This is a genomic window from Microbacterium sp. DMC48, assembly GCF_056313825.1.
The window spans coordinates 454,695-509,074 of record NZ_JBQUZN010000006.1; the positions used below are offsets into that span (position 1 = coordinate 454,695).

The 54,380-nt window shown below is 70.2% G+C and carries 57 protein-coding genes and 1 tRNA gene (2 of these 58 cut by a window edge); 31 read left to right on the forward strand and 27 right to left on the reverse strand.

Translation table 11 applies throughout. The features are described from left to right. The 3 genes in view from ACT53O_RS14115 to ACT53O_RS14125 are tightly spaced (at most 10 nt apart) and all read left to right on the forward strand, a layout consistent with a single transcriptional unit that may run on beyond the window. Positions 1-164 carry the 3' end of an ABC transporter permease gene (locus ACT53O_RS14115; protein WP_016464241.1) on the forward strand. The gene continues 604 nt to the left of window position 1, outside the view, so only the last 164 of its 768 coding nucleotides appear in the window; the start codon falls outside the window, past its left edge; the stop codon is at positions 162-164. A gap of 10 nt (positions 165-174) precedes the next feature. Further along, entirely contained in the window at positions 175-1,284 is a 1,110-nt protein-coding gene (locus tag ACT53O_RS14120; RefSeq protein WP_476153083.1) for a sensor histidine kinase, read from the forward strand. Then, entirely contained in the window at positions 1,278-1,910 is a 633-nt protein-coding gene (locus tag ACT53O_RS14125; RefSeq protein ID WP_112931831.1) for a response regulator transcription factor, read from the forward strand. The genes ACT53O_RS14120 and ACT53O_RS14125 overlap by 7 nt, the downstream gene beginning before the upstream one ends. 42 nt (positions 1,911-1,952) lie before the next feature. Here the strand turns inward: ACT53O_RS14125 and ACT53O_RS14130 are convergent, their stop codons facing one another. From ACT53O_RS14130 to ACT53O_RS14140, 3 genes are read right to left on the reverse strand one after another with little or no spacing between them, the layout of a single operon-like run. Next, the gene (locus ACT53O_RS14130; protein ID WP_036316432.1) at positions 1,953-2,798 is read right to left on the reverse strand and encodes an NAD-dependent epimerase/dehydratase family protein; all 846 of its coding nucleotides are present in this window, start codon (positions 2,796-2,798) and stop codon (positions 1,953-1,955) included. 10 nt (positions 2,799-2,808) lie between these two features. Then, on the reverse strand, positions 2,809-3,429 hold the full coding sequence (locus tag ACT53O_RS14135) for a hypothetical protein (protein ID WP_051039457.1): 621 nt from the start codon (positions 3,427-3,429) through the stop codon (positions 2,809-2,811). Positions 3,430-3,458: 29 nt separating this feature from the next. Next, positions 3,459-5,078: an MFS transporter gene (locus tag ACT53O_RS14140; RefSeq protein WP_476153086.1), complete on the reverse strand. Its 1,620-nt coding sequence runs from the start codon at positions 5,076-5,078 to the stop codon at positions 3,459-3,461. A 439-nt stretch (positions 5,079-5,517) separates the two neighbouring features. On the opposite strand from ACT53O_RS14140, the gene ACT53O_RS14145 reads away from it, so the two are divergent. The 3 genes from ACT53O_RS14145 (at position 5,518) to ACT53O_RS14155 (ending at position 10,504) form a co-directional block, all read left to right on the forward strand. After that, the gene (locus tag ACT53O_RS14145) at positions 5,518-8,604 is read left to right on the forward strand and encodes a family 43 glycosylhydrolase (RefSeq protein ID WP_476153088.1); all 3,087 of its coding nucleotides are present in this window, start codon (positions 5,518-5,520) and stop codon (positions 8,602-8,604) included. A 72-nt stretch (positions 8,605-8,676) separates the two neighbouring features. Next, on the forward strand, positions 8,677-9,507 hold the full coding sequence (locus ACT53O_RS14150) for a sulfurtransferase (RefSeq protein WP_378793107.1): 831 nt from the start codon (positions 8,677-8,679) through the stop codon (positions 9,505-9,507). Between the two features lie 16 nt (positions 9,508-9,523). After that, complete coding sequence (locus ACT53O_RS14155; RefSeq protein ID WP_005049686.1) at positions 9,524-10,504, forward strand: aldose 1-epimerase family protein; 981 nt, start codon at positions 9,524-9,526, stop codon at positions 10,502-10,504. Positions 10,505-10,578: 74 nt separating this feature from the next. Here the strand turns inward: ACT53O_RS14155 and ACT53O_RS14160 are convergent, their stop codons facing one another. Continuing rightward, positions 10,579-10,779: a hypothetical protein gene (locus ACT53O_RS14160; protein WP_005049688.1), complete on the reverse strand. Its 201-nt coding sequence runs from the start codon at positions 10,777-10,779 to the stop codon at positions 10,579-10,581. A gap of 156 nt (positions 10,780-10,935) precedes the next feature. Here ACT53O_RS14160 and ACT53O_RS14165 point away from each other — a divergent pair, with 156 nt between their 5' ends. The 4 genes from ACT53O_RS14165 (at position 10,936) to ACT53O_RS14180 (ending at position 12,760) form a co-directional block, all read left to right on the forward strand. Next, on the forward strand, positions 10,936-11,316 hold the full coding sequence (locus tag ACT53O_RS14165) for a DUF5684 domain-containing protein (RefSeq protein ID WP_036316238.1): 381 nt from the start codon (positions 10,936-10,938) through the stop codon (positions 11,314-11,316). 61 nt (positions 11,317-11,377) lie between these two features. After that, the gene (locus ACT53O_RS14170; RefSeq protein WP_005049690.1) at positions 11,378-11,980 is read left to right on the forward strand and encodes a hypothetical protein; all 603 of its coding nucleotides are present in this window, start codon (positions 11,378-11,380) and stop codon (positions 11,978-11,980) included. A gap of 40 nt (positions 11,981-12,020) precedes the next feature. Continuing rightward, positions 12,021-12,093 (forward strand) — tRNA-Arg (locus tag ACT53O_RS14175). 142 nt (positions 12,094-12,235) lie between these two features. Further along, a complete protein-coding gene (locus ACT53O_RS14180; protein ID WP_476153092.1) occupies positions 12,236-12,760 on the forward strand; it encodes a DUF4395 domain-containing protein in 525 nt (174 codons plus the stop codon). 20 nt (positions 12,761-12,780) lie between these two features. Here the strand turns inward: ACT53O_RS14180 and ACT53O_RS14185 are convergent, their stop codons facing one another. Next, positions 12,781-14,670: an amylosucrase gene (locus ACT53O_RS14185; RefSeq protein ID WP_476153094.1), complete on the reverse strand. Its 1,890-nt coding sequence runs from the start codon at positions 14,668-14,670 to the stop codon at positions 12,781-12,783. 66 nt (positions 14,671-14,736) lie between these two features. Here ACT53O_RS14185 and ACT53O_RS14190 point away from each other — a divergent pair, with 66 nt between their 5' ends. The 4 genes from ACT53O_RS14190 (at position 14,737) to ACT53O_RS14205 (ending at position 18,312) form a co-directional block, all read left to right on the forward strand. Then, on the forward strand, positions 14,737-16,242 hold the full coding sequence (locus ACT53O_RS14190) for an L-serine ammonia-lyase, iron-sulfur-dependent, subunit alpha (protein WP_476153096.1): 1,506 nt from the start codon (positions 14,737-14,739) through the stop codon (positions 16,240-16,242). A gap of 139 nt (positions 16,243-16,381) precedes the next feature. After that, a complete protein-coding gene (locus tag ACT53O_RS14195) occupies positions 16,382-16,837 on the forward strand; it encodes an Hsp20/alpha crystallin family protein (RefSeq protein ID WP_016464249.1) in 456 nt (151 codons plus the stop codon). A gap of 117 nt (positions 16,838-16,954) precedes the next feature. After that, positions 16,955-17,986 carry a DUF2804 domain-containing protein gene (locus ACT53O_RS14200; RefSeq protein WP_476153098.1) on the forward strand — a complete coding sequence of 344 codons (1,032 nt, stop codon included), beginning with the start codon at positions 16,955-16,957 and terminating at the stop codon, positions 17,984-17,986. 29 nt (positions 17,987-18,015) lie between these two features. Then, on the forward strand, positions 18,016-18,312 hold the full coding sequence (locus ACT53O_RS14205) for a DUF4287 domain-containing protein (protein WP_476153100.1): 297 nt from the start codon (positions 18,016-18,018) through the stop codon (positions 18,310-18,312). A 4-nt stretch (positions 18,313-18,316) separates the two neighbouring features. Here the strand turns inward: ACT53O_RS14205 and ACT53O_RS14210 are convergent, their stop codons facing one another. Next, positions 18,317-18,745 carry a MarR family winged helix-turn-helix transcriptional regulator gene (locus ACT53O_RS14210; RefSeq protein WP_039413534.1) on the reverse strand — a complete coding sequence of 143 codons (429 nt, stop codon included), beginning with the start codon at positions 18,743-18,745 and terminating at the stop codon, positions 18,317-18,319. Between the two features lie 50 nt (positions 18,746-18,795). Between ACT53O_RS14210 and ACT53O_RS14215 the strand changes: the two genes are divergently transcribed. Then, complete coding sequence (locus ACT53O_RS14215; RefSeq protein ID WP_476153102.1) at positions 18,796-20,640, forward strand: DUF2207 domain-containing protein; 1,845 nt, start codon at positions 18,796-18,798, stop codon at positions 20,638-20,640. Positions 20,641-20,667: 27 nt separating this feature from the next. On the opposite strand, the gene ACT53O_RS14220 is transcribed toward ACT53O_RS14215, so the two are convergent. Then, a complete protein-coding gene (locus ACT53O_RS14220; RefSeq protein WP_295776417.1) occupies positions 20,668-20,985 on the reverse strand; it encodes a hypothetical protein in 318 nt (105 codons plus the stop codon). A 74-nt stretch (positions 20,986-21,059) separates the two neighbouring features. Beyond that, positions 21,060-22,379, reverse strand: a complete 1,320-nt coding sequence (locus ACT53O_RS14225; protein ID WP_476153104.1) for an HNH endonuclease signature motif containing protein — start codon at positions 22,377-22,379, stop codon at positions 21,060-21,062. A gap of 370 nt (positions 22,380-22,749) precedes the next feature. Between ACT53O_RS14225 and ACT53O_RS14230 the strand changes: the two genes are divergently transcribed. After that, positions 22,750-23,082, forward strand: coding sequence for a hypothetical protein (locus ACT53O_RS14230; RefSeq protein WP_476153106.1), 333 nt, complete (start codon positions 22,750-22,752; stop codon positions 23,080-23,082). A gap of 61 nt (positions 23,083-23,143) precedes the next feature. Here the strand turns inward: ACT53O_RS14230 and ACT53O_RS14235 are convergent, their stop codons facing one another. Beyond that, positions 23,144-23,467 (reverse strand): DUF6176 family protein, encoded by a 324-nt coding sequence (locus ACT53O_RS14235; RefSeq protein WP_112931808.1) that lies wholly within the window; start codon positions 23,465-23,467, stop codon positions 23,144-23,146. A gap of 88 nt (positions 23,468-23,555) precedes the next feature. Between ACT53O_RS14235 and ACT53O_RS14240 the strand changes: the two genes are divergently transcribed. After that, positions 23,556-25,133: a molybdopterin-dependent oxidoreductase gene (locus ACT53O_RS14240; RefSeq protein ID WP_476153108.1), complete on the forward strand. Its 1,578-nt coding sequence runs from the start codon at positions 23,556-23,558 to the stop codon at positions 25,131-25,133. Between the two features lie 43 nt (positions 25,134-25,176). Next, positions 25,177-25,551: a DUF2834 domain-containing protein gene (locus tag ACT53O_RS14245; RefSeq protein WP_135950055.1), complete on the forward strand. Its 375-nt coding sequence runs from the start codon at positions 25,177-25,179 to the stop codon at positions 25,549-25,551. Positions 25,552-25,564: 13 nt separating this feature from the next. Here the strand turns inward: ACT53O_RS14245 and ACT53O_RS14250 are convergent, their stop codons facing one another. The 3 genes from ACT53O_RS14250 to ACT53O_RS14260 all read right to left on the reverse strand — a co-directional run bounded on the left by ACT53O_RS14250 (position 25,565) and on the right by ACT53O_RS14260 (position 27,465). Further along, a complete protein-coding gene (locus tag ACT53O_RS14250) occupies positions 25,565-26,002 on the reverse strand; it encodes a DUF1622 domain-containing protein (protein WP_135950056.1) in 438 nt (145 codons plus the stop codon). Positions 26,003-26,139: 137 nt separating this feature from the next. After that, entirely contained in the window at positions 26,140-26,310 is a 171-nt protein-coding gene (locus ACT53O_RS14255) for a CsbD family protein (RefSeq protein ID WP_036320714.1), read from the reverse strand. 120 nt (positions 26,311-26,430) lie between these two features. Then, a complete protein-coding gene (locus tag ACT53O_RS14260) occupies positions 26,431-27,465 on the reverse strand; it encodes a CobW C-terminal domain-containing protein (RefSeq protein WP_347417743.1) in 1,035 nt (344 codons plus the stop codon). A gap of 82 nt (positions 27,466-27,547) precedes the next feature. Between ACT53O_RS14260 and ykgO the strand changes: the two genes are divergently transcribed. Both ykgO and ACT53O_RS14270 read left to right on the forward strand, forming a co-directional pair. Beyond that, positions 27,548-27,670, forward strand: coding sequence for a type B 50S ribosomal protein L36 (ykgO, locus tag ACT53O_RS14265; protein WP_005049715.1), 123 nt, complete (start codon positions 27,548-27,550; stop codon positions 27,668-27,670). Next, positions 27,667-28,182 carry a GNAT family N-acetyltransferase gene (locus ACT53O_RS14270; RefSeq protein ID WP_476153112.1) on the forward strand — a complete coding sequence of 172 codons (516 nt, stop codon included), beginning with the start codon at positions 27,667-27,669 and terminating at the stop codon, positions 28,180-28,182. Before ykgO ends, ACT53O_RS14270 begins: the two co-directional genes overlap by 4 nt. 9 nt (positions 28,183-28,191) lie before the next feature. Here the strand turns inward: ACT53O_RS14270 and ACT53O_RS14275 are convergent, their stop codons facing one another. Both ACT53O_RS14275 and ACT53O_RS14280 read right to left on the reverse strand, forming a co-directional pair. Further along, positions 28,192-28,731, reverse strand: a complete 540-nt coding sequence (locus ACT53O_RS14275; protein WP_112931804.1) for an NUDIX domain-containing protein — start codon at positions 28,729-28,731, stop codon at positions 28,192-28,194. 73 nt (positions 28,732-28,804) lie between these two features. Beyond that, complete coding sequence (locus ACT53O_RS14280; RefSeq protein ID WP_347417741.1) at positions 28,805-29,731, reverse strand: aggregation-promoting factor C-terminal-like domain-containing protein; 927 nt, start codon at positions 29,729-29,731, stop codon at positions 28,805-28,807. Between the two features lie 278 nt (positions 29,732-30,009). Between ACT53O_RS14280 and ACT53O_RS14285 the strand changes: the two genes are divergently transcribed. Beyond that, positions 30,010-32,112, forward strand: coding sequence for a glucose PTS transporter subunit IIA (locus tag ACT53O_RS14285; RefSeq protein ID WP_476153115.1), 2,103 nt, complete (start codon positions 30,010-30,012; stop codon positions 32,110-32,112). A 151-nt stretch (positions 32,113-32,263) separates the two neighbouring features. On the opposite strand, the gene coaBC is transcribed toward ACT53O_RS14285, so the two are convergent. Next, positions 32,264-33,487 carry a bifunctional phosphopantothenoylcysteine decarboxylase/phosphopantothenate--cysteine ligase CoaBC gene (gene coaBC / locus ACT53O_RS14290; RefSeq protein ID WP_476153117.1) on the reverse strand — a complete coding sequence of 408 codons (1,224 nt, stop codon included), beginning with the start codon at positions 33,485-33,487 and terminating at the stop codon, positions 32,264-32,266. 64 nt (positions 33,488-33,551) lie between these two features. Here coaBC and ACT53O_RS14295 point away from each other — a divergent pair, with 64 nt between their 5' ends. Next, positions 33,552-34,268, forward strand: a complete 717-nt coding sequence (locus ACT53O_RS14295; RefSeq protein ID WP_476153119.1) for an NRDE family protein — start codon at positions 33,552-33,554, stop codon at positions 34,266-34,268. Positions 34,269-34,287: 19 nt separating this feature from the next. On the opposite strand, the gene ACT53O_RS14300 is transcribed toward ACT53O_RS14295, so the two are convergent. Both ACT53O_RS14300 and ACT53O_RS14305 read right to left on the reverse strand, forming a co-directional pair. After that, positions 34,288-35,640: an FtsX-like permease family protein gene (locus ACT53O_RS14300; RefSeq protein ID WP_476153121.1), complete on the reverse strand. Its 1,353-nt coding sequence runs from the start codon at positions 35,638-35,640 to the stop codon at positions 34,288-34,290. Next, positions 35,637-36,347, reverse strand: coding sequence for an ABC transporter ATP-binding protein (locus tag ACT53O_RS14305; protein ID WP_347417736.1), 711 nt, complete (start codon positions 36,345-36,347; stop codon positions 35,637-35,639). The genes ACT53O_RS14300 and ACT53O_RS14305 overlap by 4 nt, the downstream gene beginning before the upstream one ends. A 112-nt stretch (positions 36,348-36,459) precedes the next feature. Here ACT53O_RS14305 and ACT53O_RS14310 point away from each other — a divergent pair, with 112 nt between their 5' ends. Next, positions 36,460-37,101, forward strand: coding sequence for a YdeI/OmpD-associated family protein (locus ACT53O_RS14310; RefSeq protein ID WP_036320692.1), 642 nt, complete (start codon positions 36,460-36,462; stop codon positions 37,099-37,101). Between the two features lie 28 nt (positions 37,102-37,129). Here ACT53O_RS14310 and ACT53O_RS14315 read toward each other — a convergent pair whose 3' ends face one another. Further along, positions 37,130-38,683 carry an FAD-dependent oxidoreductase gene (locus ACT53O_RS14315; RefSeq protein ID WP_476153124.1) on the reverse strand — a complete coding sequence of 518 codons (1,554 nt, stop codon included), beginning with the start codon at positions 38,681-38,683 and terminating at the stop codon, positions 37,130-37,132. A 65-nt stretch (positions 38,684-38,748) separates the two neighbouring features. On the opposite strand from ACT53O_RS14315, the gene ACT53O_RS14320 reads away from it, so the two are divergent. Further along, the gene (locus ACT53O_RS14320; RefSeq protein WP_347417734.1) at positions 38,749-39,300 is read left to right on the forward strand and encodes a helix-turn-helix domain-containing protein; all 552 of its coding nucleotides are present in this window, start codon (positions 38,749-38,751) and stop codon (positions 39,298-39,300) included. Positions 39,301-39,385: 85 nt separating this feature from the next. Here ACT53O_RS14320 and pgi read toward each other — a convergent pair whose 3' ends face one another. From pgi to ACT53O_RS14340, 4 genes are all read right to left on the reverse strand, one after another. Beyond that, entirely contained in the window at positions 39,386-41,065 is a 1,680-nt protein-coding gene (gene pgi / locus ACT53O_RS14325) for a glucose-6-phosphate isomerase (protein ID WP_476153126.1), read from the reverse strand. Positions 41,066-41,370: 305 nt separating this feature from the next. Then, positions 41,371-42,237, reverse strand: a complete 867-nt coding sequence (locus ACT53O_RS14330) for a hypothetical protein (protein ID WP_016464267.1) — start codon at positions 42,235-42,237, stop codon at positions 41,371-41,373. Beyond that, the gene (locus tag ACT53O_RS14335; RefSeq protein WP_036320679.1) at positions 42,234-42,890 is read right to left on the reverse strand and encodes a response regulator; all 657 of its coding nucleotides are present in this window, start codon (positions 42,888-42,890) and stop codon (positions 42,234-42,236) included. Before ACT53O_RS14335 ends, ACT53O_RS14330 begins: the two co-directional genes overlap by 4 nt. After that, positions 42,878-44,224, reverse strand: coding sequence for a sensor histidine kinase (locus ACT53O_RS14340; RefSeq protein ID WP_476153129.1), 1,347 nt, complete (start codon positions 44,222-44,224; stop codon positions 42,878-42,880). Before ACT53O_RS14340 ends, ACT53O_RS14335 begins: the two co-directional genes overlap by 13 nt. A gap of 117 nt (positions 44,225-44,341) precedes the next feature. Here ACT53O_RS14340 and ACT53O_RS14345 point away from each other — a divergent pair, with 117 nt between their 5' ends. After that, entirely contained in the window at positions 44,342-45,154 is an 813-nt protein-coding gene (locus tag ACT53O_RS14345; RefSeq protein ID WP_476153131.1) for a Cof-type HAD-IIB family hydrolase, read from the forward strand. A gap of 26 nt (positions 45,155-45,180) precedes the next feature. Continuing rightward, positions 45,181-46,011 carry an aldo/keto reductase gene (locus ACT53O_RS14350; RefSeq protein ID WP_294947055.1) on the forward strand — a complete coding sequence of 277 codons (831 nt, stop codon included), beginning with the start codon at positions 45,181-45,183 and terminating at the stop codon, positions 46,009-46,011. Here the strand turns inward: ACT53O_RS14350 and ACT53O_RS14355 are convergent. From ACT53O_RS14355 to ACT53O_RS14370, 4 genes are read right to left on the reverse strand one after another with little or no spacing between them, the layout of a single operon-like run. Then, positions 45,950-46,672 (reverse strand): Pr6Pr family membrane protein, encoded by a 723-nt coding sequence (locus ACT53O_RS14355; protein ID WP_476153133.1) that lies wholly within the window; start codon positions 46,670-46,672, stop codon positions 45,950-45,952. The genes ACT53O_RS14350 and ACT53O_RS14355 overlap by 62 nt on opposite strands. Positions 46,673-46,694: 22 nt before the next feature. Further along, the gene (locus ACT53O_RS14360; RefSeq protein ID WP_039413617.1) at positions 46,695-46,913 is read right to left on the reverse strand and encodes a hypothetical protein; all 219 of its coding nucleotides are present in this window, start codon (positions 46,911-46,913) and stop codon (positions 46,695-46,697) included. A 39-nt stretch (positions 46,914-46,952) separates the two neighbouring features. Continuing rightward, positions 46,953-47,921, reverse strand: a complete 969-nt coding sequence (locus tag ACT53O_RS14365; RefSeq protein WP_476153135.1) for a DNA-3-methyladenine glycosylase family protein — start codon at positions 47,919-47,921, stop codon at positions 46,953-46,955. Between the two features lie 55 nt (positions 47,922-47,976). After that, positions 47,977-48,714 (reverse strand): winged helix-turn-helix domain-containing protein, encoded by a 738-nt coding sequence (locus ACT53O_RS14370; protein ID WP_476153137.1) that lies wholly within the window; start codon positions 48,712-48,714, stop codon positions 47,977-47,979. Positions 48,715-49,116: 402 nt separating this feature from the next. Between ACT53O_RS14370 and ACT53O_RS14375 the strand changes: the two genes are divergently transcribed. The 4 genes from ACT53O_RS14375 to ACT53O_RS14390 all read left to right on the forward strand — a co-directional run bounded on the left by ACT53O_RS14375 (position 49,117) and on the right by ACT53O_RS14390 (position 50,617). Next, positions 49,117-49,689 (forward strand): P-loop NTPase family protein, encoded by a 573-nt coding sequence (locus ACT53O_RS14375; protein ID WP_476153139.1) that lies wholly within the window; start codon positions 49,117-49,119, stop codon positions 49,687-49,689. Positions 49,690-49,728: 39 nt separating this feature from the next. Further along, the gene (locus tag ACT53O_RS14380) at positions 49,729-50,040 is read left to right on the forward strand and encodes a GNAT family N-acetyltransferase (protein ID WP_039413629.1); all 312 of its coding nucleotides are present in this window, start codon (positions 49,729-49,731) and stop codon (positions 50,038-50,040) included. 98 nt (positions 50,041-50,138) lie between these two features. Continuing rightward, on the forward strand, positions 50,139-50,372 hold the full coding sequence (locus ACT53O_RS14385) for a hypothetical protein (protein ID WP_476153142.1): 234 nt from the start codon (positions 50,139-50,141) through the stop codon (positions 50,370-50,372). Further along, positions 50,369-50,617: a hypothetical protein gene (locus ACT53O_RS14390; RefSeq protein ID WP_036320633.1), complete on the forward strand. Its 249-nt coding sequence runs from the start codon at positions 50,369-50,371 to the stop codon at positions 50,615-50,617. Before ACT53O_RS14385 ends, ACT53O_RS14390 begins: the two co-directional genes overlap by 4 nt. An 11-nt stretch (positions 50,618-50,628) precedes the next feature. On the opposite strand, the gene ACT53O_RS14395 is transcribed toward ACT53O_RS14390, so the two are convergent. Next, complete coding sequence (locus ACT53O_RS14395) at positions 50,629-53,583, reverse strand: immunoglobulin-like domain-containing protein (RefSeq protein ID WP_476153144.1); 2,955 nt, start codon at positions 53,581-53,583, stop codon at positions 50,629-50,631. A gap of 358 nt (positions 53,584-53,941) precedes the next feature. Here ACT53O_RS14395 and ACT53O_RS14400 point away from each other — a divergent pair, with 358 nt between their 5' ends. Beyond that, a protein-coding gene (locus ACT53O_RS14400; protein ID WP_036320631.1) for a hypothetical protein crosses the window boundary here: on the forward strand, positions 53,942-54,380 show its 5' portion. Its footprint extends 191 nt past the window's final position; the window shows 439 of its 630 coding nt (coding positions 1-439); it begins with the start codon at positions 53,942-53,944; the stop codon falls past the right edge of the window.

Below are 54,380 nucleotides of genomic sequence, written 5' to 3' on the forward strand. Positions count from 1 at the left end.
TGTACGGTGTGGTGGCGCTCGCGCGCTGGCCGCTCACCGACGGTGTCCTCACCACCGGTCAGACCGATCAGCCGTGGGGCATCGCCCTCAACATCGTCGTGTGGCTGGTCGTGTTCGCCGCGCTGGTCGGCGTCGGTGTGAAGCGCTCTCGCGCCCGTCGGTAGGGTCGAGAGCATGAGTCGCGAGGCAGGGCGCGTGCGGGAGCGGGGCCCCGACTCGGTCTGGGAACGCTACGGCTGGGTCATGGCCGTCGTGTGGCTCGTCTTCCTCATCTACCCGATTCTCGGCCTGCTGCGATCGGCCGCCGATGCCGGCTGGATCGTGACAGGCTGGGTCGCGCTCGTCGCCTTCGTGCTCATCTACATCGCAGCCTTCCTCAACGGCATGAGCGGCGACGGCGGGGGGCTGCTCACGCCGCCGAGGCCGATCCAGTGGGTGGCGTTCGGCGCGCTGATCGTGTGCGCCGCGCTCACCATCCCCGCGGTGTCGGGCAACGCGCTGAGTTTCGTTCCGTTCGTCATGTCGTTCGCCTCCTACGGCCTCACCCGTCCGGCCCACTGGGCGACGGTCGCGGGCGGAATCGGCGTCGCGGCGGCGACGGTGCTTCTGCTGCCGGATGGCGTCGATTACGTGGCGGTGCTCGCGATCATCGTGCTCCTGGCGACCGTCAACACCGTCACGACGGCGCTCATCGTCCGCTCCGTGCACGCGCAGCAGCTCGAAGTCGAGCTCGCGACGAGCGAGGGGCGCGAGGCCGTCGCGCGCGACGTGCATGACTTGATCGGCCATTCACTGACCGTCGTGCGCGTCAAAGCGGAGCTCGCGCGACGGCTCATCGCCACCGATCCCGAGCGCGCCGACGCCGAGCTCGCCGACATCGAGGCTCTCACCGCGGAGGCGCTGTCGGGGGTGCGGGAGACCGTCGCCGGCATCCGCAGTGCGACGCTCGCCGACGAGCTGGCGACCAGTCGCAACGTGCTGCGCGCCGCGGGCGTCGGGTTCGTCGTGCACGGGGATGCCGAGGCGCTCTCGCCCGCACAGGCCCTCACGGCGAGCTGGATCCTCCGGGAGGCGACGACGAACGTGCTTCGCCACGCCGCCGCCTCCGCCGTGTCGGTCCGTATCCGTCCCGGCGGCCTCGTCGTGGCCGACGACGGGCGCGGCATACGCGGACCCGAGGGCAACGGTGTGCGGGGGATGCGGGAGCGCGCCGCCATGTCGGGGGCGCGGCTGTCGATCACGGCCGCAGGTGCGGGCGGCACGAGCGTGGAGGTGACGTGGTGAGCGTCGAAGATCGGGCCGGGGGCATTCGGATCGTCCTCGCCGACGACCAGGCGATGCTCCGCGGGGCTCTGGCTGCGCTGCTCGATCTCGAGCCGGACATGAGGGTGGTCGGTGTCGCCGGCGACGGCGACGAGGCCCTTCGCATCGTCGAGGCCGAGCGGCCCGATGTGTGTCTCATGGACATCCAGATGCCCGGTCGGGACGGGATCGAGGCGACCCTGGCGATCCGGGCGGCCAGCCCGCACACGCGGGTGCTCATCGTCACGACGTTCGCCCGACCGGGCTATCTTCGCGCCGCCTTGGATGCCGGGGCCGCCGGATTCGTCGTGAAAGACGCATCGGTTGAGCACCTCGCCGACGCGGTGAGGCGAGTGCATGCCGGGCTGCGGGTCGTCGACCCGCAGCTCGCCGAGGCGAGCCTGTTCGACGGCGCCAACCCGCTCAGCGAACGGGAGCGGCAGATCCTCCGCCTTGCCGCCGACGGTCGCGATGCCCCCGCCATCGCCGCAGAGGTGTACTTGTCGGCCGGCACGGTTCGCAACAACCTCTCCGCCGCGATCGGCAAGCTCGGCGCGTCGAACCGGGCTCAGGCTGTGCGGATCGCGCAGGACAAGGGGTGGCTGTAGCGGCCGCGCCCTGCTTCCGTCGGCGCTCGCCCCGCGCGCGGCTCAGACCTCGTCGCGCCAGGAGTGCTGGGGGGTCCAGCCCAGCAGTCGCTGCGCCTTCGCGGTCGAGAAGAGCGAATCGTTGACGCCGAGGTCGCCGCGGACCTCGACGTCGGGGAACACATCGGCGACCAGTTCCGCGTTCGGGCGGCTCATGACCGTGTCGGTGTTCGCGATGAGGAAGTGGTCGAACCCGGCCGGCGCGACCTCCAGTGCCCGGCCGATGACGGCGGCGGCGTCTCGGGCGTCGATGTAGCTCCACAGGTTCCACTTGCGCAGGGTCGCGTCGGCGTCGAACGAGGGGAACTCGGCGTAGTCGGCCGGGACCATGACGTTGGAGAAGCGCAGCGCGGTGATCGACACCTCGGGGTGCCACCGCACGAGCTCCTTCTCCATGGTCTCCTCGAGGTGCTTCACGAGCGAGTAGACCGTCTCTGGGCGGGCGGCGTACTCCTCGTCGACCGGCAGGTACGGCGGCGGCACGTCGAACGGCAGGCCCTGCACGGTCTCGCTCGACGCGGTGACGATGCGGGTGATGCCCAGCCGGATCGCCGCCCACATCACGTTGAAGGTGACCGCGATGTTGTTGTGGAAGGTGGCGACGTCGGAGCGGATGCCGGGAGCCGGGATGGCCGCGAGGTGCACGACCGCGTCGAGCCCGTCGTGCTGGTCGTTGACAGCCTGCAGGGCGTCGACGGTCTGCCCGTAGTCGGTGAAGTCGACCTGGACGAAGCCCGCGCCGCGGGTGCCGACGACGTCCATCCCGACGACGTCGTGGCCCGCCTCTCGCAGTTCGCGGACGACGACGGTTCCCAGCTTTCCGGATGCTCCGGTCACGGCGATGCGCATGGGTCCGAGCCTAGCCGCGGTCGAACTCGGGACGAACCTCGGCGATCCCCGCGAGCTCGCTCTGCACTCGACGATGAAGCCGCCGCCCCTCGTGGAGGAACGCGTCCTCGTCGGGCATCGCCTGCTCCGGGTCGTGGGCGTTCCATCGGGCGTTCCAGGCGCGCAGGTCTGCCGCCAGTGCCGGACTCAGACCGAGGGCTGCCGGGTCGGCCGGGTAGTTGTCGGTGAAGCTCTCCCATAGGGGGCTCTCTGCCCAGCCCAGGAACATGCGCACCACGCGCAGTCCGTCGGGCAGGACGACCGGTCGTCCGGCGCGCGACTGAGCCGACAGATAGCGGTCCTGCATGACGCGGCGCGCCGCCCACCGGTGCCGATCGTTCGGCGGTTCGCGGTAGTCGTAGCCGGAGAGCCAGCTCAACCCGGCCGCTGGACCGCGGGCGCTCACGAGAGCGAGAGACCACAGTCGCGTCTCGTCCCAGCGGCCTGCCTCCCCGAGGGCGGCATCGACCGAACAATCCCAGAGATCCGTCGCCGTGACCGTCGGGGCCGGGCCCTCGAAGGTGTAGAGGCGGAACCGAGGGCGCACGTCCTGCGCTGTGATGATGTCGGCATCGACTGCCTCCGCGCGCATGGTGCCGAGCCTAACGCCGCTGCCCGAGCCTAACGCCGGGCGAACCGCCGCAGCTGTGCGGCGCCGACGAGACCCAGCAGGAGGAACAGCGATGCGAGCAGCAGTGACCAGCGGGTCGCGTCGGCGAACCCTGCCGAAAGGGCGTGCACGGCGGCATCGGTCTGTGCTCCGAGCATGCTGGCGGAGCCCTCCGCGCGCAGCTGCGAGATCAGGGTGCCCGCCGATGTCCGCGTCGCGTCGGCGAGCTGTGACGCGGCGGGGCCGGTGATCCCGGCATCCGTCAATGCCCCGGGAAGCGTCAGCGCGAGCGAGACCGACAGTGCCGCCCCGGCGAACGCGGTGCCGAGCGCCGTGCCGATCTGGCGGACGGTCGACTGCGTCGCCGAGCCCTGGCCGCTGATCTCCACCGGCACATCGCGCAGCACCGTGCCCGTGAGCTGGGCAGACGCGAGGCCGAGGCCGAGGCCGTAGAGGACGAGCGGCAGGGCGATGACCCACCCCGGCGTCGTGGCGGCGACGATCCCGGCGAGGATCACGATGCCGATGACTTCCAGGGCCAGGCCGATCAGCACGGTGCCGGGGGAGCCGAACCGCGCGGCGAGATGTCGTGCTGCCGCTCCCGACGCGAACGCCCCGAACGCCATGGCGGCCAGGACCAGACCCGTCTGCATGATCGACAGTCCGAGCGCCGCCGTGAGGTAGAGCGGGAGGACGAAGATGATCGCGAACTCGCCGACGGCGACCATGGCGGCGGTCACATTGCCCCACGAGAAGGTGCGCAGAGAGAAGAGGTGCAGATCGAGCAGGGCGTCGCGTTGCACGCGTTCGCGGTGCCGCTCCCAGAAGACGAACAGCGTCAGTGCGACGGCGGCGACGGCCAGGCAGACGGGCACGATCGAGACCGGGGCCGACGCGGGCCAGACCCAGCCGGCGATCACGAGGTCGGTCTTGGGTGTCCACCAGCCCAGATCGGGTCCTTCGATGACGGCGAAGACGAGCGAGCCGAAACCGATGGCCGACAGCAACGCGCCGTCGACGTCGGCGCCGCGGCGGAAGCCGGCACCTCGCGTTTCGGGCACGGCCCACAGTGCCAGCGCGAAGACAACCGCACCCAAGGGCAGGTTCACCAGGAACACCCACTGCCACGAGGCGTACTGGGTGAGCGCGCCTCCTACCAGCGGTCCGATCGCTGCGGCGCCCGAGATGACCGCGCCCCACACCCCGAAGGCGGCGGCGCGGTAGCGGCCCCGGAAGACGGCGTTCACCGTCGAGAGCGTCGACGGCATGATGAACGCGGCACCGACGGCCTGCACGGCGCGCGCCGAGATGAGCGCCCCGCCCGTCGTGGATGCCGCCGCCCACACACTGCCGCCGACGAAGACCAGGATGCCGAGCAGGAAGAGGAGCTTGCGGCCGAAGCGGTCCGCGAGCTTGCCGGTGGACAGCAGGAGCGCCGCGAGCAGCACCGCGTACAGGCTCGAGACCCACTGCGCGTCGGTCAGGTCGAGTGTGAGGTCGCGGATGATGTCGGGCATGGCGACACCGACGATCGTCCCATCCAGCACGATCATGCCGAGTCCGGCGGCGAGGACCGCGAGTCCCATCCATTCGCGCCGGGACGGCGCTGCGTCGACGATACCTTCAGTCATACTGAAAGTATGCACCCGAGACCCGGTTGATGTCCATGAGGCGGGGGTGGGGGCTGTTATCGATAACCCATCGAAACGGGCATCGAAACCGCGGGAGCGGGCTTGCCGCCCCTTTGTGGTACCGGTAACATCGCGAACGTTCCATCCGAACGGGATGTCGGGGGCAGTGTCGCTCACCCGAGCGCCGCCGTCTTCGCACAGACCGGACGACTCCCCGGACAGGGATCGGGAGAGCGTGCATGCCGGCACGTTCTCGCACTGCACTTCGCGTGCGCCCACCGTCCGAGGAGTCGTCGGAGTGTTCCCGACTGTGCACGGGCGGCGAAGCCGCCTCGGTCTGGAACGGCGAAAGTGTACACCCCGCGAGGCGTGCTCACACTGAACGTCGAGGCTCCTGCCGATGGGCGCACCGAGGTACCCAATCAAAGGAGTCATCGACGTGAGTCATCACAAAAAACCACCCACACCCTCTCCGCGGCCGGCGCTGCGCCGTCTCGGCGCACTCGCCGGCGTCGGCGCGCTGGTCCTGTCGGCGCTCGCGACCTCGCCGGCGACGGCGGCGACGACCGAGCTGTTGAGCAACGGCACGTTCGAAGGCGGCATCGCCGGCTGGAGCGCACCGTTCGGCGGCACGCTTGCGGCCAGCAGCGATGCCCGGACGGGCACCGGGGCCATCCAGATCTCCGGCCGGACGGGGTTCCAGTCCGGGCCGGCCGCGACCGTGACCGGGCAGCTGAAGACCGATCGGTCCTACGATCTGTCGCTGTCGATCAAATACACCGGCACGCCGGCGACGCATAACGTCAACGTGACCCTTTGCACGGCCTCGCGCAGCGCGTGCGCGCCGGTGGTCGGTGGCACTGCGACGTCGGGTGAATGGCTCACGCTCACGAAGACCTTCACCCCGGCCGTCGACACGTACGACTACCTCTTCGTCGAGACGCCGTGGGACACGACCGTCGCCTCCTTCGTCGTCGACGATGCATCACTGACGGTTCAGAGCACGACGCCGACGACCCCCACGGTGCCGGAAGTGCCGGTCGTCCCCGGCAACCTGCTGCCCGACGGTCGCTTCGTCGACGGCTTCACCGGGTGGCAGGCTCCACGCGGCGGCACGCTGGCGCTGACGACGGATGCCGCGAGCGGCCTGAACGCGCTGAAGGTCACAGGCCGCACGAACACGCAATCCGGTCCGTTCGCCAGTGTCACCGGCAAGCTCGAGGCCGGGGCGGGCTACCGCCTGAGCGCGAAACTCAAGTACACCGAGGGCCCCGACACCCAGCAGTTCAACTTCACCTTCTGCCCGGCCAACTTCAACGGCTGCGACGATCGTGGTCAGAGCTTCACCAAGGGCGAGTGGGGATCGTTCTCGAAGGACTTCGTCGCCGACCAGCGCCACCCCGGCATGGACTGGCTGTTCGTCGAGACCCCGTGGAACTCCAACGCGCTCCAGGACTTCCAAGTCGACGAGATCTCGCTCGTCAAGATCTCGGACGCTCCGGCCGGCCCCGGCTTCACCTCGCTGGAGAAGGTGCAGACCAAGCCGATCGGTGACCACAACCCGCTGGTGGGCCACAAGTTCGGCGCCGACCCGCACCACCTCATCTACAACGGTCGCCTCTACATCTACTCGACCAACGACACGCAGCAGTACGAGGCCAACTCGAAGGACGCCAATGGGCTTCCGACGGCGTCGAACGGGTACGGGGCGATCACGACGCTGAACGTCATGTCGACGACCGACATGGTCAACTGGGTCGATCACGGCTCCGTGCCGATCGCTCGCGAGGGTGGCGCGGCTCCGTGGGCGCGCAACTCGTGGGCGCCCGCGGCGATCGAGAAGGACGGCAAGGTCTACCTGTACTTCTGCGACAGCGGCACCGGCACCGCCGTGGTCGTGGGCGGTTCGCCGCTCGGACCGTGGACCGATCCGCTCGGCAAGAAGATCATCCCCGACACCGTCTCGCGCGACTACGTCAACAACGGGGGCTTCCCCGCCGGCATGTGGCTGTTCGACCCCGAGGTGTTCATCGACGACGACGGTCAGGCGTACCTGTACTTCGGCGGCAACTCGCAGATCGGCTCGGGCGCCAACGTCCAGGGACCGCAGAACCCGAAGTCGACGCGCGTCGTGAAGCTGAAGGACGACATGGTCACCCTCGACGGTGACCCCGTCGAGATCGACGGCCCCGGCATGTTCGAGGCGTCGTCCATCTTCAAGCGCGACGGCAAGTACTACTACTCGTACTCGTCGAACTTCCAGGTGAACGAGGTCCCGGGGCAGTATCCGTCGCGCGGCGGTATCGCCTACATGATGACCGATGACCCGATGAAGCTGCCGGCCTCGACGTACGCCGGTGTGGCCTTCCAGAACCCGAGCACGTTCTTCGGACCGGGCAACGGCGGCAACAACCACTCCGACATGTTCACCTACAAGGGCGAGACCTACTTCACGTACCACGCGCAGACGCGCGGGGCCGCGTGGGCGCAGGCCCTCGGCACGGCGGGACAGACGCAGGGGTACCGCTCGGTGCACATCGACAAGCTCGAGTTCAATGCGGACGGCACGATCAAGCCCATCGTCGGCACGCGCGCCGGCGTTGCGCAGGTCGAAGACTTCGACCCGTACCGTACGTTCGAGGCCGAGACACTGGCCTGGCAGCTCGGCGTGAAGACGACGGCGACGACCCAGCCCTCGGTCGAGTTCCCGGAGCACAACGGCAACGGCAACATGGCGCTGTCCAGCATCGACGACGGTGACTTCGCCGCGCTGTCGCAGGTCGCGTTCGGCGAGGGTGCGGCGACGGTGTCGGCGCGCGTGAAGCCGCTGGTCGAAGGTGCCTCGGTGCAGGTCCGCCTGGACAACGTCGACGGCCCGGTCGTCGCGACGCTCCCGGTGGAGGGCACGGCCGGCGAGTGGACCACGGTCACCGCCGATGTCACCGGCGCGACGGGCACGCACGACGTGTTCTTCGTGTTCGCCCAGCCCGAGTCCGCGGCGGTCGAGGCCACGGGTCCGCTGTTCGAGGTCGACAACTGGACGTTCAGGGCCGCGCAGGCGCCCGTCGAGAACGACCCGTCGATCGCCCTGAGCGCGACCGAGGTTCGTGCCGGCGGCGCGCTCACCGTGACGGGCAGCGACTTCACCGTGCCGCGCGTCGAGGTCGGTGTGGCCAGCACCTACCGGGCGCTCGCGGAGGCGGATGTCGTCGATGGCGCGTTCTCCGCGCCGGTCGTCATCCCGTCCGACCTCGAACCGGGCAGCCACACCATCCAGGTGCGGGTCGATGGTGAGGTCGTCGCGTCCGCGGCGATCACCGTGCTCGCCGCCGGCGACGCGGGCGGCGATCCGGGCACGGGCACAGGTGCGTCGACGCCGGCACCCGCGGCGGGCGGCTCGAACCTCGCCGCGACCGGCGGTCGGTCCGACGGCCTGGTTGCAGGTGCGTTCGCCGGGGTGCTGCTCCTGTTGGCGGGTGGGGCCGTGATCTGGCGCCGCCGCCACCTGAGCCGCGTCTCGGACTGATCCCCTGAGCGTGCGGGCGGATGCCGAGAAGTCGGCGTCCGCCCGTACGCGCTCGCGCGTAACCTCTCTCCCATGAGCATGTCTCCCCTCATCACCCCCTCCGAGCTGAAGGCCCAGCTGGGCTCTCTCACGCCGCCGGTCGTCCTCGATGTGCGTTACCGTCTCGACGCCCCCGACGGTGCGGAGGCGTACCGCGACGGCCACGTGCCCGGTGCCGTCTACGTCCGCATGGACGGCGAGCTCGCCGTGCACGGGGCTGCGAGCGAGGGGCGTCATCCCCTTCCGTCTCCGGCTGACTTCGAGCGTTCCGTGCGCAGCTGGGGGATCGATGACGGCGACACCGTCGTCGTCTACGACGATTGGAACTCGTTCGCCGCGGCCCGCGCCTGGTGGATGCTCACGGACGCCGGCGTTCCCGCCCGGGTGCTCGACGGCGGGCTGCGCGCGTGGCGCGCCGCCGGAGCGACCCTCGAGACCGGCGAGGTGACCCCCACGCCGGGCGCCGTGACGCTGCATGCGGGACAGCGCCGCAGGCTCGACATCGACGCCGCGGCATCCCTCGCACACAGCGGCGTGCTCCTGGACGCCCGCGCACCGGAGCGCTACCGCGGCGACGTCGAACCGCTCGACCCCGCCGCCGGACACATCCCGGGCGCCCGCAACGCGCCGACCACCGAGAACCTGGATGCCGAGGGCCGGCTCCTCGCCCCCGACGTGCTGCGTGCCCGCTACGCCGATCTGGAGGGACAGTCCGTCGGTGTCTACTGCGGCTCGGGCATCACCGCTGCCCACGCCGTTCTGGCGCTCGCGGTCGCGGGCCACGACGCGGCTCTGTACCCGGGCTCCTGGAGCCAGTGGTCGAATACTCCCGACCGGCCGGTCGCCACCGGCGACCGCCCCTGACACTACGATGTTGACGATGCCACAGACACCTGCCCCGACCACCGCGTCGGTTCCCGCCTCGGGGACCGACGTGACCCTCCGTCACGGAGCCTACGAAGCGCACATCGCCAGCGTCGGCGCGTCGCTGCGTGCGCTCACGTTCGACGGGCGCGACCTCGTCGTGCCCTTCGCTGCCGACGAGGTGCGCCCCGCCTTCCGCGGTGCCACTCTCGCCCCCTGGCCGAATCGCGTCGTCGACGGCGCGTATTCCTTCGGCGGGCACAGCTACGAACTCGCGCTCAGTGACATCGGCCGCCCGAATGCGCTGCACGGCCTCGCCGTCTGGCTCGACTTCGCCGTCGTCGATCACACCGCCGACGCGGTCACGCTGGCGGCGGTGATCGTGCCGCAGTCCGGCTACCCGTGGCGCGTGCGTGTGGAGACGACCTACCGGTTGGGTGCCGACGGTCTCACCCAGACCGTGGCGGCGACGAATGAGAGCGCGGATGCCGCGCCGTTCGGCACCGGTCCGCATCCGTATCTAGTGGCCGGTTCTGCGCCGCTGGACGGGTGGACGCTGACGCTGCCCGCCGACCGGGTGCTCGAGGTCACCGACCACCAGCTCGCTCCCATCGCGCTCGCCGAGGTCGCCGGCTCGGATCGTTTCGACTGGCGCGCGCCGCGGGTGCTCGGCGATGTGGAGATCGACCACGCGTTCACCGGGCTGTCCCGCGCGGACGGTGTGGCGACCGTGCGGTTGGTCGACCCGTCCGGTACCGGCGTGGAGATGGTCTGGGATCAGGCGTGCCCCTGGGTGCAGATCCACACGGCCGACCGCCCGCCGCTGGCCGACGGCAGCCCCGATCCCGGTCACCGCGCCGGCCTCGCCGTCGAGCCGATGACCTGCGCCCCGGACGCCTTCAACGCCGATCGCTACGACTACGACGCGGGCCTGATCGTCATCCCGGCCGGCGGATCGGTCTCGGCATCCTGGCGCATCGCCGCCGTCGGTATCTGACTGCGGCAGTCGCCCTCTCACGCGAAAGGGCCCCGACACGGACGTGTCGGGGCCCTTCGGCGTGAGGGGACGACTCAGTGGTCGCCGCGGATCTCTTCCTTGATCTCGTTGCGCTTGTGGACGGAGTCGCGCTCGGCTTCGGCCTTCTTGACCTCGGCGTCGGCCTTCGCCTCGTCGATCTTGTCGGAGACACGGTCGACCGTGTCCTCGAAGCCTTCCTTGATCTTCCGGCCGGCCGTCTCGGCCGCGTCCTTCGCGTCGTCGATGAAGCCCATGGCGACTCCTTTCATCAGGTCGGACTTCCACGGTACGAACCCTCTCCGCCACACGAAAGGGCTTGCCGCCGGTGCCGTGCCCGTGCTAGCCGCAGCCCGTGCGGTCGCCGCAGCCCGCGCTGGTGGGCGGGCGCGCACGACCCCTAGGATGGCGCCGTGAACAACACCGGCACTCTGGACCAGTGGCAGGCGGCTTTCGGCGGCGGCACCGGTCTCGTCCTGTTCGTCGTCTATTACGTGCTGCTCGCCGTGGCGATGTGGAAGGTGTTCAGCAAGGCCGGATACCCCGGCATCCTCGCCCTCATCCCCATCGTGAACTGGTTCATCCAGGTGAAGATCGCAGGATTCTCGGCGTGGTGGGGGTTGTTGGCGATCGTTCCGATCGTCAACGTCATCTTCTTCATCATCGTGGCGATCCGCATCGGCCGCGGGTTCGGGCACGGCGCCTTCTTCTCGATCGTGCTGCTGCTGCTGTTCGCCCCCATCGGGTTCTTCATCATCGGCTTCAGCTCCGATCGGTACACGTCGCCGGCCTGAGCGCCCGTCGCGCATTCCGTCCCGACGTCGGTCTTCCCTAGGATCGAGGGGAGGGGATGCCGTGGTCAACGAGAAGCGCGTACGCACCCGTGACGTGGTCGCGGAGGGGCTGTACATCGCGTCCGCGGCGACGCGGCTGAGCCTGAAGAACACGATCCTCGTCCACATCCTCGCCGAGGGAGAAGACTTCGACCTCGATCGGTATCTCCCCGAGGCCAAGGAAGCCCTGGAGACCCTCGCCGCGGAAGCGGAGGACGATGCGGCGCGCACCGAACGGCAGCGTCGCGCAGCCCGCGGCCGCCACACCGACTCGGACGGCACGCACGATTATCGCAGTCGCGATGTGCGCAACCTGCGCCGCCGCCAGAAGCAGTCGCTGCACGTCGCCCATGAGCTGCGGCGTCGCGCCGACGACACCGAAGAGTTGCGCAAGCTCGTCCTGGACGCGCGGGATGCCGCGTGGGCAGAGGTGGCCGGCAACATCGATCGGACGCTGCGGATCGAGGCCGCGCGCCCCGATCTCGACCCGGACTACGAGCGTATGCGCACGGCGCGGATGCAGGCACTGCGGCTCGTGGACCTTCCGAAACTTCGCGCCCATCGGCGCAGCGTCGCGGCTCAGCAGAAGCAGCAGGACCCCGATTCGTCACATCCCGGCGCGTAGGCTAAGCTGGTCCTCGGCCCTCCAAGAGGTGCCGGAAACTGCGCCCGTAGCTCAATGGATAGAGCATCTGACTACGGATCAGAAGGTTAGGGGTTCGAGTCCCTTCGGGCGCACACTGTGTTGAGACAGTAACGAGAAAGGCCCGCGGCACGCCGCGGGCCTTTCTCGTTCTCCGGCGGCATCGGCGATCGCGCGTGCGTGAAGAAGTGTGACGATCCCGGCCCCGACGCCTGCGCGGCGACCTAACGTATCTGCGTGGCCACTTCCGCCCCCGCCTCCGTCCGCCCCGCCGGCATCGATCCCCGGGGTCCGCGCTTCGCGGCATCCATCACCGCCGTGCTCCTGCTGGCCGGCACGTTCCTCGCCCTGCTGGGAACGTCTGCGCGCGAGGCCGCGACTTTCGCCGAGAGGCTCGCCGATCCGGCGTTCCTCCTACTGCTCGGCGTCGACCTCCTCTTCGTGTGGGGTTTCGCCGCTCCGCGGACCGCGCCGTGGGGTGCGCTGTACCGGGTCGCCATCCGTCCGCGCCTGCAGCCGCCGGTCGACCTCGAAGACCCGCGTCCTCCGCGCTTCGCGCAGGTCATCGGATTCGTCGTCGTGACGGTCGGCCTCGTGCTGCACGTCGCGGGCATCGCGTGGGCCCTGCCGATCGCCGCGGCCCTCGCATTCATCGCCGCGTTCCTCAACGCCGCCTTCGGCGTGTGCCTCGGCTGCCTGCTCTACCTCGCGCTCGCCCGTGCCGGCGTGTTCCGCCCGCGGGGCGGCCTGCTGGGCGCCTGAGGGACGTCAGGCCGCGCCCGTCAGACGGGCGTGACGCGCAGCCACACGAACCCGTGCGGGCGCAGTGCAAGACCCTCGTCGAGGTCGACGCTCGCGTCGTGTACGGGGTCGAAGGCGGTGCGCTCGAAGCCCGACAGCGTGAGCGGATCGATCGTGACCTCGGCGTCGCCGACGTTCGCCAGCACCAGCAGCGTGCTGGTCTCACCGGGGCGCTGGTAGCCGATGACGGCGGGGTGCGGGGTATGGAAGGGGATGAGCGCGTTGCCCGCGAGCTCCGGAGACTGCTGGCGCACCGAGATCAGCTTGGTGAGTCGGCGGAACACCCGCCCGGCCGGCGTGGTGTCGTCGTCGCGCTGCGCGTAGGCATCGCGCGGACGATGGCCGCGGTGCACCCAGCGGGTGTCGCCACGGCGAACCGGATCGTCGGCGTAGGAGTAGTCGTTGAGCTGTGCGACCTCGTCCCCGAGGTACAGCAGGGGGATGCCGCCGGTCGACAGTGCCAGGGCGTGCGCGAGGATCACGCGATCCTCCCCGCCCGGATCTCCCGCTTCGATACCGGCCAGGGACGCCGTCGTCCCGGTGACGCGGGCATCGCCGGTGACGGGGTTCTCCTGGAAGGCGACGCCGCGCGCGAACGTTCCCTCGTGGCGGCCCGTGTAGAAGCGGTTGAGGAACTGTCGGTGGGTGTAGCCGTCGATGCCGAGCTCGGCCGCGTCTTCGTCGGCGAACGTCCACCCGATATCGTCGTGGCTGCGGACGTAGTTCACCCATGCCGTGCCGGCCGGCAGCGCGTGGCGTCGATCCAGCGCCTGCTGCAGGAGCCGGCCGTCGCGCGTGGCGAGCGCCTCCCACGTCAGCGCCATCTGCAGCGGGTTGTACGACAGCTCGCATTCTTCGGCTGAGATGTAGCTGACGACCTCGTCGGGGTGGACGATCGCCTCGGACTTGAAGATCATGCCGGGCGCGGCCATCGCGAGCACCGCGTTGAACGCCTGCAGCAGCAGGTGGGCTTCGGGCAGCGACTCGCAGGACGTTCCCAGACGCTTCCAGATGAAGGCCACGGCATCCATCCGGAGCACCTCGATGCCCTGGTTCGCCAGGAACAGCATCTCGCCCGCCATCGCGCGGAAGACGGCGGGGTTCGCGTAGTTGAGGTCCCACTGATAGTGGTAGAAGGTCGACCAGATCCAGCGGCCGTCCTCGAGCTGCACGAACGATCCACGGTGATCGTCGGGAAAGATCTCGCGCGTCGTGCGCTCGTAGGCGTCGGGCATCTGTCGGTCGGGGAAGATCAGATAGAAGTCGGCGTAGTCGGGGTCGCCCGCCACGGCCTTCTGAGCCCACTCGTGCTCGTTGCTGGTGTGGTTGAAGATGAAGTCCAGCACGAGCGAGATGCCCGCCAACCGCAGCTCTGCCGCCAGCTCGGCCAGTTGCGCCATCGTGCCCAGGCTCGGGTTGACGCGCCGGTAGCTCGAGACGGCATAGCCGCCGTCGTTGTCGCCGGCGGGGGCGTCGAACAGCGGCATGAGGTGCAGGTAGGTCAGCCCGAGTTCGCGGAACGAGGGGATCAGCTCGCGCACGCCGGCGAGGTTGCCGGCGAAGCGGTCGACGTAGCAGACGCCGCCCAGCATGCGCTCGGACTGGAACCACTCGGGGTCGGCGGCGCGCTGCGCGTCGTGCACCTTCAGGTCGAGAGGGCGCGCATTCCACGAGGCGGATGCCGCCGCCACCGTGGCCGCCAGCTGCTCGCGGCCGTCGGTGCGCTCGCCGTAGAGGCGGGTGAAGAGGCCGTGCAACCGCGGGAACTGCTCATCGAACCGGGTGAGGAACGCGTCGTCGAGGCGCCCTGCCGCCTCGCAGGCCTCGAGCGCCGCGACGCGATCGGCGTCGGACGTGGTCAGTGCGGTCATGGTTCCCCCTCCGGTCTCAGCGTATCGGGCAGGGCCCGGCGCGGCGGGCGGCGTAGGCTCACACACGTGAGTGCGTACGTCTCGGCGTTCGACCTGTTCTCCATCGGGGTAGGACCATCGAGCTCCCATACGGTGGGCCCGCTGCGCGCGGCCCGAGATTTCGCGCGCCGTGCGGTCGATCTGGCAGGTCTGGCGCGTGTCGAGTGCGCACTGTACGGGTCGCTCGGCGCCACCGGCATCGGACACGGCACGCCCGACGCGGTCGTCGCGGGCCTGCAGGGGTTCGCGGCCGAGACCGTCGATCCGGCGCGCGTGCGGGGCGCCTGGACCGATTGGGTCGACGGCGCGCACCTCCTCCTGGACGGTCGCATCCCGATCCCTTTCTCACGCTCAGACATCTCGCTCGCACCGCGGACGCGTCTTCCCGGACACCCCAACGCGATGACCCTCGTCGCCCGCGATGCCGCCGGTGCGGTGCTGCGCGAGGACACCTACTACTCGATCGGTGGAGGGTTCATCCGGCGCGAGGGCGAGTCGGATGCGGTGGCCGCGGCATCCTTCCCGCTGCCGTACGCGACGGCGGCGCAGCTGCTGGACGTCTGCGATACCTACGGGCTCACGATCGCAGAGGTCGCCCGGCGCAACGAGGAGGCGCTGCGACCGGAAGCAGACGTCGCGGCCGGGCTCGACGCGATCTGGGACGCCATGGCGGCATGCGTCGATGCGGGCCTGCACGCCGACGGGGTGCTGCCGGGAATGCTGAAGGTGAAGCGGCGTGCGGGCGCGATCCGCGCGCAGCTGGAGAGCGTCGAGGCGATGGGGCGCGAGCTTCCCGGTGAGTGGCTCGGCGCGTTCGCGCTGGCTGTCAACGAGGAGAACGCCGCCGGTGGACGGGTCGTGACGGCGCCGACGAACGGTGCTGCTGGCATCCTTCCGGCCGTCGCGATGTACTGGTGGCGCTTCCTCGCCGATGCGGGCATCGGGGCGGAGAACGCGGTCACTCCCTACGGCGAACTCGTCGGCTCGGCGCTTCTCGGGCTGCACGGTCCGGAGGGCGGCGAATCCGGCGATGCGGCCCACCGAGCCGAGGGCGTCGTCGCCACCGCGCAGGAGCTCGCCGAGGCGAACCGTCGTCGCGGCATCCGTCGATTCCTCTTGACGGCCACGGCTCTCGGTTCGCTCTTCAAGGCCAACGCCTCGATCTCGGGAGCCGAGGGCGGGTGTCAAGCCGAGGTCGGCTCGGCGTGCGCGATGGCGGCCGGCGGCTTGACCGCGGTGATGGGCGGCACGAACCGCCAGATCGAGAACGCCGCCGAGATCGCGATGGAGCACCATCTGGGTCTGACGTGCGACCCCGTGGGCGGACTCGTGCAGATCCCCTGCATAGAGCGCAACGCGATCGCGGCATCCACGGCGGTCACCGCCGCGCGCCTCGCGCTGCGTGGCGACGGCACGCACTACGTACCGCTGGATGCCGTGGTCGAGACGATGCGTCAGACCGGCATCGACATGTCGACCAAGTACAAGGAGACCAGCGAGGGCGGACTCGCCGTCAACGTCGTGGAGTGCTGAACGGCGGCCGCAACCGCTCGTGTTCGCCATGCGTGAACCATTGGCACTCTCATGGGGCGAGTGCTAATCTGATGGTGGTTGAGTCGATGAGGCTCAACTTTGACAGACCATCACAGTGACACACGACAAGGAGAGAACAATGGCCACGTATGACCCGTTCCGTGACCTCGACCGCATCGCGTCGGGCCTCTTCGACACGCGCCGGGGACCCCGCCGGATGCCGATGGACCTTTACCGCGACGGCGACCACTACGTGCTCAGCGCCGACCTTCCGGGAATCGACCCGGGCTCGGTCGACATCGATGTGGACGGCCAGCTGCTGACCATTCGTGCCGAGCGCACCCTCAGCGAGGGCGACGGCGTGAAGTGGATCACGCGCGAGCGTGAGACCGCGAGCTTCCTCCGCCAGCTGAACCTCGGTCAGGGAATCGACACCGATGGCATCGCCGCCACCTACAGCAACGGCGTGCTGACGGTCACGATCCCCGTGAGCGAGAAGGCGAAGCCGCGCAAGGTCCAGGTCGTCGCCGATGGCGCGGCGCCGACGATCCAGGCGCACGAATCCGCGCAGGAGCCGCAGCCGGTCGAGCAGTAGTCCCGCACCGCGCGCAGCCGCCCCGTGTCCGCGAGGACCGGGGCGGTTCGCGTGCGCACGCTAGTGTCGAAGCACCCGCCGGAAGTACCAGCACTCGGAACGTCAGCAAGGATGCCGATGACCGCACCCCCCGTCGCGCGCGAGCGCGAGATCACCGAACCCGTCGCCCTCACCGGTCCCGATGGTCGACTCAACCCGGAGGCGATCGGCTTCGCCCGCGCGCCGCTCATCGACACCCGTGGCATCGGGCGCGGACGTTTCGTCCGCTCGTGGGGACGCAACAAGCGCTGGGAGTACTGGAACGTCATGACTCCCACGCACATCGTCTCGCTCACGGTGTCGTCGCTGGACTATGCGGCCGTGCACGAAGTGTGGATCCACGATCGAGCCACGACCCGTTCGTGGGGTCGCAGTGTGACGGTGCTGCCGTCGCGGGAGGTGTCCCTTCCCGCGTCGCTCGGCACGGGCATCGCCATCGCGCGACACGCGGATCTCGCCGCGACGATCACTCCCGCCGAGCGGGGAACGCTCTGGCGTCTGCACGCGGAGATCGCGGACGCGTCTTTCGATATCACGGTGCGCCGCCCGCCCGGACACGAGCTGCTGGCGGTCGTCGTGCCGTGGTCGTCTCGGCGCTTCCAGTACACCGTGAAGGATGTCGCACTCCCGGCATCCGGGGTGCTGACGCTCGACGGCATCGACTACGACGTCGGGCAGGGATCGTGGGCGGTGCTCGACCACGGGCGGGGGCGCTGGCCCTACGACGTGTCGTGGAACTGGGGTGCGGGATCGGGCACCCTCGCAGACGGGCGCAGCCTCGGCATCCAGGTCGGGGGACGGTGGACCGACGGGACGGGCTCGACGGAGAACGCCGTCGTGCTCGACGGCGTTCTGCACAAGATCTCTGCGTCGGTGGTCTGGGAGTATGAGCGCGCCGCGCCGTTGCGTCCGTGGCGGGTGCACGGGGGAGGCCTGGATGCCGTGTTCACCCCGTTCTACGACAAGAAGTCGGCGACGAACCTCGGCGTGGTCTCCTCGCGAACGGATCAGTGCTTCGGCACCTGGTCGGGGACGTTCGCGGGGGACGGCGGCGTGATCGCGTTCGACGGCATCGAAGGTTTCGCGGAGGATGTCCGCAACCGGTGGTAGCCGGGGAGAGGCCAGAGGAAGGGGCAAGGATGTCGTTTCAGGCATATCTCGACAACATCGAGGACAAGACCGGGCGGACGCCACAGGAGCTCGTAGACGAAGCCAGCGCGAAGGGCTTCGGACCGGGGACGAAGGCGGGTGAGATCGTCGCATGGCTCGCCGAGGACTACGGGCTCGGGCGCGGGCACGCGATGGCGCTCGTGCACGTGATCACAAAGGGGCCCAAGATCGCGTCGACCCACGTGGGCAGCGGCACGTCGCACAGCGACGAGAGCGACACCCTATGGCTCAAGGGTAAGGCGACGAACCCGTCGCGCGGGTTCTGACGGCTCAGGCGCCCCGCAGCTTCGTCGTCAGCCGTTGCAACTGTGCCAGCTCGTCGTCGCTGAGCACCGACATCCGCTCGGCGATCGATCGACCGTGCACGGTCGCGAGGCGCCGGAAGGCGGCCACCCCCCGTTCGGTCGCGCGGACGACCGCGCCGCGCCCGTCGAGCGGATCGACGCACTTGCTGATGAGGTCGCGGGCGACCATGCGGTCGACCAGTCGCGAGACGCTCGGCTGGCTGATGAGCATGTTGGCGGTCACGTCGCGCAGGCGCGCACTGTTGTCATCACCCCGGACGACGGTGAGCAGCACGTCGTATTCGGCCTGTGTCAGTTCGTCCTCGCCGAAGTCTTCGCTGATCTCGCGCAAAATCTCGTGCTGCGCGCGAAAGAGGCTCTCCCACGCGGAGATGGCGAGGCGGCGGTCGGTCATGGCGTCAACTGTACTGGGCAGCTCGGACGACGCCCCATAGGCTGATGTGCATGGGGCGCGTACGTGCACGAATCGTCGGCGTCGCGCTCGCGATCGTCGGTATCGCGGTCGCGGTGGCGGCCGGAACGGCGAGCCCTGCGTGGGCCGGAGCGGCGAGCCCTGCGTGGGCCGGAGCGGCGACAGGGGTCGACGACTTCTCCTTCTCGTCGATGACGGTCGACTACACCCTGACGCGGGCCGCCGACGGCACCAGTCGGCTGCGCGTCGTCGAGACGCTCGTCGCACAGTTCCCTGACGCGGATCAGAACCACGGCATTCGCCGCCAGATCCCCGACTCCTACAACGGTCAGCCGCTGCGCCCCTCACTCGTCTCGGTGACGGACGGCGACGGATCACCACGACCGAGCGAGGTGGAAGATCAAGACGGCGTGTTCTCGGTCGTCTCGCGGTCGGACGAGTACCTGCGCGGTGCGCAGACCTTCGTCCTCACCTACACGCTCGAGAACGTGACGTGGGTCTTCCCCGACTCCGGCCTGGAGTTCTACTGGGATGTCAACGGCGTCGACTGGGGTCAGTCGTTCGGGCGCGTCACGGCTCGGCTGCACCTGGACGCCCCACTCGCGGCATCCCTGACGGGGAGCATGTCGTGCTACCAGGGAGTGCAGGACGCCCACACGTCGTGCGCGTCGATCTCGTCGGCGCCGGATGCCGCGGGCAGCGCCGGGGGTGTCGTCGTCACGGCCGTCGCCGACGATGTGCAGCCGCACCAGACGCTCACGATGGCCGTCGGGTTCGCCGAGGGGACCTTCGCGACCTTCGATTCCGGATACCTGGCTTCCCCCCTCGGTTGGGGACAGCTGGGCGCCGGTGCGCTCGCCGTGGGAGCGGGTGTTCTGGGCCTGCGTGCGCGGCGGCGCGAGCTGGCGGATGAGCCCGGTCGGCCGACGATCATCGCGGAGTACGATCCTCCGCAGATCGTGGATGCGCTCGAGCGCGCCGTGCTGCTCGGACAGTCGTCGAAGGCGATCCCCGCAGAAGTGCTGGAGCAGGCGGTGCGCGGGTCGATCCGCATCCTGGAGTCCGACGGGCGTGGCTGGGGCAAGCCCAAGCTCATTGCGGAGTTGGTGGACCGCTCGAAAGCGGACGGCGACGGGATGATGCTCTTGGACGGGTTGTTCCCGGGCGGGATGCCGGGCGCGCAGTACCCGTTCGGAAAGCAGGACACGCGCTTCTCCAAGGTGGCGCAGAAGATCCTCGCGGCGGCGGAGACGGAGTTGGCCGTGCGCGGACTGCGCAGAGCGGTGCCGCTTCGTGCCCGCTGGTTGCCGATCCTGCTCGCCGTCGTCGGCGCAGGACTGGCCCTGGGTCTGGGCTTCGTCGCGATCGGAGCGTACGTGCAGCCGGCCCTTCCCTGGACGGTGATCGGCATCAGCGTGGCGATCGCGGTCGTGGTGATCGGCATCTGCTCACGCAAGCCCCTCACAGCGCTCGGAGCCGAAACCCGCGATCACCTGCGGGGGCTGGAGGAGTTCATTCGGTGGGCCGAGGCCGACCGCATTCGGATGCTCCAATCGCCGGCGGGGGCGGAGCGGGTGGCGGTGGACGTGAACGACCCGCGCCAGAAGCTGGATCTATACGAGAAGCTGCTGCCCTACGCGGTGGTGTTCGGCCAGGAGAAGCAGTGGTCGGCGCAGCTGGCCGTGCTGTACACCGCGGTGGGTGCGGCGGGACCGTACTGGTATTACGGCACCGGGGCCTTCGACGCGTCGTCGTTCTCGGCGGGGATCGGTTCGCTCTCGAGCGCCGCGATGTCGTCGTCATCGACGTCGGGTGGATCGGGAGGGGGCGGTTCCGCCGGGGGCGGGGGCGGGGGTGGCGGAGGCGGCGGCGTCTGACCGGCTCGTCGACTGGTCGCGACGACGTCAGAGCGCGCCGCCGTCGCCCTCCAGGATGCTGCGGAGCGTCGCCCGGTCGATGTCGTCGCGCTCGCCGTCGAACTGAGCGTGCAGCGCGAACGGCAGGCCCAGCTCGTCGAGGTACGCGATGGTCTTCTCGAGGCGGGGGACGACATCGATGTGGTCGGGACCGAAGAGCGCGGCGGTGAAGAGCGGCTCGTGACGCTGGATGCCGAGTCGCATCTCGACCGTGGATCGTCCGGTGAGGCGGTAGAGGGTCTGGAGTATCGCGCTCGGGAGGTCGGGTGTGCCGTCGAGGGTGAGCGAGATGACGTCGTCGGGCATGGTGACATTCCATCACGGGAGGGGGCATGCTCCGGTGTCGCGTCGGTCTCGCGATCGCGGTTGCCGCGTCGGTCTCAGAACGGCGGCGGGTCGAAGACGAGAGTGCGCGCGGGACGGTCGTCGTATCGCCGACCCATCGGGCTCGTCCATTCGAGAATGCCGTCCGCCCGTTGGCGGACGCGCCAGGCGGAATGGTGTTTGAGAGTGTGATGCCGTCGGCACAGATGCGCCAGGTTCGTGACCGACGTCGGCCCGTCGTGTTCGCGGGCGACGGTGTGGTCGACGTCGCAGCGTTGCATCGGTTGGCGGCATCCGGGAAAGCGGCAGTGCTCGTCGCGCGCGCGGAGCATGCGCAGTTGGTCACGAGACGGGCGGTAGCGGTCGATCGCGAGGACGGCCCCCGTCGTCGGGCTGGTGAACAGCCGATCCCACCCGGCGGCTCTGCCCGCGAGCTGTCGCGCGAGGTCGGGGCCGATCGGACCGTATCCGGTCAGGTCGGCCGCCTCGTCCGCGGCGCCGAGCAGGCTCATCGCGGGAACCGTGACCTGGATGCGGGCGCGGATCGCATCGGCCCCGGGGATGCTCTGGGCGCTCGCTTCGGCGGTCGCATGTCCGCAGAGCAGGAGGTCGAGTGCGACGTCGACGCGAACCTCATCCAGCCGTCGTGCGTCGGGAGCGGTCGCGGACGCGGCATCCACGGTCGCCGTGATCGTCTCATCGTCCGGGGCTGCGGGGCGGGGCGCGTCGACGACGGCGCCTGCGAGCTGGGTCAGGCGGTCGTAGACGCCGTGCACGAGGTGGGCGGGGCCGGTGAGGCCGGGTTCCGCGATACCGTCCTCGCGATCGCAGACCCAGACGCGGCGCTGGCGGCGGGCGTCGCGGTGGCGGTCATCGATCGGCGTCGGATGAAGGGCGTCGGCGAGGCGGCGGGCGATGGGTCGCAGTCTCCCGACCGTCTCGCGTTCGGCCACCGGCAGGACCGCCGTCTCGTAGGCGGCGCGGGCGTCGTCGTCGGTGAGGCGTGCCGCGGCATCCGTGATCACCGCCGCGTGCGCGCGGCTGATCCGGCCGGTCGTCAGTGCATGAAGCGTCGCCGGAAAGCGTGTCACCAGCGTCGAGGCCTCGTCCATCCGTGACTGGATCGTGCGGTCGGACTGCTGTGTCGCCGCACCGATCTCGGCGGCGATCGACCGGATCGTGATGTCGTCGGGAGCATTCGGATCGGCGCAGGTGACGTCGCGTCGCGCGAGCGCCTGCTCCTGCGCCGCGTGCAGCAGCACGGCCTCTTCCGCCTGCAGCGATGCAATACGTCGACGCCGGTCGACGAGCGCCTCGACGATCTCACCGACGAGCGCGCGCTCATCGCGCGTCGTGGGGGACTCGGTGGTGGCCATGACCTCATTCTGTCGCGGACCTCCGACACTGGAGCGGGATAAGTCCTGGTCAACGGCGCATTGTGGATAGTCGTCGGATGGCCCCGTCTGGGGAGGAATCGGCGCAAGAGTAAGGGCCGGTCGGAGAGGCTTCCGACCGGCCCTTGTCCCTTGCACCAAGAGTGTCCTGCAATCACATGCCGGTAGCTGCCACAGCAAAACAACTACCGTGCGAGCACTCTATAACGACCAGATAACGGCCACAAGGGGTTTCCGTTACCTTTTCGTGACTTCATACGAAAGTCGAATCTTGGGCTGTGCGGGCTGTGGGGCACGGCGGCGACCCGACGCCCGCGAGGGGCTCTGTCGGGCTGGAATGGGAGACTGGGCTATGCCCGTTCGCCCCGACATCGTGTGCATCTGCGGATCCGCGCGCTTCGCCGACGAGATGCGCGACGCGAGCCGTGACCTCACACTTCGGGGCGTCATCGTTCTCGCGCCCGCCGAGATGGACGGCGATGTCAGCGCAGGCCAGAAGGCGCACCTCGATGCGCTGCACCGCCACAAGATCGACCTCGCCGATCGCGTGCTCGTCGTCAACCCGGGCGGCTATATCGGCGCATCGACGGCGGCGGAGATCGCCTACGCGCGGGCGACCGGCACGCCGGTTTCCTTCACGGCTCCGCCGGACGGTGCCGCGGCCGATGGAAGCGGCGAGCTGTGACGGCGGTCATTTCGTTCTCCCTCGACGGCGTCGTCCGCCACCTCGATTGCCAGGCCGTCGGTCATACCGCCCGCAGATCCAGCACGATGTCGCCGTCCACCCCGCCGGCATCGGCCGCGCGCATGACGGCGCGGTGCTCTGCGTCGATCGCGCGGGGCGACATGTCGGCGACGGCTCGGGAGTGGGCGATGTCGTCGGTCTCCATGGCGTACACAAGGACGGGGCCATCCGCGCCGTCAAGGATCATCGCCGTCTCATGACGGACGCGTTCCGCGGCGAGTGAGGCGAGTGCCTCTTGGCGACGCGGACCGTTCACGGTGCGGAGCCACTCCACAACGCGGTCGAGGTGATCTGGGTCGATGCGCCGTGCGACGAGATGGATCATGCAGTCAGCCGAGAAAGCCGTCACCCATCCGATTGCCCGGTAGCGACGAACAACACAGGTACCCCGACCCCGGCGGCAGGAGATCATCGTGACCACGCAGACCGGCCGGCGCGTGTCGCTCGCCCTCGCCGCCCTCGCGGGCCTTGTCAGCGGTGCGGTGTTCCTCGGCGTCGCCGAGCTGCTGGCGCTGCTCGTCGCGCGCAACGCCAGCCCGATCCTGGCGGTCGGTGGCTTCGTGATCGACATCGTCCCCCAGCCCTTCAAAGAGTTCGCGATCGCCACGTTCGGCGCCAACGACAAGATCGCCCTCCTCGCCGGTCTCGGCCTCGCCGTCGTGATCGCCTCGGCGATCGGGGGAGTGCTCGAGTACGTGCGCAGCCCTCTCGGCGTCGTGGTCGTCGCGATCGCCGGCGTGCTGTCGACCGCCGCCGTCGTCTCGCGCACCGGAGTCACGCCGTTGTCGTTCGTTCCTCCCGTGCTCGGGGCGGCCGCGGCATCCGTTGTTCTCGTGATGCTCGGTCGCCGCCTGCGGCGCTGGCGGCGGCCCGGTCCGGACTCCGCCGAAACCGACTCCGCGCCGGACGAGGCGCGGGCGCTCGGTCGGCGCGGCTTCTTCCGCCTCGCGGGCGTGGCCGGGGTCTCCGCCGTGATCGTCGGTGTCACGGCACGCGTCGTGACGGCCGCGACCTCATCGGTCGAAGCGATCCGCGATGCGCTGAAGCTGCCGGCCCCTCGCCGAACGCTGACCGTACCCGCGGGCGCCGAGCTCGACGTTCCCGGTCTCTCGCCGCTGTTCACGCCGAACGCCGACTTCTACCGCGTCGACACGGCGCTCACCGTCCCGACCATCGATCCGACGACGTGGCGCCTCGTCGTGGACGGCATGGTCGACCGTCGCATCGAGCTGAGCTTCGACGACCTCGTGGGCATGGGGCTGGACGAGTACGGCATCACCTTGACGTGCGTGTCGAACGAGGTCGGCGGCGGGCTGGTGGGCAATGCGAGATGGCTCGGCGTGCCCGTCCGCGACATTCTGCGGATGGCGGGACCGCAGGGCGGCGCCGACATGGTGCTCTCACGCAGCGTCGACGGCTACACCGCGAGCACTCCGCTGTCGGCGCTCACGGATGATGGACTCGACGCGATTCTGGCGGTCGCGATGAACGGCGAGCCGCTCCCTGCCGAGCACGGCTTTCCGGTGCGGATGATCGTCCCAGGGCTCTACGGGTACGTCTCGGCGACGAAGTGGCTGACCGAGCTAAAGGTGACGACCTTCGCCGCTGATGAGGCGTACTGGACGCCGCGAGGCTACAGCGCCCAGGCGCCCATCAAACTCTCCTCGCGTGTCGACGTCCCCAAGGTCGGCAGCCCCGTCGCCCCCGGACGTGTGCCCGTCGCCGGCATGGCGTGGGCGCAGCCGACCGGCGTCGCCCGCGTCGAGGTGAACATCGACGACACCGGCTGGGTTCCCGCGACGATCTCCACGCCGGTCAACGACGAGAGCTGGGTGCAGTGGATGTACGAATGGGATGCCGCGCCCGGCACTCACTACATCGCGGTGCGCGCCTGGAACAAGAAGGGCGAGCTGCAGGAGCAGCAGCGTGCCCCGATCGCGCCGAACGGTTCGACGGGGTGGCACCGGGTGCTCGTCACGGTCTCGTCGTGAGTGATCGCACACGGTGGCGATGCTGACGCGTGAGAATGTGCCCATGACAGCTCGTTGGAAACCTCTCGCGATCACCTATCTCGTGCTGGCGGTCGTAGGCCTTGTCGGCACGTTCGCGCTGAACGTCTGGTCGGTCGTGCTGATGCGCAACTACCTGCTCGATCTCGTGCAGTCGGGACCGGCCGTCGGGTCGATCGGTGTCGACATCATGGTCGCGGCGATTGCGGGCAGCATCCTGATCATCGTCGAAGGACGACGGCTGGGCATGCGCCGCCCGTGGCTGTACGTGCTCGTGTCGCTCGTGACCGCGTTCGCCTTCGTCTTTCCGCTGTTTCTCGCGATGCGCGAGCGGACGCTCGCGGCGCGGCGGATGCTGTCGACCGCGGGCTCCGACGACCTCGCTGAGCCCGCGAGCTGAACGGCCCCCAGGCTCAGTCGGTGACGGCGCGGCTCTCGTCCGTGCGTGTGGCCTTGCGTTCACGCGCGATCGAACGGGCGAGCACCTGGCCGCCGCTGGTCAGCAGCGCCCGTCGCCAGGGGAGGGTGCCCTCGATCTCGATCTGGATCGAGATGGACAAAACGGTCCGGATGATCACGATGAGCCCCAGGATCACCGCGTCTTCGATCGACGGCTTGGAGGTGATCGTGCGGATGAGGTCGGCGGCCACGAGAACCTCCAGCCCGAGCAGGATCGCGGCGCCGAGGGTGTTGCGCAGCACCAGGTAGGCGTCGTGGCCGCTCCCGCTGCGCCGAAGCGCGCGCACCGCCAGAACGAGGGCGATGACGAATCCGGCGACCATGGCGAGCGCGCCGATCGCCTCGAACCCGAGCGCGATCGCCGTGAACAACGGCTCGATGCTCTCCGCCATGATGTGCGCTCCCCTCGGAGGACCGACATCCTCTCGCCGCTCACTCTACGAGGCGGCTCGCGGGCGCGGCGAGCAGGCGTCGTCCGCGCGCAGACGACGCCCCCACTCGCCGAGGAGTGGGGGCGTCGGTCGGGGGCTTACTTGAACGCGTCCTTGACGTCTTCGCCGGCCTTCTTCACGTGGGCCTTGGCCTGGTCGGCCTCACCCTCCGCTTCGAGCTTCTCGTTGTGCGTCAGCTTGCCGACGCCCTCCTTGACCTTGCCGCCGATGTCCTCGGCCGCGTTCTTGATCTTGTCGTCGAGACCCATGATGTCTTCCCTTCTGCCAACTCCTGCCTCGACGCTATGAAGTCCGCGCGCCGGAGGGCAGTGGGTTGACGCGGCGCGGCCACCGTACTATGCGCGGATGCCGCGGCATCCGGATCCTGATCACGCCGACGGGTCGCGCGGGAGGGGGTCTTCCGCGAGTGCCGGCCAGTCGGGGAGGGGATCGGGAAAAGCCGCCCAGGCCGCGGCTCCGGCCTCCAGCTCCGCGTCGGTCAACAGTGCCTCGTCGAGCGTCGCCATCACCGCACCGGTGATCAGATCCAGCCCGGTCAGCGCGATGTCCTGCGCGGTGAGCGCCGCCTCGGTCCCGGCGTCCTGCGGATCGATCCACATCGCCGAGCCGACCTGATTCCATCGGGCGAGGATGCCGGGTCGGGTCGCGATCCGGCAGAAGCCCGCCGATCGCAGCAGAAGACCGAAGCGCCCGGTGTCGATCTCGTCGAGCGCATCGGCGAGCCGCGAGGGGTGGAACGGTCGCAGTCGTTCGTAACGCACGGTGCTCACCCGCGGGTCGGTCATGTAGGGGTCGTGCTCGTCGTTGAGGGCGCGCACCCACCCGGCACGCTCGAGCACGGGCCCATCGTCGACGGCGGACGGCGCGGAGTCGATGAGCGCCCGGATGTCTTCGCTGGGGCCCCGCGACAGGCGCACCCGAGCGCGCGGCGCCAGATGCGAGGCCAGCGCCATGAGCATCGAGAGCTCGGCTGTCGTCACGTGCTCCCACCGGACGATGCTGACGAGTGTGGCGGCCTCGAGCAGTGTGACGGCTCGGCGTGCACGCGCACCGCTGTCGCCGTCACCGGGGCCTCCACGCTCGTCCAGCGGACTGGGGTCGCGCAGATCGTCGAGCATGTGGCGTGCGTCCACGACGCACACGATCGGCGCGGACGGCGTCCGGGTCACGATGTCCAGGTGGAGCACGTCCACGTCGATGCCGGCATCGATCACGAACCGTTCGACGTCTCGGCGGTCGCGGGTGAGAGCGATGGTGACGGGGTGGTCCGGCGGCGGCGCTGCGGCATCGTCTCTCGTCGAGATGCGCAGCAGTCCGCGCTGCGTGGCGACGGCCAGCCCGGCGGCATAGCGCCGACGTTCCGGAGTGCACACGCCGGCGACGATGAGGGGAGAGGGCAGCACGACGGGGCCTGCTTTCAGGTTTGACGGACGGACGCCTTCACTCTAGCTTCTTATTGAGAAGAATTATCAACAAGGAGGTCTCGTGAAAGTTCGTGCGTCGCTCAAGTCGCTGAAGGAGCAGCCCGGTGCTCAGGTCGTTCGCCGGCGCGGTCGCGTCTACGTCATCAACAAGCAGAACCCTCGGTTCAAGGGCCGGCAGGGGTGACCATCGACGCCTCCTCGACCGCTGACGTCGAGATCCGTCTCGCGCGCCCGCAGGAGGTCCCGGCGATCTGCGCCTTCGGGACGGACGTGCTCCCGGCGCACTACGGCCCGCTCATCGGAGCGGCGGCCGCTGCCGAGCTCGTGGCTCACTGGTGGAACCCGGAGGCCACCTCCCGAGGGGTGGCGGCGGGGGCGGTGTGGGTCGCCGTGGACGCGGACGGAGCCCTCGTCGGTGTCGGCGAGCTCGGCTCCGCCGGCGGCGAGCCCGTCGTCTATCGGCTGTACGTCGCTCCGGGGCGGCGCGGCCGGGGGTTCGGCGTCCGCCTGCTCGATGCCATGATCGCAACGCTGCCGGACGGGACGCCCCGCGTGCTCATCGAGCATGTCGCCGCGAATCGCCGCGCCGGCGCGTTCTATCAACGGGAGGGGTTCGTCATCGACCGCATCGACGTGGTCGACCCCGCGGCGCGCGATCGGGATGTCGTATGGAGGGCGCGCCCCCTCAGCGTCTGAGCGCGAGTCTCAGGCGAAGCGTCCGAGGTGGATGCCCGCATACGCGACCGCGGCGACACTCTCGCCGTCGGTGATCTCGCCGGCGGCGATCATGCGCAGGACCTGGCCGAACGGTACCCACCGCACCGCGTCGATTCCCTCCTCATGCTGGGATGCCTCGGCATCCGCACCCCGGGAGACGCCCTGCGCGAGGAAGACGAACTCTGGCGCGCGGGCGATGCCGTTGAGGGCGTTCATCCGGCCGAGTGCGGTCCAGCGCTCCGCCGTGATGCCGGCTTCCTCGGCCAGCTCGCGCTTCGCCGCGGCCAGTGGGTCTTCGCCGTCGGAGCCTCCCGCCGGCACCTCCCACGAAGGCCCCGTCGTGTAGCGCTCGAGCGAGACGAGACAGACGCGGTCGTCATCGTCGACGGCCACGACGAACACGGCGGGATGCTGCATCTCTACCACCCCGTAGATGCCCTCGCCGTGCGGGCCGACGACGTCGTTCTCCTCGACGCGGATCCAGCGGTTCTCGTACACGGTGCGCGATGCGCGCGTCTGCCACGTCATGCGCCCACCCTAGAACGGGCGAACGGCCCGGACGCAGAGGTCCGGGCCGTTCGAAGGCGTACGTGTGCGCTGCTCAGTACCAGCCCACCGACTCCGAGTGGTCCCACGCGCCGCACGGCGTGCCGTAACGGCCCGCGATGTAGCCCATGCCCCACGCGATCTGGGTCGCCGGGTTGGTCTCCCAGTCGGCACCGGCCGATGCCATCTTGCTGCCGGGGAGAGCCTGCGGGATGCCGTAGGCGCCGCTGCTGTTGGCGGCGTTGACGCGCCAGCCCGACTCCTTGTTCCACAGCGACACGAGGCAGGCGAACTGGTCGTCGCCCCAGCCGTAGTTGGCCGCCGCCATGGAACGAGCGATGCCCTGAGCGGATGCCGGGTCGACGTTGACGTCGACGGCCGGACGCGACGAGACCGACGCGGTCTTCGCCGCAGCGGCCTCCTCCTCGGCCTTCGCCTTCGCGGCGGCCTCTGCGGCCGCGGCGGCCTCGGCAGCAGCCTTCGCCGCCGCCTCGGCGGCGGCCTTGGCGGCAGCCTCCTCTGCGGCCTTGCGCTGCACGGCGGCATCGAGGGCGGCCCGCAGCTTCGCCGTCTTGGCGGCGACGACCTCGGTCTCGGTCTTCGCGTCGGACGTGAGCGTGGGGATCATCATCGCGGGCGTCACGTCGAGTGCGCGCAGCTTCGTGATGAGGGCGCCGAGCTTGGCGGTGTCGACCGTGGTGTCGGTGGTGCCGACATCGAGACCGGAGGCCGAGATGTCGATCGACACCTTCGCGGCGGCGGCGACGGCACTCTGCGCGGCGCTCATCGCGGTGACGCCGCCGGCGGTGATCGCGCTGAGCGGTGCGGAGGTGGTCTCGACGGTGACCGAGCCGGTGGAGGCGGCGGGAGCATCGCTCGCAGCGAAGGCCGGCAGGGCCCCCGCAGTGGTCGTGGCGGCGCCGATCACGAGGCCGAGGCCGAGGAGGGCGGATGTCACGGGGCGGTAAGGCAGACGGGGCATAAAGATAGTACTTCCGGTGAATCAGCACCGCCCGGGCGCCGGAGCGCGAGCGGTGTGCGTCCTCGGGTGGACACGAAGGTCACAGCTTCACAACGTTTTCTGGACATCCCCGGCGCAGAACCTGAGTGAAACCTGTACGCCAAACGCCCGTCAGCCCGCGTTTCCTCCGGTCCGTTTGCCACGGTCCGAGCCCTGTCCGCTGTCCTGGCGGCGATATAGAGTCGCCTGCGACAGATCGTCATCGACAGGACGTCGCATAACGAAAAAGAGGCGAAAAAATGGCATCCAATTCGGCATCCGAGATCGTCGACGCCGTCGGCGGACCCGGAAACATCGCGAGTCTCACCCACTGCGCCACACGATTGCGCTTCCAGCTCAACGACGGAGACAAGGTCGACAAGACCGCCGTCGAAGCCATTCCGGGAGTGCTCGGCGCGGTCCCGCAGGCCGGCGACCGCTTCCAGGTCGTGATCGGCGGCGGCGTGCAGACCGTCTACAACGAGATCATGGCGCTGCCCGTCATGGCCGGCGGTGCATCCGCGCCCGGCGCGGGCGAGAGCGACGCCGACATCAAGGCGCGCGAGCGCGCGAAGGGCCCCCGCGGCACGAACGCGTGGCTCGACACGCTGTTCGAGTTCCTCTCGGACTCCTTCCGCCCCATCCTCGGCGCCCTCCTCGGCGCGTCGCTGTTCATCACGTTCATGGCGCTGGCCGCGACGCTGCACTGGATTCCGGCGTGGAACGCGCCCGGTGTCGTGCTGCCGCCGTCGTGGGCCTTCGTCAACCTCATGTGGCAGTGCGTGTTCATCTTCCTGCCGCTGATGGTGGCCTACAACGCGTCGCAGAAGATCGGTGCCGACCCGTGGGTGGGCTTCGCGATCATGGCCGTGACGATGCTTCCCGGATTCGCGGGGCTCGGCAAGACGGCGGATGCCGTGCAGACGACCTTCCTCGGCTCGCAGATCACGACCGTGCAGGTGTTCGGCCTGCCGCTGACGATCTTCGACTACAGCTCGCAGGTGTTCCCGCCGCTGCTGATGGCGGCCGTGCTGGGCCTCGTCTACAAGGGGCTGAAGAAGGTCATCCCCGAGAACATCCAGCTCATCTTCGTGCCGTTCATCTCGATGCTCGTCATGATTCCGCTGACGGCGTTCCTCATCGGCCCGATCGGCGTCTACGCGGGCGCGGCCCTGGCGAACCTGCTCAGCTCCATCAACACGTTCTCGCCGTTCATCTTCGCGATCGTCATCCCGCTGGCCTACCCCTTCATGGTGCCGCTGGGCCTGCACTGGCCGATCAACGCCATCATGCTGCTGAACATCCAGACCCTCGGCTACGACTTCATCCAGGGCCCCATGGGTGCGTGGAACTTCGCGTGCTTCGGCGCCACGGCCGGTGTGCTCGTGCTCGCCTGGCGCGAGAAGGACAAGCAGATGCGCCAGACGGCGACGGGAGCGCTCGCCGCGGGCCTTCTCGGCGGCATCTCCGAACCGTCGCTGTACGGCATCCATCTGCGGTACAAGAGGATCTATCCGCGCATGCTCGTCGGCTGCCTCACGGGTGGTCTGATCATCGGCGTCGGATCGCTCCTGCTGGGCCTGCCGCACGGCATCACGACGCAGGCGTTCGTCTTCACGTCGCTGCTGACGATCCCCGCGTTCAACCCGATCGGTCTGTACCTCATCGCCGTCGCCGGCGCCTTCGTCGTCGCCATGGTGCTCGTCATGATCTCGGGCTACAAGAACCCGGAGCCGGCGGGTGCGGCCGTTGCCGCGGCCACGGCGGGTGCGGCATCCGTCGCCCCCGGTGCGGCGCGCGACAGCATTCCGGCCGTCGCCGGCAGTGGCGAACTCGCCGGTGTTGCCGGTGAAGGAGCGCAGACGGCCACCGCGGTCGCCGAGCGTACCGCCGCAGTGGGCGCGCTGATCCAGGTCGCGGCACCGTTGGACGGCACGGTGGTGCCGCTCGACACCGTGCCCGACCCCGTCTTCGCGGGCGGAGTGATGGGGCCGGGCGTGGCGATCGAGCCGACCGGAACCACCGTCTACGCACCGGGCGCCGGTGTCGTTGTCGCCGCCCAGCCGACCGGTCACGCCTTCGGCCTGCAGCTGGACAACGGCGCCGAGATCCTCATCCACGTCGGCATCGACACCGTCAACCTGAAGGGTGAGGGGTTCGACGTGAAGGTGAAGAACGGCGACCGCGTCGAGACCGGCACGCCGCTGGTGACCTTCGACCGTGCCGTGATCGAGAAGGCGGGCTACCCGCTGATCACGCCGGTGATCGTCCTCAACGGAGACACGTTCGACACCGTCGACCCGGTGAAGCTCGGCCCCGTCACCCACGGCGCCCCGCTGCTGGACGTGCAGAAGAAAGCCTGACACGGCGGCGTTTCGACCCGCTGCGCTCTGCGTTTCGATTCGCTGCGCTCTGCGTTTCGACTCGCTGCGCTCGCTCAACGACCGGGGCGGATGACCTCGGTCGTTGAGCGAGGGAGCGCAGCGGCGAGTCGAAACGCGGTGGCCCTCGCCGTCAGCGAATCTCGGCGACCGCGTCCCAGATCGCGTCGGCGACCTCGCGCTTGGTGCCCGCGGCATCCGTCACGACCTGGTCGGACGCATCGAGCAGGAGCACCCGGTTGTCGGCCACTTCGAAACCGTGATCCTCGTCGACCCGGTTCACGGCCAAGAGGTCGACGCCCTTGCGCGCCCGCTTGCGCCGCCCCCGGGCGAGCAGTTCCTCGTCGTCGGCGGCCGTCTCGGCGGCGAAACCGATGATCGTCTGCCCGGGCCGGCGTGCCGCGACAAGCCCCGCGAGCACATCGGGGGTGGTCACCAGCTCCAGCCGCGGCACGCCGTCCTCCTTGCGCAGCTTCTCGCGCGAGACCTCCGCCACGCGGTAGTCGGCGACCGCGGCGACCATCGCGACGACATCGGCACCGGCCGCGGCATCCGTCATCGCCGCCTCGAGTTCGGCGGCCGTGCCGACGCGCACCATCGTGATGCGCGTGTGACGGGATGCCGCGGCGAGCACCCCTTCGTCGACGTGGGCCGCCACGAGCACGACGTCGGCGCCGCGGTCGGCGGCGGCGAGGGCGAGCTCGGCACCCTGGCGGCCGCTGGAGCGATTGCCGAGGAAGCGCACCGGATCGATGGGCTCACGCGTCCCACCGGTCGACACCGCGACCCGCACGCCCGTGAGGCCGGTCGACGAGGAGGAGGGTGCCGTAGAGGGCGCTGCGACGGCGAGGGCGGACGCGAGGATCTCCTCCGGCTCGACCATGCGCCCCGGCCCGCTGTCGCCGCCGGTCAGCGGACCGTCGGCCGGCCCCACCACGTGCACACCGCGTGCGCGCAGCGTTGCGACGTTGGCCTGTGTCGCGGCATGCTCCCACATCGCCGTATGCATGGCGGGGGCGACGACGACGGGGGCTCTCGTGGCCAGCAGCGTGACACCGAGCAGGTCGTCCGCGATGCCTGCGGTCATCTTCGCGAGCGTGTTGGCGGTCGCAGGGGCGATGATGATGAGCTCGGCCGACGTGCCGAGGGCGACGTGGCGCACGCGGGCCACGTCATCGTGGACACTGGTCGTGACAGGATTCCTGCTGACGGCCTCCCACGTGGTCGTCCCGACGAAGCGCAGCGAGTCCTCGGTGGGAACAACGTGCACCTCGTGCCCGTTGGTCACGAGGGCGCGCACGAGGTGCACCGTCTTGTACGCGGCGATGCCGCCCGTCACGCCCACGACAACGAACATGGTCCGATCCTGCCACGCCCGACGGCGGGGCCACGAGGAGCGGACGGAGAGGTCTCGAGCAACCGTGTGCACCGTCATCGTCCACGTTCCGCACGACGACGGCGCACCCGTGCGGCTGCTCGCCGTCCGCGACGAGGATCCCGCGCGCTCGTGGGATCCGCTGGGCGCCTGGTGGCCCGAGCTTCCCGCTGTGCGAGGCGTGCGCGACCGTCGTGCCGGTGGTGCGTGGTTGGCCGCGGATGCCGAGCACGGCCGCGTCGCGGTGATCCTCAACCGCGCCGACGTGCTGGCTGCCGACCCCGACGGCGAGCCGCCCGTCTCCCGCGGTCGGATCGGCCTGGACGCCGTCGCGGGTCGCGGCCCGGACGACCCGCCGCGCGCGCAGGGATTCAACCTCGTCGAGGCGACGCCGGCCGGTGCCCGCGTCACCATGTGGGACGGCGGCGCGCTGCGGCACGTGGAGCTTGCTCCCGGCATCCACATGGTCGCGCATGACGACGTCGACGACGAGGCGACGGCGCGCATCGCGGCGTGGCGCGAGGCCTTCAGCGCGCCGGCTGCCATCGACGGGCACTGGTGGGAGCCCTGGCTCGACACTCTCGAGCTGACGAGCGGACTGGGACCCACCGACGATCGCGCCATCGTGCGCGACAACCGTCCCTTCGGGTACCCGACCCTGTCGCTGCTGGTCGTCGCCGCCTCGCTCGGACCCGACGGCGTCGACGTGCGCTACGCGGAGTTCGACGAGCCGGGGCAGTGGAACCGACCCCGGCTCGCCTGAGCTCTGCGCCGTCCTCGCCTCAGGCTGCCCGGCGGATCGCCGTCACCAGCGGCCGGGACGCGAGCAATGACAGGCGCACCAGCAGGATCCCGGCGACGAACGTGCCCACGATCACGGCGAGGGAGACGGGCGCGACGAGCACGGTCATGCCGACGACCGGCAGGGCCAGTGCGGCCCCGACGAGCGCGCCCCCCACCGCCGCCCATCGCAGCGGCACCATGACGGTGAGCGCGCGGGCGCGGCGCAGTTCGCGCCCCGGCATCCCCAGACGATCCAGGCCCACGATGAGCTCGCGGTCCTCGAGCGTGGACGCGGCCTGTGTCACCCCCACCGAGCAGGCGAGCAGCGCGAAGCCGACGCCGAGCGTCACGAGCACGCCCGTGCGCATGTCGGCGAACAGCACGGCCTGAGACCCTGTCTGCCCGTCATCGCCGGCGAGGGCCACGAGGCTCGCTCCCGAGCCGCCCACCACTGCGATGAAGGCGATCATCGCGATTCCCGAGACCCGGCGCCAGGCCGAGGCCGCGTGCGCCGACAGCTCACGCCCGGCGATGAGTCGCGCCGGAGACGACGTGGTGCGTGCGAGGCTGCGTCCGCGAGCGGCGACCAGCGGTGTGCCGACGACGTTCACGATCAGCAGCGCGACCCCGAACAGGCCCATCAGGACGACCAGTCCGACCGCGGCGCCCCAGACCTGTGCGATGGCGCTGATGTTCGACACGGCGGTCACGACGGCGACGATCGCGAGCACGCCGAAGATGAGCGCCGTCGTGCGCCGCCGTGGCGGGTCGGTGCGACGCGCCACGCCGAGCGGCGTGAGCTGTACCCGTCGCAGGCTCAGTGCCGCGCTCGCCGTGGCGACCACGACGACACCCACGACCGCCCCGGCCGCCGTACCCGCGCCGGTCCAGAGAGCCCCGGCGCCGACGGGGCCGCCGAAGAACGGCAGCAGTCCCACCAGCGGCAGCAGCGCCGCGTACAGTCCGACGCCCAGGATGCCGCCGACCAGCGCGGTCGCGCCCGCTTCGACGACCGTCATCGCGCTGACCTCGCCCGCCCCGGCCCCGAGAAGGCGCAGAGTGGCGAGGCGGTCGTTGCGTCGGCGCGCCGACAGGCGTGCGGCCGCCGCGCCCAGCGTCGCGATCGGCACCGTGAGCAGCACGAGCGCCAGGGCGCTCAGCACCCGATAGACGATTTCCGTCTCTGCGGCCGCGCGAGGATCGGTGAAGAACATGCGCACCCCGCCGACGACGACCAGCAGCAGCGCGGTCGTGACGCCGAACGCGACGATCGGCAGCACCAGTGCCGCGCGACCCTGCCGCGACGGACGTGCGAGCATCACGGTGAGGCGGACGGTCGTGGCCAGGCTCATGCGACACCACCCCTCGCGAGCGTCGCCGGCCCCTGGATGCGACCGTCCGTCATGTGGAGCGTTCGCGAGCAGCGCGCCGCGACGCCCGGGTCGTGCGTCACGACGACGAGGCTGCGGCCCTGCCCGGTCGTCGCATCGAGCAACGCGGTGAGCACCTCCGCCGAGGTGCGTGAGTCGAGGGCGCCGGTGGGCTCGTCGGCGAACACGATCGGAGCCCCCGTCACCTGGGCGCGGGCGATCGCGACCCTCTGCGCCTGGCCGCCCGACAGCTGTCCGATACGGCGCTGCTCCATGCCGCCCAGTCCCAGAGCCGCGAGCCACCCCGCCGCGTGGGCTTCGGCCTGGGCGCGAGGCGTGCCCAGCAGCAGAAGCGGCAGGGCGGCGTTCTCCACGGCGGTCAGCTCGGGCAGCAGCAGGTGCTCCTGGAAGACGAAGCCGAGCTGGCTGCGACGGACGGCGGAGCGCCGATTCTCCGTCATGCCCACCAGTTCCACCGCGGCGCCGTTCGGCGACGACAGGACGACCGAGCCGGCGTCCGGGGCGATGATCGCCGCCAGACAGTGCAGCAGCGTCGTCTTGCCGGAGCCGGAGGCTCCCATGATGGCGACGGATTCGCCGGGGTCGATGGAGACATCGACGCCGGCGAGGGCGACGAGGTCTCCGTAACGCTTGACGAGGCCGGATGCGGAGAGGACGGGTGCGTGCATGTCCTCCAGTCTTCGCCGCAGCCGGCGCGGCGTCGTCGGTCCGGGGATGTATCGGCATCCACCTTTCGGGCGATCTGTCTCGGGGGTCGGGAGTCGCTGCTAGCGTCGCGGCATGGGAGTCGACGACGGCGAGCCGGTGTTCTTCGCGGATGCCGCGGCCTTTCGCGCGTGGCTCGAACAGAACCACGACACGGCGACGGAGCTCTGGATGGTGCGCCGCCGAAAGGCCCATCCCGAGCCGGGGCTGCTCTGGGAGGACGCCGTCGCCGAAGCGCTGTGCTTCGGCTGGATCGATTCGACGAGTCGACGACTCGACGACGACGCGCGCATCCAGCGCTGGACACCGCGCAAAGCCCTCTCGACGTGGAGCGCCGTGAACGTCGCGCTGGTCGAGAAGCTCACCGCGCAGGGGCGCATGCACCCGGCCGGCCTCGCAGCGTTCGAGCGGCGCCGGCCGGAACGCACCGCGATCTACTCGTATGAGACCAGCGACGAGCTCGACGCGGACGAGCTGGCCGTGATCGCGGCCGTTCCCGCCGCTCAGTCGTTCTGGGATGCCGCGACCCCGGGCTACCGTCGCATCTGCGCCCACTGGGTGCACGGCGCGCGCCGTGCCGAGACGCGGAGCGCCCGCCTCGCGCAGCTCGTCGAGGAGTGCGCGGCCGGGCGGCTCATCGCGTCGCAGCGCTACGGCACCCCGCCCGCGTGGCTCGCGCGCGCCGCTGCGGCGGCCGCGGCGCACGGAGAGTCGTAACGGCGACGCACGGCCGCGTCGTCGACCGTCAGCGCCGGCGCAGCAGCAGCACGCCGTCCTCGAGCGTCCCCGGCTCCCCATCGGGGCCCGTTGCGGCGCGGGTGCGGGTCTCCACGCGCACGGGCTCCCACGCCTCCGGGTCGAGGTCGAGCAGTCGCAGCTCCTCCTCCGGGGGCAGCAGCCGTGGGCGTTGCCCGTCGTCTTCGTGACGGGACCACGGCGGCGCCGCGGCGTGCGACACGATCAGCAGATGGCCGCCGACGGCGACGCGCTCGGCGGCTTCTCGCAGGAGGGCGATGCGGGGAAAGTCGGCTTCCCAGGAATGCAGGAAGCTCGCGCTGACCAGATCGAACGTCCCGGGCGGCACGGCCTGCGTGCCGCTTCCCACGAAGAAGGTGACCCGTTCGGAGAGTCCGCGCTCGCGCGCTGCGGTCGCACCGCGGCGGATCGCCGTCTCCGAGACGTCGACGGCCGTGACCTGCCAGCCGCGCTCGGCGAGCCAGACGGCATCCGCCCCCTCGCCGCAGCCGACCTCCAAGGCCCTGCCGACCGGGAGCGCCGCGGCGATCTCGGCGAAGGTCGCATTGACGTGACCCGACCAGACGCTGTCGCGGGCGGCGTAGCGCTGCTCCCACGCCGAGGCTCGTTCGCGGGCGCGCTGCACCAGTGCCAGGTCGCCGTCCTCCACGGCCAGCGCCGCATTCGCCCCGGCTCCGGCCATCGATCCCGCTGCCATCGCGACCGGAACATTGCCGTAGGGCGCGACGACGTTGCCGGCCGCCCACACGCGCGGATGCGAGGTCGTGCCCAGGAGGTCGACCGCCAGCGGCGCTCCGGGCGCGTCGGTGCGCGCGAGGCGAAGGGCGTCGGCGAACGCCAGGTCGATCGCTGGCGTCGGCGCGACGAACAGGGCATCGATCGCGTGCGTCTCGCCGTCGGCATCCCGCGCCGCGTGCAGCGCACCGTTCGCCCCGTCGAGGGCGACGATCGGGGTCGGCACGATGCGGATGCCGCGAGCCCGCCAGCGCACCCGCAGCTCGTCGTCGAGGGGCTCGATCGCGCCCGTGAGGGCGGTGAGCTCCTCGCTCCACTGCCGAACCAGCTCGATCTGGTGCACGCTCTGCGGCGAGGTCGCCAGCACGCCGAGACGGCTGCCCGCCACCTCGAAGCCGTGGCAGTACGGGCAGTGCAGCACATGGCGTCCCCAGTATTCGGCGAGCCCCGCGACGGGCGGCAGCTGGTCGCGCACTCCGCTGGCGATGATGACGGCGCGAGCGGTGTCGACCGTGCCGTCGGTGCGCGTGAGGCGCAACACGGCGCCGTCATCGCGGATGCCGTCGACCTCGCCCTCTTCGACGCACACGCCGTAGCGGCCCAGCTCGTCGCGTCCGCGCGCGAGCAGCGCCTGGGGATCGATGCCGTCGTGCCCCAGGACGCCGTGCATGTGCGCGGCGAAGCGATTGCGCGGGCTGGCGCCGTCGATCACCAGCGTGCGCCGACGCGCACGTCCCAGCATCTGTGCGGCGCTCAGGCCGGCCGCGCCGCCGCCGATGACGACCGCGTCCCACTCTCTGCTCTGCATAGGTCCACTGTGGAAGGTGCGGGTGATGATTGCAAACATAATTGCACTATTGGCAAACTGGGGAGATGTCCCACGCTCTCGATCAGGTCGGCGCTCGCCTTCGTGCGGCCCGGCAGGCACGCGGCTGGACGCTCGAGGAGCTCGCGACGCCGGCGGGCGTCTCGGTGAGTACGCTGTCGCGTCTGGAGTCGGGCAAGCGACAAGCCTCGCTCGAGCTGTTGCTGCCGTTGACGCGTCGACTCGGCATCCGCATCGACGATCTCCTTCCCGCCGAGACACGTGACCCGCGCGTGCACCGCCCGATCGAGCGTCGCGACGGGATGGTCATCGCGCCGCTGACGCTCGAGGACTCGCCGATGCAGGCGCTGAAGATCGTCTACCCGCCGGCGGATGCCGCGCCCGCCGCCCGCATCCACGAGGGATACGAGTGGCTCTACGTGCTGAGCGGACGCGTGCGGTTGGCGCTCGACGGTACGGAGCACGCCCTGGCAGCGGGGGAGGCGGCCGAGTTCGACACCCGCCTGCCGCACTCGATCAGCGCGAGCGCTGATGGCCCCGCCGAGGTGCTGAGCATCTTCAGCGCCTCGGGCGAACGCTTCCACACGCGCCTCGCCTGACGGCGAGAAACCACGACCGCGTCGAGAAACCACGCCGGCGCGTGTTTCTCGACGCGGCGATGGTTTCTCGCGGAGGTGGGACGCGTCAGGCGCGGTGTGCGCGGTAGTACGACAGGAGTGCCTGGGTCGAGGCATCCTGCGCGGCCGTCGCCGTCTCGTCGCCCTCGATGGCCGGAGCGATCTGCAGAGCGAGCTGCTTGCCGAGCTCGACACCCCACTGGTCGAACGAGTTGATGCCCCAGACCACACCCTGCGTGAAGGTGATGTGCTCGTACAGAGCGACCAGCTCGCCGAGCACGCGCGGCGTCAGCGCGGGGGCGAAGATCGACGTCGTCGGACGGTTGCCGGGGAACGTGCGCGCCGCCACGAGTGCGCCGGTGGTGCCCTCGGCTTCGACCTCGTCCGCCGTCTTGCCGAAGGCGAGAGCCTTGGTCTGCGCGAGGAAGTTCGCCAGGAACAGGCCGTGCACGTCGCGGCCGCCGTCGTTCAGGTCATACGCGGGGTTCACGAAGGCGATGAAGTCCGCCGGGATCAGGCGGGTGCCCTGATGGATCAGCTGGTAGAAGGCGTGCTGACCGTTGGTGCCCGGCTCGCCCCAGAAGATCTCGCCCGTGTCGCTCGTGACCGGCGAGCCGTCCCAGCGCACGCGCTTGCCGTTGGACTCCATGGTCAGCTGCTGCAGGTACGCGGCGAAGCGGCTGAGCTGCTGGGCGTAGGGGAGCACGGCGTGCGACTGCGCGCCGAGGAAATTCGTGTACCAGACGTTGAGCAGGCCCATGAGGACGGGGACGTTCCGCGCGAACGGGGTCGTGCGCACGTGCTCGTCGATCGCGTGGAAGCCCGCGAGGAGCTCGCGGAACGCCTCCGGTCCGAGCTCGACCATCAGCGACAGGCCGATGGCGGAGTCGACCGAGTAGCGGCCGCCCACCCAGTCCCAGAATCCGAAGGCGTTGGCCGGGTCGATGCCGAAGTCGGCCACCTTGTCGAGGGCCGTCGAGACCGCGACGAAGTGGTGCGCGACGGCATCCTGCTTCTGCGCGTCGGAGCCGTCGATCGCCCCTGCGGCGGCCAGGCCCGTCCACAGCCAGTCGCGCGCGAGACGTGCGTTGGTGAGCGTCTCCAGCGTCGTGAACGTCTTCGAGGCGACGATGAACAGCGTCGTCTCGGGGTCGAGGTCCTTCGTCTTGTGGGCGAGATCGAACGGGTCGATGTTCGAGACGAAACGCGCGCTGATCCCCGCGGTCGCATACGGCTCCAGCGCGGTCGAGATCATCGCGGGACCGAGGTCGGAGCCGCCGATGCCGATGTTGACGACGTGGGTGACCGTCTTGCCGGTGACACCCTTCCACGCGCCCGAGCGCACGCGATCGGCGAACGCGCTCATCGCGTCCAGCACGGCCTGCACATCGGCATCCACGTGCTGACCGTCCACGACCAGCTCGGGCGTCGTGCCCGCGGGGCGGCGCAGGGCGGTGTGCAGCACGGCGCGGTCTTCTGTCGTGTTGATGTGCTCGCCGCGGAACATGGCTGCGAGGCGGTCGGCCAGGTGCACGTCGTCGGCCAGAGACAGGAGCGAGGTCAGGATGCCGTCGTCCACGAGGTTCTTGGAGAGGTCGACGTGCAGATCGGCGGCGTCGAAGGTCAGCCGCTCGACCCGCGTCGGGTCGTCGGAGAACCAGGCGCGGAGGTCGGGGGCGAAATCCGCGGCGCGTGCGGACAGATCGGCCCAGGCGGGAGTGCGGGTGGCGTCGATGGGAGTGCTCACGCCTTTACGCTAGCGCCCGCGAGCCGGGTGTGCAGACGTGAGTCCTGTGAGAAAGACACGGCCGGACGAGATCGACGCGCGAGCCCCGGAAACGACGGTGGGCCGGCCGTCCGAGAGGACGACCGGCCCTGCAATCCGTTGCACCACATTCGCAGGGGGAGAGTCCTGCGTCGCCTCCTCCGGCTCATGGAGTCGGTGTCCGGAATCGGCGATGACTCACGTTATAACGGCGAGGTCACGGTGGCGGGCTCGTCCGCCGACTGCATATCGTTCGCATACCGTCCTGCCAGGAAACGGTCCCGTCCTCACGATCGCAGCGAAGCGAACCCTGCCGAGACCGTCAGGCTGATCCGCCGCGGCGAATCCGGATCCACGCGCAGACGGTTCTCCACGTCTCCGGCGGCAGCGTCGGTGGACACGGCGTAGGTGGCGTCGGGCAGCACGAGAGCGAGCCGGCCCGCGCTGAGGTCCGCCGTCAGTGTCCGGGGCGCGGACCCGGTGAGGCTGCCCTCGACGGACCCGGCGCTCAGCTTGAAGCCCGCGCGATCGACTCCGGCGAGATCCACGACGAGTCGCCCGGCGGAGACGTCCGCGGTGAGCGCTGCCGCTCGCCCAGACAGCTCCATCGATCCGGCGCTCACGGTGGCGTCCACCGTCCCGTACGTGCCCTGCACCCGCAGCGCGCCGGCGCTGAGCGTGAGATCGCCGTCGAGGGCGACCCGCTCCAGCGAACGGGGGAGGGTTAGCACCGCGGTGTCGCTGCGCCCGAAGGGGCGGATCGCGCTCCACCACGTACGCTGCGTCGTGACCACGAGCCGATCGCCGTCGCGACGCAGGCGCCAGTCTGCGACGGCACCGTCGACCTCCAGCGACGCGCGGTCACCGCCGTAGACGATGCTCAGATCCGCGGCGGCCACGTCGACGGTGAGGGCGCGGACGTCCGCGGCATCCGCCGTCAGCGTGCCGCTGCCGCGCGCGGCGCCGGCGATCGCGCCGAGCGCCGAGGTGGCGAACGCGCCGAAGATCAGGGCGGCGCCGAGCGCGATCGTCAGGATCGCCACGACGCGGGCCGCCGGGCGTGGGCCGGTCGGACGCGGCGGTCCGTCGGGACGGCCGGCGGATGGCCCGCCCGCGCCGGCGGTCGGCGGAGGCGGTGTGAGGGTGGTGGTCATCGGTTCGTTCCGTTCTCCCAGTGGATGAGGGCGGCCAGCACCCGTCGGTTGCCGTGTTCGTCCTGCTCGAGGTCGAGCTTTTGGAACAGCGAGGTGATGTGCTTCTCGACGCTCGCCTCGGTGACGAACAGCGTCTGTGCGATCGCCTGATTGCTCTTGCCTTCGGCGATCAGCGCCAGCACGCTGCGCTCGCGTTCGGTCAGCCGCTCCATGCGTGCGTCGCGTCCGCGGCGGGTGAGTAGCTGCGCGACCACTTCGGGGTCGAGGACGGTGGCGCCCGCGCCGATGCGTTCGACCGCATCGAGGAAATCGCCGACATCGGCCACGCGATCCTTCAGCAGGTAGCCCAGCGCCGCGGACTGCGTGCTGATCAGCTCGCCCGCATACCGCTCCTCGACGTATTGGCTGAGCACCAGCACGGCCACCTCCGGACGTGCGGCGCGCAGGTGCACCGCGGCGCGGATGCCTTCATCGGTGAACGTGGGCGGCAGGCGCACGTCGAGGATGCACAGATCCGGGGTGGAGGTGGCCACGGCATCCATCAGTGCCCCGGCGTCGGGGAGCGCGGCGACCACCTCGTGACCGGCGTCGTCGAGGAGGCGCACGAGACCCTCGCGCAGCAGGGTGGAATCCTCGCAGATCAGGATGCGCACGGCACACTCACCTCCAGAGCGGTCGGACCGCCGTGGGGGCTGTCGAGGCGGCTCACCCCGCCGGCTGCCGCGATCCGATGCGCGATGCCGTCGAGGCCGCCGCCGGGCAGCACGCGGGCCCCGCCGACGCCGTTGTCCTCGACGCGTGCCCAGAGCACCGGCGCGCCCTGATCGGCGCCATCGCGTCGGCGCACCGTCACGCGCACCTCGCTGCCCCGCGAGTGCTTGGCCGCGTTGGTCAGCGACTCGGCGATGGCGAAGTAGACCGCGGCCTCGGCCGTGCGGCTGCACCGATTCGACGGGTCCGCGGAGGCATCGGGCAGACGCACGTCGAGGGTCACGGGGACGTGCGATCGCGCGGCCAGGGCGCTGAGGGCGGCATCCAGGCCCCGGTCGTCGAGGACGGAGGCGTGGATGCCGCGGGCCAGCTGGCGCAGCTCGGTGATCGCCGCCTTGGTCGAGGTGTGGGCTTCATCGATCAGCGCCTTGGCCGCGGCAGGATCGCTGTCGATCTTCTGCTGGGCCAGCCCCAGCGTCATCCCCACCGAGACGAGTCGCGGCTGGACGCCGTCGTGGAGGTCGCGTTCGATGCGCGTGCGCTCCAGTTCGCCGGAGCGCACCGCGCTCTCGCGCTGCGTGCCGGCGGTGCGGGCCTGCTCCACGAGCACCGCTTCACGGCTCGGCACGAGGACCGCCCGGGTGAGCACCGCATGCAGGAGCGCGGCGCCGATCAACAGCGCGAGGCTGACGATGATGCCCACGATGCCGACCGGAACGGTCGCCTCGATGCCGATCTGCACGTCCGTGGCCGGGATACGAGCGGCATCCTCGCCGATCAGTGGAGCGAACAGCAGCACCACGCTGGAGGACAGGGCGCCGACGATCGGCAGCACGACGAGCCCGAGGATCGTCGAGATGCCCGCCGAGGCGACGCCGCGCCACATCGGGCCGTCGGTGAACTGCTGCCAGAGGGTGCGCAGCCACCCGGTGAACCCGGGGTGGGCGCTGGGGCGTGCCGTCAGCGCGGGCAGGCCGTACCCGTAGAGGCCGTCGACCCGCGCGTATTCGAGCCATGCGGTGGCCCACGTCGCGTAGACGAACGCCACCAGGAACAGCGCCCCGACCCCGAGAGCGGGCAGAAGGCCGACACCGAGGCTCAGCAGCAGCAGGAGCAGGCTGAAGATCGCGGTGCCCGCCAGCCCCATCGCCGCCAGCTGCGCGATGGCCCCGAGATGGGCGAGAAGTCCGATACGGCGGGCCGGCACCGTTGACGCAGGCGGCGGGGGTGCGGCGTGTGGCACGGATGCCGGGGGCAGGGCGGCGGTCTCTGACATGACTCCACGCTAGGGCGCGCCACGGCGCGGACGCAGGGAGCGGTCCCCCGAATCGGGGTGGGGTTATCCCCACCGGCCGGCTCCGCGCCGAGGGAGGGCGTGCGGAAGGATGGAGGCATGACCGTCCGCGACATCCGCCTGATCGCCGTCGACATGGACGGCACGCTGCTGCTGCCCGACGGGTCGGTGCCCGACGGGCTGTGGTCGCTGCTGGGGCGGCTGCGCGAGCGGGGCATCGCCTTCGCCCCGGCCAGCGGTCGCCAGCTGGCGACGCTGCAGCAGACGTTCGCCGCCGTCGACGGCGAGCTCGACTACATCGCCGAGAACGGCGCGTACGTGGTCCGCGGCGACGTCGAGGTCAGCTCGGACGCCGTGGATCCGGCGGTCGCGGCATCCGTCGTCGCGCGCCTGCGCGCCGCCGTCGCGGCGGGCAGCCTGCGCGCCGGTCTGGTGGTGTGCGGCAAGCGGTCGGCGTACGTCGAGGAGACCGACCCTCGGTTCCTCGCGGAGGTCGAGAAGTACTACGCGCGTCGGCAGATCGTGGACGATCTGCTCGCTGTGGACGATCAGATCCTCAAACTCGCGATCTACGACCTCGACGGCGGCGAACGGCACTCCGCGCCCGCGTTCGCCGATCTCGCCGAGACCCACCAGGTCGTCGTCTCGGGTCACCACTGGGTCGACATCATGAACGCGACCGTCAACAAGGGCGTCGCGCTGCGCGCCCTGCAGGTGGCGCTCGGTGTGACCGCTGAGCAGACCGCCGCGTTCGGCGACTACCTCAACGACCTCGAGCTGCTCGGGGCCGCGCACTGGTCGTACGCCATGGCCGATGCCCACCCCGACGTCGTGGCCGCCGCACGATTCCGTGCGCCCTCGAATGCGGATGCCGGGGTGCTGAGCGTCATCGAGGAGTTGATCGCACGGTGATCATCCGCCGGGCGTAGCGTGGAGGCATGGTCAAGATCCCCACGGTCACCCTGAACGACGGCACGCCTTTTCCCGAGCTCGGGTTCGGTACCTACAAGCTGCAGGGCGACGACGGCGTCGCGGCGATCGAAGCGGCCATCGATGCGGGCTACCGCCTGCTGGACTCTGCCGTCAACTACGAGAACGAAGCCGAGGTCGCAGAAGCGGTGCGCCGCAGCGGCATCCGTGACGAGCTCATCGTGACGACGAAGGTTCCGGGCCGCGACCACGGCTACGAGGAGACGATCCGCAGCGCCCACGCGTCGCTCGAGCGTCTGGGCCTGCAGCGCATCGACCTCTACCTGATCCACTGGCCGAACCCCAGCGTGGACCGCTACGTCGAGACCTTCCGTGCCATGGTCGATCTGCAGAGCGATGGTGCGGTCGGCTCGGTCGGTGTCTCGAACTTCACGGAGCAGATGCTCACCCGACTGATCGAGGAGACGGGCGTGACCCCGGCCGTCAACCAGGTCGAGATGCATCCGTACTTCCCTCAGGCAGCGCTGCGCGCCTTTCACGCCGCTCACGGCATCCGCACCGAGAGCTGGAGTCCGCTGGCGCGGCGCAGCGAACTGCTCGCCGAGCAGGTGGTCGCCGATGTCGCCGCCGCGCACGGGGTCACGCCCACCCAGGCCGTCCTGCGCTGGCACACCCAGCTCGGCTCGACGCCCATCCCGAAGTCGGCGACGCCGGTGCGTCAGCGTGAGAATGCGGATATCTTCGGCTTCACCCTGACCGATGACGAGGTCGCGGCGCTCAGCGCCCTGGAGCGGGGTCGTCTGTGGGGTGGGGATCCCGAGACGCACGAGGAGATGTGACGACGCGCGCCAGCAGCCGGTCGCATCCGACGAAGACGTAGCCGACGGCGACCAGCGCCAGCGTCAGGCCGACGATCCAGGCGGCGACCCCGCCGACACCGTGTTTCGCCACGTCCATGAACGGGTACGGCACGGTCGTGCCGCCCGCGAAGCGGCCCCCGAGCGCACTGTAGGTGTACGCGAACACGAGGTAGGCGAAGGGGATGAGCGCCCACAGCAGCGGGTCGTACCGGCCCAGGCGACCCTTGGGGACGAACAGTGCCCAGTCCACGATCACGAGGATCGGCGTGACGATGTGGACGAGGTTGTCGGTGAGCGTGAACGGCTGGTAGGCGCCCGGCTGGGTGAACAGCGCGGGTGCGAGCACGAAGAGGTAGATCAACATCGTGACGGTGATCGCGTGCATCACCGCCGCCGCCCACCGCGGCGACGGCGTGGATGCGCCGATCCACCCGCCACGCTGTGCGTCGCGGAGGGTGGTGATCGCCGACAGCACCATCCACGCCAGGCACAGCACGTTGCTGAGCACCGTGTAGTAGAGGAAGGCCGACCACGTGGGAGTCGCCGTCCACAGCCCCGACACCCGAGCGATGCCGATCACGATGACGAGCGACGCCACCGCGCGGTAGCCGAAAGCGAGGATGCGGGAGCGCGCGATCATTCGCTCATGTTAGGGCTCACGCTCACAGTTGCGCGCCGTCGTCCCATGGATCGTCGAGCTCGGGTGTGCGCCCGCGCCAGGATTCGTACGCGATGAGCCAGCCGATCGAGACGATCACGGCCAACAGCACACCGAGCAGCACGTTCTGCATGATCAGCCCGAACAGCACGCCCGCGCCCAGCAGCACCACGGTGCCGATCGACCAGCCGATCCGGCCGCGTGGCCATCCTCTGTGGGTCATGGCACCAGCGTAGAAGGTCGGCCCGGGATTGCCGCCCGATCACCGCCCGCGGTGGTCCTCCGGTGCGAGGCGGGGACCCCGGCGCGGTTCGATCCGGCCGCTCAGCCCGATCAGTCTGATCACGCGCTGGCGATGACCGCGCCACGGCTCCAGCAGCTCCAGCATCCCGTCGTCGTCGACGCGGCGGCCGGTGAGCGCATAGCCCACCTGATGCGAGAGGTGGTAATCGCCGACGCTCACGGCGTCGGGGTCTCCGAAGGCGCGAATGCGCATCTCCGCACTGGTCCATGCCCCGATGCCGCGAAGGCTCGTCACCGCGCGGTCGGCGGATGCCGGATCGCGGGCGGCCCGCTCGATCGATGTGCGCCGGGTCGCCGCCTCCACGATCGTCCGCGACTGCGGCGGCTCGAGTCCGGCGCGGTGCCACGTCCAGCTGGGGATCAGGTGCCAGTCGGCCGGGGGCGCGAACATCGGTCGGGGGGTGGGGCCGGGCGCGCGCTCGCCGCACCAGGTGAGGATCATCCGCCAGGCGCCGAAGGCCTGCAATCCGGTCACCTTCTGCTCGAACACGGCGCTGATCAGCGCGTCGAAGACGAGGTCGGTGCGGCCCAGTCGGAGGTCGCCGTGCCGGTGGTGGGTGTCGGAGATGAGCGGATGCCGGTGGGGTTCGAAGCCGGTCGGGTCGTCGTCGGCGCCGCACAGTCGCGGCAGCTGCTGCAGTGCCCAGGCGGCACCGGCACCCCAGGCCGCGGCGCGGACTAGCCCGCGCTCGATGCGCAACGCCAGCGTCGCGACGCCCTCGGGCGTGCGCGTGGCCCGCCAGATGACGCCCTGGTGCTCGAGCTGCGACGGATCGTGGGCGCCGCGCTGCTGCGGGCGCACGGCGCGCCCGACGTCGGTGGGCACACGCGGCCGGTACTCGCTCTCGAGGGGTCGCGGTGAGGGCCGTCGCGGGTCGCGCGTCGCCGGCTGCGCAGCGCGCGGCGGCATCCTCTCCCGCGTGGTCATGCCGTCACCCTATGTCAGGGCCTCCGACATCACGACGCGCTGGCGTGGATGCGGATCAGAAGCGGTCCGGCGACGGCGTGCCGTGGCCGTAGCGGATGACGACGTCGGCGTGGCGGTCGAAGCGGTAGCCGATGCCCCGAACGGTGCGGACGATGTCCTCGTAACGGCCGAGCTTGGAGCGCAGGCGGCGCACGTGCACGTCGATCGTGCGCTCGCCGGGTACCTCGTCGGCGTCGGCGTGGCTCCACAGCGACGAGACGAGTTCGGTGCGTTCGATGGTGCGGCCCTCGCGGAGCACGAGGTACTGCAGCAGTTCGAACTCCTTGAAGGTCAGCTGCGCGGCCTCGCCCTCGATGTGCACGCGTCGGCGGGAGATGTCGATCGTCACCCCTCCGGGCACGTGGTCGTCCTCGGGCTCGTCCTGCTTGGTGCGGGCGACGGCGCTCGGCTCGTGGAGCGCCAGGCGCACGACGTCGACGTCCCGGCCACCGGCGGACGCGGGCGCCAGGGCGACGGTGGCATAGGTCTCGGCGTGCGGGGCGAGTTCGCCGAGCGTGCGGCGCAGGGCCTCGACGAGCGTGGAGAGCGAGACGCCGTCGGCGGCTGCCTTCGCCTCGTCGATGCCGACGTAGAGGGCGAATCCGCGCGGCGCGGTGCCGACCGGGACGGTGCCCGCGGCGGGAGGGGTTGCGCTCGCGGTCGGTGCGGCCACGGCGCGACGCGGCGGCACGTCGGGGACGGCGCGCAGGTGACGGACGGGAGCGGGCGAGGCAAGAAGAGCGGTGTTCGACACGGGAATGTCCTTCGAGGCGGAACCCGGGGCATACGGCCCGGCAGCGGGTTCAGGGGTGTGTTGCGGGAGGCCCGGTGCGAGATGCGCATCGGATGGGATGCGAGGGCCTGTGCGAGACAGCCGACGTTCGCGTTGTGCGCGGCGCGGTGCTCGGGGGTGGCGGCCGGCTGACGGAGGTGGGTCAGCGTCGGCGGGCGCACCCGGCGGGGTTCACCGTCAGTGGCACATTCGGCAACACATGGCAACGCGCGGCATCATCATGATGCCGGCATGTCCGTTCGCCTCCAGGGCGGACAGAGTGCGTGCGTTGTCAGTCATGGGCCTGATTATGACGAACCGCGTCGCGATGTGTCAAACCGCACGGATGCCGCCGTCACAAGATGACGGAATGTGACAGAGTGCATGGTCGTGAGCACCCCGACACACCCGCCCGCGCGCATCCGCATCGTGGGGACGTCGGGATCGGGAAAGTCGCGGCTGGCCGAGGAGGTCGCGGCGCGCACACGCCGTGCCCGGCTCGAGCTGGACGAGGTCTTCTGGGACGCGGGGTGGACGTATCGCGACCTCGCGGAGGCGCAGGCGCGCGTGCGTGCGTTCCTCGCGGCGCACCCCGGGGGGTGGGTCGCGGACGGCAACTGGAACTCACGGCTGGGCGGTCTCATGGAGCCCGGTACCCCCGGCGGGGCCGACGTCGTGGTGTGGGTCGACCACCCGCGTCGCGTCGTGATGTGGCGGGTGCTCCGGCGAACCCTTCGTCGCGGCATCCTGCGCGAAGAGCTCTGGCACGGCAACCGCGAGCGCGTGCGCTCGTGGCTGAAGTGGAAGCCGGAGGACAACATCCTCCGCTGGGCCTGGACGAGCTATCCGACGATGCAACGCCGGATGGAGGCGCGCATCGCCGCGGGCGATCCCGTCGTGCGACTGCGTGGGCAGCGCGAGGTCGACGAGTGGGTGCGCTCGCTGTCTTCCGCGTAGCGTCGCCCCACCCTCTGCGTGGCGGCGTAGCGTAGGGATATGACCGGAACCGCCGACGAGCTGTCGTTTCGCAACGAGCCGGAAGCGTCGCGGTATACGCTGCGCCGGGGCGAGCAGATCGTGAGTGCGCTGGACTACCGCGACGACGGCCACACCGTCGCGATGACGCGGGCCTACACCGTGCCCACGTTCCGCGGTCACGGGTACGCGGCCGACATCGTCGCGCGCGCCGTCGAGGAGGTCGCCGGCCGAGGCGACCGCGTCATCAGCCCGGTCTGCTGGTACGTCGCCGACTGGTTCGCGGCCCATCCCGAGCACCGATCGCTGTTGGCGCCTCCGCGAGGGGCGTGACCGATCGTCTCCTAGCTTCCCGCCGCCGGCCCCGTCAAGGGTCTGGCCGGTCGCCGCACGGCCCCGCACAGTGGGGAAGACCGATGTGAGGAGAAGCCATGAGCACCGATCGAGATGAACTTCCGGACGGCGTGATCAATGCCGAACCGGCCGGAGGCTGGGAGAGCGGGGCCGTCGCCGACGACGAGACGCGCGAGGCCTCGGCGCTGGACGAAGAGCCCGTGGACGGTGTGCCCGACGGGTTCGTGGAGAGCGCGGAGATCCAGGCCGGACTCGATCCCGACCTGCGCACCGACGAGCAGGTTCGCGACGACGAGGAGACCCAGCGATGAGCGACACGGACGACACGACGCCTGCGGAGACGCAGGACGAGCCCCGGCTCGACCTTCACCAGACATCGGATCAGGAGCGCCTGGACGGGCTGATCGCCCAGCTGCGCGCCGACGTCGCCGGTCAGAACGCGGCCACCGTGGACAAGGCCGTTCGCGGCCGCCTCGCCGAGACGGGGGTTCCCGCCGAGGAGGAGGTCATCCTCGCGCTGATCGCTGAGCTCGCAGCGGACCAGGCGACCGACTGAACGACGCCTTCTCACCGGCAGCGTTGCGCGGCGTAGCCGACCTCGAGTGTCGAGTTGTTCCCCTCGCGCGTCACGGCCGCGGAGACGTTCCCCGCCGGCATGCTCCCGAGGCGCGTCGAGAATGCCGACGATGCCGTCGTTCCCGGCGCCAGGGCGATCGTCCTCGCGCCATACGGCGTCGTCACGGAGACGGTGGCCGGGGCGCCGTCCTCGTTCGCGGCGGTGACGACCAGAACGACGGCGCCTGCGACGCAGCGTGACGTGGTGGAGACAGTGACCTGGACGACGCTGGTCACCGTGACGGTGGCCTCCACCGGCATCCGGGAATCGTCCTGGGCGACGCCGCGCACCGTGAAAGTCCCCGGCTGCGCGTAGGACGCGGGGGCGACGGTGTCCCACGCGACGTCGACCGTGCGCTGCTGACCGCTCACCGTCGTGAGCGTCGCCTGCGGCAGGGTGGGCGCGGTGCCCACCGTGGTCGAGAGGTCCATCGCGGCGACGGAGGCCACCGCGATATCGGGCGCATAGGCGGTCAGCACCCGCTGGTACTCGGCGCGCGTGATGGGCAGCACCGTGCCATGGCGCGGCTTGCCGCCGTCCGCGTTCTGCGGCAGGCCTTGACGAAGCTTCTCACCGAGCGGCCGCCACGCAGCGCCCTCGAGACTGGTCGTCCCGAAGGGCACATAGTGATTGGGTCCGCCGTGGTAGTTCGGCTGATCGATGAACAGGAACCAGCGCTGTCCGTTCACATCGCCCTCGTTGGCGGGGAAGATGTTCGGTCCTTCGCCGCTGGAGTAGATCCCGCCGGGCTCCCCGTTGGGCAGGCCGCTGGCCACTCGATCCTGGACCAGCGTCCACTGGTCGGCGGACCCGGTCGTACCCGGCAGCGACCCGCTGACCGTCGACAGGAGGTTCGTGGACTTCTCCTCGCGGATGGTCATGCTCGCTTCGTCCTTCGTGAAGCGGTAGTAGACGTCGCCGACCTTCGCCACGGTCGAATCGATCGCTCCGAGTCCCGCGCCGCGGCGCACGTCGATCCACGGCTTCGCCTCGGAGAACGTGACGAAATCGTCGGTCGTCGCGTACATCATGCGGTTGTAGGTGACGGCGGTGCGGTCGGCCGGGTCGGTCGTGGGGTAGAGGTTGGAAGCCCAGTAGACGACGAATGTGTCGAGCTCGTCGTCCCAGAACGCCTCCGGCGCCCAGGTGTTGCCGGCGTAGTCGCTCGACACCTTCACGTGACGCTGGTCCGACCAGGTCACGAGGTCCGTGGACTCCCACACCTCGATGTAGCGCGAGCCGGAGATCTGTGCGGTGGTGAAGCCCCCGGCCAGCCCGTCGACCTTGAGGTCCGTGGCGATCATGTAGAACTTGTCACCGTCGGGTGAGCGCAGGATGAACGGATCACGCAGGCCCTGCGTGCCCACCGTCGAGGAGAAGAGCGGCTGTCCGTTGTTGAGAGTGTTCCAGCTGAGCGCGTCATTGCCCTTGGATGCCGCGATGCTGACGCGTTCGGCGCCCTGGCCCTCGCCGGTGAAGAAAGTCCAGAAGTAGGCCTCGGTCATGGCTGAGCCGCCCGGCATCGGCTGCACGCGTGCCGTGAAGGTGCGGGTCGCCGAGGCGTCGCCGCTGCGAGCGACAGCGGTCAGTTCGACGGTGGCGGCTGCGGCGCCGGCCGCCGGACGGGAGACGGCGACGGTGCGCGAATCGGGGCGGACACCGTCGCGCACGGTGGCCATGTTGGTGCCCGCGGTCACCGTCCAGGTGATCGTCGAGCCCTGTGCGCCGGTGGCGGGAACGGAGAAGTTCGTGCGGACGTCGTCGAGATTCGACAGACTCACGGCCGCGATGTCCTGGGACACCCGCTGCTGGTCGGTCAGCTGCTGAGGGACCGTGACCGAGTAGGCCTTTTCCCGGGTTGCCGTGCCGGCGGTGAAGGTCGCGGTCAGGGTGACGTGTGCGTCGCCGCTACCTCCCGCGGGGCGGCTCACGGCGGCGGTACCTCCGGAGACGACGATGGCGGCGGCATCGGATCGCCAGCTCACCGCAACACCCGCGCTCGTCGTCGGCAGGGCGAAGTCGGCGGTCGCGGTGGCGGGAACGGCGACGCCGGCGACAGCGCGGTCGAGGGCCTGCCCGTTGTACAGCGACTGCACGTCGGCGTCGCTCATCGCCTGGCCGTAGACGGCGAAGTCGTCGATGAGCCCGCTCCAGTTGGCGTCGTTGTATGTCGAGCGGCCCAGCGTCGCGGTCAGCGCGTCGCCGAACGAGGCGACCGAGCGGGAGATCGCGTTCTGGGTGATGCGGGTGCCGTTCACATACACTCGCAGCTGCCCGTTCGTGCCGTCGATCACCGTCGTATACAGGCTGAGGCCGGCCGGGGTGCGCAGACCCGTCGTCGCCGTCGCGGTCGCCCCAGCGCCCACCTCGGTGGTCCAGGGGGCGCCGGCATCGGTGGCGTTCGTGACGACCGACTTGACGTAGCCTGCGGGGTTCGTCGGGTTGAGCAGCCAGTAGCCGGAGGAGAACGACGCTCCACCGGTGAGCGGGGTGCCGATGAAGGCGGCCGCCGTATTGGCGGCGCCGGTCTTCGGGGACAGCCACGTCGAGATGGTGAGGTCCTTCTTGCCGACCAATGCCGTCGTCGGAATGTCAAGGTAGGCCCCGGTGTCGCGTGACCCCCCGGGCAGCGAGAGCATTCCGTCGGCGACCTCTCCGCCGCTCTGGCGGAGGGTGGCGTCGTTGCCGTTGCCGCTCACGTCGGAGATGGTCGTGCCGGATGCCGTATCGAACGAGTAGTGGATGACGGGGGAGGGTTGGCCATCGGCGCGCGCGGCAACGGGAACGGCGGTGCTCGCGAGTGTCAGACCGACGGCGACGGCGAGGGCGCCGATGCGTGCCCGTGACAGTGGCTGCAGATGCTGCGGCTGGCGCCAACGGTTTCGGGCTCTCTGAGGCGTGGTCATGCGCGCTCTCCTCGCTCATCTCGGCTGGGCGACATCGCTGCTTGCGCCAGAGACCTCTCCGTCTCGGTGCTGAGCCCTGCGTCATCGCGTGGGGGTTCGAATCGCTGATCGCGTTCAAGGGTGTTACCGGAAACATGCCCTCGCGGCTCACGCTAGGTGGCGCTCCGGCGGCGTGTCAAGTGCGCAGTCGACGGGTACATGCTCGTGTCGGCATCCCCAGACCCCGCGAACGGGGTCGTTACTCTTTCGTTACATCTCGATCGGTTCGTTATCGCTAACATTTCGGAAGTCGTGAGCCCATCGACGGGTCGACAGCATCGGGCCGGCACAGATGCCGGGCTGAGACGGGAGAGACACCATGACGATGAACGTCGCCCTTGCGCGCGTTGCAGCCGGACTCCTCGGGTGCGCGCTCGTCGTCGGCGGAGCGGGAGCCGCTCTCGCCGACGAGAATCGCACGCAGCAGCGAGATGCAGAAGGTCAGGCCGCGCCGGTCGGTGCTCTCACCCTGAGCGTCGCCTCGACGGCGACCACCCTCACCGAGGTCCCCTCCTCTGATGCGAACGTCCGTCAATTCACAGGGTCGCTGCCCGAGGTGACCGTCACCGACGATCGGGCGATCATCCCGTCCGGTGCCGTCTGGTACGTGACGGGTCAAGCCAGTTCCCTGACCTCCGGCAGCCGCAGCATCGATGCGGGTCACCTCGGCTGGGCGCCGAAGGTGATCACGACGAGCGGTCACGGGGAGGTCGCCTCCGGCGACGTCGTCAACACGGTGCTCGATGCCGCCACCGCCG

Bases quoted from the DNA above. Each gene is read 5' to 3' on its own strand.
- ACT53O_RS14120 (WP_476153083.1), top strand. From the start codon at position 175: ATGAGTCGCGAGGCAGGGCGCGTGCGGGAGCGGGGCCCCGACTCGGTC.
- ACT53O_RS14130 (WP_036316432.1), bottom strand. From the start codon at position 2,798: ATGCGCATCGCCGTGACCGGAGCATCCGGAAAGCTGGGAACCGTCGTC.
- ACT53O_RS14135 (WP_051039457.1), bottom strand. From the start codon at position 3,429: ATGCGCGCGGAGGCAGTCGATGCCGACATCATCACAGCGCAGGACGTG.
- ACT53O_RS14140 (WP_476153086.1), bottom strand. From the start codon at position 5,078: ATGACTGAAGGTATCGTCGACGCAGCGCCGTCCCGGCGCGAATGGATG.
- ACT53O_RS14150 (WP_378793107.1), top strand. From the start codon at position 8,677: ATGAGCATGTCTCCCCTCATCACCCCCTCCGAGCTGAAGGCCCAGCTG.
- ACT53O_RS14155 (WP_005049686.1), top strand. From the start codon at position 9,524: ATGCCACAGACACCTGCCCCGACCACCGCGTCGGTTCCCGCCTCGGGG.
- ACT53O_RS14160 (WP_005049688.1), bottom strand. From the start codon at position 10,779: ATGGGCTTCATCGACGACGCGAAGGACGCGGCCGAGACGGCCGGCCGG.
- ACT53O_RS14185 (WP_476153094.1), bottom strand. From the start codon at position 14,670: ATGACCGCACTGACCACGTCCGACGCCGATCGCGTCGCGGCGCTCGAG.
- ACT53O_RS14195 (WP_016464249.1), top strand. From the start codon at position 16,382: ATGGCCACGTATGACCCGTTCCGTGACCTCGACCGCATCGCGTCGGGC.
- ACT53O_RS14200 (WP_476153098.1), top strand. From the start codon at position 16,955: ATGACCGCACCCCCCGTCGCGCGCGAGCGCGAGATCACCGAACCCGTC.
- ACT53O_RS14205 (WP_476153100.1), top strand. From the start codon at position 18,016: ATGTCGTTTCAGGCATATCTCGACAACATCGAGGACAAGACCGGGCGG.
- ACT53O_RS14210 (WP_039413534.1), bottom strand. From the start codon at position 18,745: ATGACCGACCGCCGCCTCGCCATCTCCGCGTGGGAGAGCCTCTTTCGC.
- ACT53O_RS14215 (WP_476153102.1), top strand. From the start codon at position 18,796: ATGGGGCGCGTACGTGCACGAATCGTCGGCGTCGCGCTCGCGATCGTC.
- ACT53O_RS14220 (WP_295776417.1), bottom strand. From the start codon at position 20,985: ATGCCCGACGACGTCATCTCGCTCACCCTCGACGGCACACCCGACCTC.
- ACT53O_RS14225 (WP_476153104.1), bottom strand. From the start codon at position 22,379: ATGGCCACCACCGAGTCCCCCACGACGCGCGATGAGCGCGCGCTCGTC.
- ACT53O_RS14230 (WP_476153106.1), top strand. From the start codon at position 22,750: ATGCCCGTTCGCCCCGACATCGTGTGCATCTGCGGATCCGCGCGCTTC.
- ACT53O_RS14235 (WP_112931808.1), bottom strand. From the start codon at position 23,467: ATGATCCATCTCGTCGCACGGCGCATCGACCCAGATCACCTCGACCGC.
- ACT53O_RS14245 (WP_135950055.1), top strand. From the start codon at position 25,177: ATGACAGCTCGTTGGAAACCTCTCGCGATCACCTATCTCGTGCTGGCG.
- ACT53O_RS14250 (WP_135950056.1), bottom strand. From the start codon at position 26,002: ATGGCGGAGAGCATCGAGCCGTTGTTCACGGCGATCGCGCTCGGGTTC.
- ACT53O_RS14255 (WP_036320714.1), bottom strand. From the start codon at position 26,310: ATGGGTCTCGACGACAAGATCAAGAACGCGGCCGAGGACATCGGCGGC.
- ACT53O_RS14275 (WP_112931804.1), bottom strand. From the start codon at position 28,731: ATGACGTGGCAGACGCGCGCATCGCGCACCGTGTACGAGAACCGCTGG.
- ACT53O_RS14280 (WP_347417741.1), bottom strand. From the start codon at position 29,731: ATGCCCCGTCTGCCTTACCGCCCCGTGACATCCGCCCTCCTCGGCCTC.
- ACT53O_RS14285 (WP_476153115.1), top strand. From the start codon at position 30,010: ATGGCATCCAATTCGGCATCCGAGATCGTCGACGCCGTCGGCGGACCC.
- coaBC (WP_476153117.1), bottom strand. From the start codon at position 33,487: ATGTTCGTTGTCGTGGGCGTGACGGGCGGCATCGCCGCGTACAAGACG.
- ACT53O_RS14300 (WP_476153121.1), bottom strand. From the start codon at position 35,640: ATGAGCCTGGCCACGACCGTCCGCCTCACCGTGATGCTCGCACGTCCG.
- ACT53O_RS14305 (WP_347417736.1), bottom strand. From the start codon at position 36,347: ATGCACGCACCCGTCCTCTCCGCATCCGGCCTCGTCAAGCGTTACGGA.
- ACT53O_RS14310 (WP_036320692.1), top strand. From the start codon at position 36,460: ATGGGAGTCGACGACGGCGAGCCGGTGTTCTTCGCGGATGCCGCGGCC.
- ACT53O_RS14315 (WP_476153124.1), bottom strand. From the start codon at position 38,683: ATGCAGAGCAGAGAGTGGGACGCGGTCGTCATCGGCGGCGGCGCGGCC.
- ACT53O_RS14320 (WP_347417734.1), top strand. From the start codon at position 38,749: ATGTCCCACGCTCTCGATCAGGTCGGCGCTCGCCTTCGTGCGGCCCGG.
- ACT53O_RS14330 (WP_016464267.1), bottom strand. From the start codon at position 42,237: ATGACCACCACCCTCACACCGCCTCCGCCGACCGCCGGCGCGGGCGGG.
- ACT53O_RS14340 (WP_476153129.1), bottom strand. From the start codon at position 44,224: ATGTCAGAGACCGCCGCCCTGCCCCCGGCATCCGTGCCACACGCCGCA.
- ACT53O_RS14345 (WP_476153131.1), top strand. From the start codon at position 44,342: ATGACCGTCCGCGACATCCGCCTGATCGCCGTCGACATGGACGGCACG.
- ACT53O_RS14350 (WP_294947055.1), top strand. From the start codon at position 45,181: ATGGTCAAGATCCCCACGGTCACCCTGAACGACGGCACGCCTTTTCCC.
- ACT53O_RS14355 (WP_476153133.1), bottom strand. From the start codon at position 46,672: ATGATCGCGCGCTCCCGCATCCTCGCTTTCGGCTACCGCGCGGTGGCG.
- ACT53O_RS14360 (WP_039413617.1), bottom strand. From the start codon at position 46,913: ATGACCCACAGAGGATGGCCACGCGGCCGGATCGGCTGGTCGATCGGC.
- ACT53O_RS14365 (WP_476153135.1), bottom strand. From the start codon at position 47,921: ATGACCACGCGGGAGAGGATGCCGCCGCGCGCTGCGCAGCCGGCGACG.
- ACT53O_RS14375 (WP_476153139.1), top strand. From the start codon at position 49,117: ATGGTCGTGAGCACCCCGACACACCCGCCCGCGCGCATCCGCATCGTG.
- ACT53O_RS14380 (WP_039413629.1), top strand. From the start codon at position 49,729: ATGACCGGAACCGCCGACGAGCTGTCGTTTCGCAACGAGCCGGAAGCG.
- ACT53O_RS14385 (WP_476153142.1), top strand. From the start codon at position 50,139: ATGAGCACCGATCGAGATGAACTTCCGGACGGCGTGATCAATGCCGAA.
- ACT53O_RS14390 (WP_036320633.1), top strand. From the start codon at position 50,369: ATGAGCGACACGGACGACACGACGCCTGCGGAGACGCAGGACGAGCCC.
- ACT53O_RS14395 (WP_476153144.1), bottom strand. From the start codon at position 53,583: ATGACCACGCCTCAGAGAGCCCGAAACCGTTGGCGCCAGCCGCAGCAT.